49 protein-coding genes and 1 pseudogene (2 of these 50 cut by a window edge) are annotated in these 56682 nt (G+C 71.9%); 23 read left to right on the top strand and 27 right to left on the bottom strand.

The window, feature by feature from the left end; translation table 11 throughout:
* The 4 genes in view from A4E84_RS34730 to A4E84_RS34715 are tightly spaced (each overlapping or abutting the next) and all read right to left on the bottom strand, a layout consistent with a single transcriptional unit that may run on beyond the window.
* Positions 1 to 750, bottom strand: the 5' portion of a protein-coding gene (locus A4E84_RS34730) for a CDP-alcohol phosphatidyltransferase family protein (protein WP_079129424.1). The gene continues 30 nt to the left of window position 1, outside the view; 750 of the gene's 780 nt are visible here — the first part of the coding sequence; it begins with the start codon at positions 748 to 750; its stop codon lies beyond the left edge, outside the window.
* A complete protein-coding gene (locus A4E84_RS34725; protein WP_062930343.1) occupies positions 728 to 1789 on the bottom strand; it encodes an iron-containing alcohol dehydrogenase family protein in 1062 nt (353 codons plus the stop codon). Before A4E84_RS34725 ends, A4E84_RS34730 begins: the two co-directional genes overlap by 23 nt.
* Positions 1777 to 2529, bottom strand: a complete 753-nt coding sequence (locus A4E84_RS34720) for a phosphocholine cytidylyltransferase family protein (RefSeq protein ID WP_062930342.1) — start codon at positions 2527 to 2529, stop codon at positions 1777 to 1779. Before A4E84_RS34720 ends, A4E84_RS34725 begins: the two co-directional genes overlap by 13 nt.
* Positions 2526 to 4343: a DUF5941 domain-containing protein gene (locus A4E84_RS34715; protein ID WP_062930341.1), complete on the bottom strand. Its 1818-nt coding sequence runs from the start codon at positions 4341 to 4343 to the stop codon at positions 2526 to 2528. Before A4E84_RS34715 ends, A4E84_RS34720 begins: the two co-directional genes overlap by 4 nt.
* A 277-nt stretch (positions 4344 to 4620) precedes the next feature.
* Here A4E84_RS34715 and galE point away from each other — a divergent pair, with 277 nt between their 5' ends.
* The 3 genes from galE to idi all read left to right on the top strand — a co-directional run bounded on the left by galE (position 4621) and on the right by idi (position 7565).
* The gene (gene galE, locus A4E84_RS34710) at positions 4621 to 5592 is read left to right on the top strand and encodes a UDP-glucose 4-epimerase GalE (protein WP_062930340.1); all 972 of its coding nucleotides are present in this window, start codon (positions 4621 to 4623) and stop codon (positions 5590 to 5592) included.
* A 148-nt stretch (positions 5593 to 5740) separates the two neighbouring features.
* Positions 5741 to 6679, top strand: coding sequence for a cation diffusion facilitator family transporter (locus A4E84_RS34705; RefSeq protein WP_062930339.1), 939 nt, complete (start codon positions 5741 to 5743; stop codon positions 6677 to 6679).
* A gap of 292 nt (positions 6680 to 6971) precedes the next feature.
* Positions 6972 to 7565 carry an isopentenyl-diphosphate Delta-isomerase gene (gene idi / locus A4E84_RS34700; RefSeq protein ID WP_062930338.1) on the top strand — a complete coding sequence of 198 codons (594 nt, stop codon included), beginning with the start codon at positions 6972 to 6974 and terminating at the stop codon, positions 7563 to 7565.
* A 24-nt stretch (positions 7566 to 7589) separates the two neighbouring features.
* Here idi and A4E84_RS34695 read toward each other — a convergent pair whose 3' ends face one another.
* A complete protein-coding gene (locus tag A4E84_RS34695; RefSeq protein ID WP_062931730.1) occupies positions 7590 to 8096 on the bottom strand; it encodes an ATP-binding protein in 507 nt (168 codons plus the stop codon).
* A gap of 218 nt (positions 8097 to 8314) precedes the next feature.
* Between A4E84_RS34695 and A4E84_RS34690 the strand changes: the two genes are divergently transcribed.
* Positions 8315 to 9070 carry an enoyl-CoA hydratase/isomerase family protein gene (locus A4E84_RS34690; RefSeq protein WP_062930337.1) on the top strand — a complete coding sequence of 252 codons (756 nt, stop codon included), beginning with the start codon at positions 8315 to 8317 and terminating at the stop codon, positions 9068 to 9070.
* Here the strand turns inward: A4E84_RS34690 and A4E84_RS34685 are convergent.
* A complete protein-coding gene (locus tag A4E84_RS34685; protein WP_062930336.1) occupies positions 9057 to 9692 on the bottom strand; it encodes a DJ-1/PfpI family protein in 636 nt (211 codons plus the stop codon). The two genes, A4E84_RS34690 and A4E84_RS34685, sit on opposite strands and share 14 nt — an antisense overlap.
* 32 nt (positions 9693 to 9724) lie before the next feature.
* The gene (locus A4E84_RS34680) at positions 9725 to 10684 is read right to left on the bottom strand and encodes a GlxA family transcriptional regulator (protein WP_062930335.1); all 960 of its coding nucleotides are present in this window, start codon (positions 10682 to 10684) and stop codon (positions 9725 to 9727) included.
* Positions 10685 to 10798: 114 nt separating this feature from the next.
* On the opposite strand from A4E84_RS34680, the gene A4E84_RS34675 reads away from it, so the two are divergent.
* The 4 genes from A4E84_RS34675 (at position 10799) to A4E84_RS34665 (ending at position 15054) form a co-directional block, all read left to right on the top strand.
* A complete protein-coding gene (locus A4E84_RS34675; protein ID WP_062930334.1) occupies positions 10799 to 11674 on the top strand; it encodes an SCO6745 family protein in 876 nt (291 codons plus the stop codon).
* 66 nt (positions 11675 to 11740) lie between these two features.
* Positions 11741 to 11872: an LPFR motif small protein gene (locus A4E84_RS45150; protein ID WP_252100478.1), complete on the top strand. Its 132-nt coding sequence runs from the start codon at positions 11741 to 11743 to the stop codon at positions 11870 to 11872.
* A 99-nt stretch (positions 11873 to 11971) separates the two neighbouring features.
* Entirely contained in the window at positions 11972 to 14371 is a 2400-nt protein-coding gene (locus A4E84_RS34670; RefSeq protein WP_062930333.1) for a Tex family protein, read from the top strand.
* 134 nt (positions 14372 to 14505) lie between these two features.
* Complete coding sequence (locus tag A4E84_RS34665) at positions 14506 to 15054, top strand: putative glycolipid-binding domain-containing protein (protein WP_062930332.1); 549 nt, start codon at positions 14506 to 14508, stop codon at positions 15052 to 15054.
* On the opposite strand, the gene A4E84_RS34660 is transcribed toward A4E84_RS34665, so the two are convergent.
* Together A4E84_RS34660 and A4E84_RS34655 are read right to left on the bottom strand one after the other, a co-directional pair.
* On the bottom strand, positions 15051 to 16691 hold the full coding sequence (locus A4E84_RS34660; RefSeq protein ID WP_062930331.1) for an ABC-F family ATP-binding cassette domain-containing protein: 1641 nt from the start codon (positions 16689 to 16691) through the stop codon (positions 15051 to 15053). The genes A4E84_RS34665 and A4E84_RS34660 overlap by 4 nt on opposite strands.
* 76 nt (positions 16692 to 16767) lie before the next feature.
* Positions 16768 to 17790, bottom strand: coding sequence for a hypothetical protein (locus tag A4E84_RS34655; protein WP_062930330.1), 1023 nt, complete (start codon positions 17788 to 17790; stop codon positions 16768 to 16770).
* A gap of 66 nt (positions 17791 to 17856) precedes the next feature.
* On the opposite strand from A4E84_RS34655, the gene A4E84_RS34650 reads away from it, so the two are divergent.
* Positions 17857 to 18807 carry an NAD(P)/FAD-dependent oxidoreductase gene (locus A4E84_RS34650; RefSeq protein WP_062930329.1) on the top strand — a complete coding sequence of 317 codons (951 nt, stop codon included), beginning with the start codon at positions 17857 to 17859 and terminating at the stop codon, positions 18805 to 18807.
* Positions 18808 to 18880: 73 nt separating this feature from the next.
* Here the strand turns inward: A4E84_RS34650 and A4E84_RS34645 are convergent, their stop codons facing one another.
* The 3 genes from A4E84_RS34645 to A4E84_RS34635 all read right to left on the bottom strand — a co-directional run bounded on the left by A4E84_RS34645 (position 18881) and on the right by A4E84_RS34635 (position 23934).
* On the bottom strand, positions 18881 to 20605 hold the full coding sequence (locus tag A4E84_RS34645; RefSeq protein ID WP_062930328.1) for a BCCT family transporter: 1725 nt from the start codon (positions 20603 to 20605) through the stop codon (positions 18881 to 18883).
* Positions 20606 to 20689: 84 nt separating this feature from the next.
* Positions 20690 to 21964 carry a M14 family metallopeptidase gene (locus A4E84_RS34640; RefSeq protein ID WP_062930327.1) on the bottom strand — a complete coding sequence of 425 codons (1275 nt, stop codon included), beginning with the start codon at positions 21962 to 21964 and terminating at the stop codon, positions 20690 to 20692.
* Entirely contained in the window at positions 21961 to 23934 is a 1974-nt protein-coding gene (locus A4E84_RS34635) for a Xaa-Pro dipeptidyl-peptidase (protein WP_062930326.1), read from the bottom strand. The genes A4E84_RS34640 and A4E84_RS34635 overlap by 4 nt, the downstream gene beginning before the upstream one ends.
* A 303-nt stretch (positions 23935 to 24237) precedes the next feature.
* Here A4E84_RS34635 and A4E84_RS34630 point away from each other — a divergent pair, with 303 nt between their 5' ends.
* On the top strand, positions 24238 to 25800 hold the full coding sequence (locus A4E84_RS34630) for a M1 family metallopeptidase (protein WP_062930325.1): 1563 nt from the start codon (positions 24238 to 24240) through the stop codon (positions 25798 to 25800).
* A 643-nt stretch (positions 25801 to 26443) separates the two neighbouring features.
* On the top strand, positions 26444 to 27331 hold the full coding sequence (locus tag A4E84_RS34625; RefSeq protein ID WP_062930324.1) for an arginase family protein: 888 nt from the start codon (positions 26444 to 26446) through the stop codon (positions 27329 to 27331).
* A gap of 22 nt (positions 27332 to 27353) precedes the next feature.
* Here the strand turns inward: A4E84_RS34625 and A4E84_RS34620 are convergent, their stop codons facing one another.
* A complete protein-coding gene (locus A4E84_RS34620) occupies positions 27354 to 27833 on the bottom strand; it encodes a macro domain-containing protein (protein ID WP_062930323.1) in 480 nt (159 codons plus the stop codon).
* Between the two features lie 42 nt (positions 27834 to 27875).
* Positions 27876 to 29342 carry an amino acid permease gene (locus tag A4E84_RS34615; protein WP_062930322.1) on the bottom strand — a complete coding sequence of 489 codons (1467 nt, stop codon included), beginning with the start codon at positions 29340 to 29342 and terminating at the stop codon, positions 27876 to 27878.
* Positions 29343 to 29559: 217 nt separating this feature from the next.
* Between A4E84_RS34615 and A4E84_RS34610 the strand changes: the two genes are divergently transcribed.
* On the top strand, positions 29560 to 30285 hold the full coding sequence (locus A4E84_RS34610; RefSeq protein ID WP_062930321.1) for a MerR family transcriptional regulator: 726 nt from the start codon (positions 29560 to 29562) through the stop codon (positions 30283 to 30285).
* On the opposite strand, the gene A4E84_RS34605 is transcribed toward A4E84_RS34610, so the two are convergent.
* The 4 genes from A4E84_RS34605 to A4E84_RS34590 all read right to left on the bottom strand — a co-directional run bounded on the left by A4E84_RS34605 (position 30271) and on the right by A4E84_RS34590 (position 35354).
* Entirely contained in the window at positions 30271 to 32457 is a 2187-nt protein-coding gene (locus tag A4E84_RS34605; RefSeq protein WP_062930320.1) for a 3-hydroxyacyl-CoA dehydrogenase NAD-binding domain-containing protein, read from the bottom strand. The two genes, A4E84_RS34610 and A4E84_RS34605, sit on opposite strands and share 15 nt — an antisense overlap.
* 34 nt (positions 32458 to 32491) lie before the next feature.
* Positions 32492 to 33706 carry an acetyl-CoA C-acetyltransferase gene (locus tag A4E84_RS34600; protein ID WP_062930319.1) on the bottom strand — a complete coding sequence of 405 codons (1215 nt, stop codon included), beginning with the start codon at positions 33704 to 33706 and terminating at the stop codon, positions 32492 to 32494.
* Positions 33707 to 33717: 11 nt separating this feature from the next.
* Positions 33718 to 34863 (bottom strand): CaiB/BaiF CoA transferase family protein, encoded by a 1146-nt coding sequence (locus tag A4E84_RS34595; RefSeq protein WP_062930318.1) that lies wholly within the window; start codon positions 34861 to 34863, stop codon positions 33718 to 33720.
* 110 nt (positions 34864 to 34973) lie between these two features.
* Positions 34974 to 35354 carry an MmcQ/YjbR family DNA-binding protein gene (locus A4E84_RS34590; RefSeq protein WP_062930317.1) on the bottom strand — a complete coding sequence of 127 codons (381 nt, stop codon included), beginning with the start codon at positions 35352 to 35354 and terminating at the stop codon, positions 34974 to 34976.
* Between the two features lie 91 nt (positions 35355 to 35445).
* Between A4E84_RS34590 and A4E84_RS34585 the strand changes: the two genes are divergently transcribed.
* Entirely contained in the window at positions 35446 to 36624 is a 1179-nt protein-coding gene (locus A4E84_RS34585) for a saccharopine dehydrogenase family protein (RefSeq protein ID WP_062930316.1), read from the top strand.
* A 5-nt stretch (positions 36625 to 36629) separates the two neighbouring features.
* Here A4E84_RS34585 and mmpA read toward each other — a convergent pair whose 3' ends face one another.
* The gene (gene mmpA / locus A4E84_RS43600; RefSeq protein WP_010042861.1) at positions 36630 to 36776 is read right to left on the bottom strand and encodes a morphogenic membrane protein MmpA; all 147 of its coding nucleotides are present in this window, start codon (positions 36774 to 36776) and stop codon (positions 36630 to 36632) included.
* Between the two features lie 179 nt (positions 36777 to 36955).
* Here mmpA and A4E84_RS34580 point away from each other — a divergent pair, with 179 nt between their 5' ends.
* The gene (locus A4E84_RS34580; RefSeq protein ID WP_062930315.1) at positions 36956 to 37150 is read left to right on the top strand and encodes a hypothetical protein; all 195 of its coding nucleotides are present in this window, start codon (positions 36956 to 36958) and stop codon (positions 37148 to 37150) included.
* Here the strand turns inward: A4E84_RS34580 and A4E84_RS34575 are convergent.
* Positions 37138 to 37830, bottom strand: a complete 693-nt coding sequence (locus A4E84_RS34575) for an endonuclease V (RefSeq protein WP_062930314.1) — start codon at positions 37828 to 37830, stop codon at positions 37138 to 37140. The two genes, A4E84_RS34580 and A4E84_RS34575, sit on opposite strands and share 13 nt — an antisense overlap.
* 62 nt (positions 37831 to 37892) lie before the next feature.
* On the opposite strand from A4E84_RS34575, the gene A4E84_RS34570 reads away from it, so the two are divergent.
* Entirely contained in the window at positions 37893 to 38186 is a 294-nt protein-coding gene (locus A4E84_RS34570; protein WP_062930313.1) for a YciI family protein, read from the top strand.
* A 13-nt stretch (positions 38187 to 38199) separates the two neighbouring features.
* Here A4E84_RS34570 and A4E84_RS34565 read toward each other — a convergent pair whose 3' ends face one another.
* Positions 38200 to 38523: a hypothetical protein gene (locus A4E84_RS34565; RefSeq protein ID WP_062930312.1), complete on the bottom strand. Its 324-nt coding sequence runs from the start codon at positions 38521 to 38523 to the stop codon at positions 38200 to 38202.
* Between the two features lie 70 nt (positions 38524 to 38593).
* Entirely contained in the window at positions 38594 to 39688 is a 1095-nt protein-coding gene (locus A4E84_RS34560; RefSeq protein ID WP_062930311.1) for a WD40/YVTN/BNR-like repeat-containing protein, read from the bottom strand.
* Positions 39689 to 39945: 257 nt separating this feature from the next.
* On the opposite strand from A4E84_RS34560, the gene ssgD reads away from it, so the two are divergent.
* A complete protein-coding gene (gene ssgD, locus A4E84_RS34555; protein WP_062930310.1) occupies positions 39946 to 40362 on the top strand; it encodes a spore wall synthesis regulator SsgD in 417 nt (138 codons plus the stop codon).
* 145 nt (positions 40363 to 40507) lie between these two features.
* On the opposite strand, the pseudogene A4E84_RS45895 reads toward ssgD, so the two are convergent.
* Together A4E84_RS45895 and A4E84_RS34545 are read right to left on the bottom strand one after the other, a co-directional pair.
* A pseudogene (locus tag A4E84_RS45895) lies at positions 40508 to 40597 on the bottom strand (isocitrate lyase/phosphoenolpyruvate mutase family protein); the annotation flags it as partial.
* A gap of 229 nt (positions 40598 to 40826) precedes the next feature.
* A complete protein-coding gene (locus A4E84_RS34545; RefSeq protein ID WP_062930308.1) occupies positions 40827 to 41471 on the bottom strand; it encodes a GOLPH3/VPS74 family protein in 645 nt (214 codons plus the stop codon).
* A 306-nt stretch (positions 41472 to 41777) separates the two neighbouring features.
* Between A4E84_RS34545 and A4E84_RS34540 the strand changes: the two genes are divergently transcribed.
* From A4E84_RS34540 to A4E84_RS34520, 5 genes are all read left to right on the top strand, one after another.
* Positions 41778 to 43403 carry an ABC-F family ATP-binding cassette domain-containing protein gene (locus A4E84_RS34540; RefSeq protein ID WP_062930307.1) on the top strand — a complete coding sequence of 542 codons (1626 nt, stop codon included), beginning with the start codon at positions 41778 to 41780 and terminating at the stop codon, positions 43401 to 43403.
* Between the two features lie 10 nt (positions 43404 to 43413).
* Positions 43414 to 45702: an ATP-binding cassette domain-containing protein gene (locus A4E84_RS34535; protein ID WP_062930306.1), complete on the top strand. Its 2289-nt coding sequence runs from the start codon at positions 43414 to 43416 to the stop codon at positions 45700 to 45702.
* 251 nt (positions 45703 to 45953) lie between these two features.
* Positions 45954 to 48332, top strand: coding sequence for an Orn/Lys/Arg family decarboxylase (locus A4E84_RS34530; RefSeq protein ID WP_062930305.1), 2379 nt, complete (start codon positions 45954 to 45956; stop codon positions 48330 to 48332).
* 631 nt (positions 48333 to 48963) lie between these two features.
* Positions 48964 to 49740: a dimethylargininase gene (gene ddaH, locus A4E84_RS34525; protein WP_062930304.1), complete on the top strand. Its 777-nt coding sequence runs from the start codon at positions 48964 to 48966 to the stop codon at positions 49738 to 49740.
* Positions 49741 to 49932: 192 nt separating this feature from the next.
* Entirely contained in the window at positions 49933 to 50910 is a 978-nt protein-coding gene (locus A4E84_RS34520) for an acyl-ACP desaturase (protein WP_062930303.1), read from the top strand.
* A gap of 112 nt (positions 50911 to 51022) precedes the next feature.
* On the opposite strand, the gene A4E84_RS34515 is transcribed toward A4E84_RS34520, so the two are convergent.
* Positions 51023 to 51268 (bottom strand): WhiB family transcriptional regulator, encoded by a 246-nt coding sequence (locus A4E84_RS34515; protein WP_062930302.1) that lies wholly within the window; start codon positions 51266 to 51268, stop codon positions 51023 to 51025.
* Positions 51269 to 51493: 225 nt separating this feature from the next.
* Here A4E84_RS34515 and A4E84_RS34510 point away from each other — a divergent pair, with 225 nt between their 5' ends.
* A complete protein-coding gene (locus A4E84_RS34510) occupies positions 51494 to 52279 on the top strand; it encodes a VOC family protein (RefSeq protein WP_062930301.1) in 786 nt (261 codons plus the stop codon).
* A 367-nt stretch (positions 52280 to 52646) separates the two neighbouring features.
* Here the strand turns inward: A4E84_RS34510 and A4E84_RS34505 are convergent, their stop codons facing one another.
* On the bottom strand, positions 52647 to 53684 hold the full coding sequence (locus A4E84_RS34505; RefSeq protein WP_062930300.1) for a LacI family DNA-binding transcriptional regulator: 1038 nt from the start codon (positions 53682 to 53684) through the stop codon (positions 52647 to 52649).
* Positions 53685 to 53778: 94 nt separating this feature from the next.
* Positions 53779 to 54789 carry a multicopper oxidase domain-containing protein gene (locus A4E84_RS34500; protein ID WP_062930299.1) on the bottom strand — a complete coding sequence of 337 codons (1011 nt, stop codon included), beginning with the start codon at positions 54787 to 54789 and terminating at the stop codon, positions 53779 to 53781.
* Positions 54790 to 54978: 189 nt separating this feature from the next.
* Between A4E84_RS34500 and A4E84_RS34495 the strand changes: the two genes are divergently transcribed.
* Positions 54979 to 56682 carry the 5' portion of a ThuA domain-containing protein gene (locus tag A4E84_RS34495; RefSeq protein WP_174569484.1) on the top strand. It continues 777 nt past the right edge of the window, so 1704 of the gene's 2481 nt are visible here — the first part of the coding sequence; its start codon is at positions 54979 to 54981; its stop codon lies beyond the right edge, outside the window.

The raw sequence follows: 56682 nt of genomic DNA, 5'->3' as shown, positions 1-56682 counted from the left end.
CACCAGGTGCAGCAGGGTCTGCACCAGCGCGATGCCGGCCAGCACCGCGACGCCGAGCCGGGTGAAGAACAGGTCGCCGCGGGCCTGGTCGACGATCGCCAGCCCGAGGATCAGCAGGGACGCCTCGATGCCGAGGATGAGGCGGTGGAACTTCAGGGCGCCGGCGGCCTTGCGGGCCAGCGCCATGCCGGAGGAGCGCATCTCGGCGGCGGCCTCCTGGACGGGAGGCTTGCCGGCCTGGTGCCGTGCGACGCCGACGAGGTCGGTCTCCGCCTTGATCAGGATGGCGCCGAGGGCGGCCAGGGTGCCGAGGAAGGCCCACAGCCAGTCGATGCGGCCGCTGCCCCACAGGTCGGCGGCGCGCAGGCCGAAGCCGGTGAGCACCGCGGCGTCGGTGAGGTAGGCACCGACCCGGTCCAGGTAGACGCCGTTGAGGGAGTACTGCTTCTTCCAGCGCGCGATCTCGCCGTCGACGCAGTCCAGCAGCAGGTACATCTGGACACACACCACGCCGAGGACGGCGCCCGCGATCCCCGGCACGAGCAGTGCCGGGGCCGCGAGTACACCGAAGACGGTCATCAGGTAGGTGAGCTGGTTGGGCGTGACCCTGGTGTTGACCAGGTAACGGTCGACCCGCAGGGACACCTCACGCATGTAGAGGCGTCCCATCCAGTGCTCACCGCTGCGCCGGTCCTTCACCCCCGCGGGGTGAACGACGGGGCGGAGTTCAGCTACCGATGGCCTTGACATAGTCGGCGTATGTGTCCTTGATCTGTTCGGTGTTCAGGTCGAGGTGTTCGAGGATGGTGTAGCGGCCGGGGCGGGTCTCCGGGGCGAACTCGACGGCCTTGACGAACTCGTCCGTCGTGAAGCCGATCTCGTCGGGCAGCACGGGCAGGCCGTGCCGGCGCAGCACCTCGGCCATGTACGCCGACTCGTCGTGCGCGCCGCGCAGCCACATCGCGAAGGCCGCGCCGAGACCGCACTGCTCGCCGTGGGAAGCGGCGCGTTTGGGGAACAGCAGGTCGAAGGCGTGGTTGATCTCGTGGCACGACCCCGAGGCCGGCCGCGAGTCGCCCGAGATCGACATCGCGATGCCGGTGAGGACGAGCGCTTCGGCGAGGACCTGGAGGAAGTCGTTGTCGCCGACCCCGCCCGGGTGCCGGAGCACCGCCTCGCCCGCCTGGCGGGCCATGGCGGCGGCGAGTCCGTCGATCTTCTCGCCCTTGACGCGGCCCGCCAGTTCCCAGTCGGCGATCGCGTTGATGTTGGAGATCGCGTCACCGATGCCCGCGCGCACGTAGCGCACGGGGGCCTCACGGATGACGTCCAGGTCGATGACGACCGCGATGGGGTTCGGCACACCGTAGGAGCCGCGGCCCGCGTCGTTGTCGAGGGTGGCGACCGGCGAGCACAGGCCGTCGTGCGCGAGGTTCGTGGGCACGGCGACCAGGGGCAGGCCGACGCGTGCCGCGGCGAACTTGGCGCAGTCGATGATCTTGCCGCCGCCGAGGCCGACGACCGCGTCGAAGTGGCCGGCCTTTATGTCGCTCGCCAGCCGGACCGCGTCGTCGAGGGTGCCGCCGCCGACCTCGTACCAGGTGGCGCCGGGCATGCTCGGCGAGATGCGCTCGCGCAAGCGGGCGCCGGAACCGCCGCTGACGGCGACGGCGAGGCGGCCGGAGTGCGAGATGCGCTCGTCGGCGAGGACGCACGCCAGGTCGTCGAGGGCACCCGGGCGGATGTCGACGACGAGCGGGGAGGGGATCAGCCGGGTCAGTACTGGCACGCGATCTCCCGTCCGCGGGCGAGATCGTCGTGGTTGTCGATCTCCACCCACTTGACGTCGCCGATCGGCGCCACGTCGATACGGAAGCCGCGGTTGACCAGCTCCTGGTAGCCGTGCTCGTAGAACTGCTGCGGGTCGGTCTCCCACACGGCCTTGAGCGCGTCGGCCAGCTCGGGGGCGGCGTCGCCCTCGATCAGCGTCACGCCGATGTACTCGCCGGTGGCCTCGGCGGGGTCCATCAGCTTGGTGATCTTCGTCATGCCCTTCTCGGGGTCGACGACGACCTTCATCTCCTCGTCGGCCAGGTCCTTGACCGTGTCCAGGGCGAGGATGATCTTCTTGCCGTCGCCGCGGGCGGCGAGCAGCGTCTTCTCGACGGAGACCGGGTGGACGGTGTCGCCGTTGGCGAGGATCACCCCGTCCTTGAGGGCGTCACGCCCGCACCACAGGGAGTAGGCGTTGTTCCACTCCTCGGCCTTGTCGTTGTCGATGAGGGTGAGCTTGAGGCCGTACTTGGCCTCCAGCGCCTCCTTGCGCGCGTACACGGCTTCCTTGCGGTAGCCGACGATGACCGCGACCTCGGTGAGACCGATCTCGGCGAAGTTGCCGAGGGTCAGGTCGAGCACCGTGGGTTCGCCTTCTATGCCCGCGGGGCCCACCGGCACCAGCGCCTTGGGGAGGCTGTCGGTGTAGGGGCGCAGACGCCGTCCGGCGCCGGCCGCGAGCACGAGGCCGATCATGCGGTTTCTCCTTCATCGTGTACGGCGGGTGCGCCGCCCTTGTGGGCGGCGACCCAGAAGCGGATGCTCTCGACGAGCACCACCAGGGCCACGGCCACGGCCAGTGCCGTGAGCGCGACCGTGAACTGCGAGGCGGTGAGCAGCGCGGCGAGGACGGTGACGAGCAGCGTCCGCCCTTCGTGCCCCCCGATGGAGCGCACCAGCCAGGCGGGAGGCGCTCCGGCGTCGCCGCGGATGCGGTAGACCGTGTCGTAGTGATGGTAGGCGACCGCGGCGACCAGCCCGAAGGCCGCGGGAAGGGCTCCGTTCACGTCCGCCCCGGCCGCCAGGACCAGGACCGTCCCGTACTCGGCGGCGCGCAGGAACGGGGGGACCAGCCAGTCGAGGGCGCCCTTGAGGGGGCGGGCGACGGCGAGGCCGGAGGTGAGGACGTAGGCGACGGCGGCGACGATCGGCCAGGGGCCGCCGAAGCCGGTGAGGGCGGCCGTGAGGACGACGGCGAGGCCGCCCAGGAGGGCGACGGTGGGGGCGGTGAAGCCCGGCAGACTGCGGGCGGGCTTCTTGAGCGCCTGCGCGAAGCCCTGCGCGAGCGGGCCGCTGTCCGCGAGGTCGGCCAGGGCCGCGGCCGCCCGGTCGGTCCGCCTGGCCCTGCGGGTCAGGGAGCGCAGCACCCGGCCGGCCGTGGTGTAGGTGGCCGCGAAGGCGCAGCCGAGGAGCAGCGCGTAGAAGGTGATGCGGGGCGTCGTGACCGCCGTCAGCACCGCGATCATGGCCCAGCGCTCGCCGATGGGCAGGACGATCATCCGCCGGACCCAGACCGTCCAGCCGACGCTGTCGAGCTTGTCGGAGAGGGCCGCGGTGGGGCTGGTGTTGGCGGTGGCGTCGTGGTTGGCCTCGTTGAAGGAGAAGTCCACGACATGCCGGCAGGTCTGCAGGACCATGGCGCCGAGGGCCAGCGCCCAGACGTCGTCGCCGCCGCGGGCGGCTCCCAGTGCGAGGCCCGCGTAGTAGGCGTACTCCTTGGCCCGGTCGAAGGTGGCGTCCAGCCAGGCCCCGAGGGTGGAGTACTGCAGGGAGTAGCGGGCGAGCTGGCCGTCGGTGCAGTCCAGCACGAACGACGCGATCAGCAGGACGCCGGCCGCGACGAAGCCGCCGCGGGTGCCGGTGGCCGCGCAGGCCGCCGCTATGAGGGCGGTGAGCAGGGAGGCGGTCGTGACCTGGTTCGGGGTCAGGCCGCGGCGGGCGCACCAGCGGGCGATGTACCGGGAGTACGGGCTGATGCAGTAGGTGGTGAAGAAGCCGTCGCGCGACTTCACCGCCGACCTCAGGCGTACGGCCTCGTCGTCGACGTCCGTCACCGCCTGCCGGGCCTCGTTGCGGGCCTGCGGGCCGGCGGGGACGGCGGCGACGAGACTGCCCAGCTCGGGGCGGTGCACGGCGGTGCCGTCGGCGTCCAGGGCGGTGAGGATGCGGTCCGCGAGGCTGCTGCCGACCAGCGTGGTGCCGCCGCCTGCGGAGTTCTCGCGGGCCATGGCCCGGGTCAGGGCCTGGCGGCCGGCGGGCTGGGCCGTGACGGCGCCGGGGATCGCGGCGAGCGGGAAGCGGGGGTCGGTGAGGCCGAGGCGCAGTGCGTGCACGTGCCCCACGAAACGGGCGTCGACCAGGGCGACCCGCTCGTCGCCCGGCACCTCGGCGAGGAGGGTCTCGGCCTCGGCGGCGTCGGTCGCGATCCGGAGGTCGAACCCGAGGGAGCGCAGGTCGGCCTCGATCGACGATCCGGGGACCGGCTGGCCGGTGAGGATGGCGGTCGACAACCGAATTCACTCCCTGGGTACCGACGCGTCCGCGCCAGTGATGTACATGGTGGGGGCGCCCTCTCCGGTGGCTCCCGGGCGGCATGTCGGCAGAGGCTATCGGATGCCGGGACGGCCGCGTTCACCGCCCGTTCGGCGGATGGATCGACGTGGTTCGCACAAGCCGTTGCCGCGATCATCATCGTGGATCCGGGGCCCGCCCCACAAACCGCGCACCCCAAGCGGACATCGGGGACATTGCGGGGGCGGCTGCCGCGGCCGCATAGGGTGGGCGACCATGACGTGGCTGATCACCGGCGGTGCCGGCTATATCGGAGCACATGTGGCCAGGGCCATGGCCGAGGCCGGGGAGCGCGTCCTCGCGCTGGACGACCTCTCGGCCGGGGTGCCCGCACGGCTCCCTGCCGAGGTCCCGCTCGTGCGGGGCTCCTCGCTGGACGGGGAGCTGCTGAAGCGGGTCTTCGCCGAGCACGCTGTGACGGGTGTGGTGCATCTCGCGGCGCGCAAGCAGGTCGCCGAGTCCGTCGCGCAGCCGACGCGGTACTACCGGGAGAACGTCGGCGGCCTGGTGACCCTGCTGGACGCGGTGGCCGGGGCGGGGATCGAGCGGTTCGTGTTCTCGTCGTCGGCGGCGGTGTACGGCGACCCGGGTGTGGACCTCATCACGGAGGACACGCCCTGCGCGCCGGTGAACCCGTACGGCGAGACCAAGCTCGCCGGGGAGTGGCTGGTGCGGGCGGCGGGGCGGGCGCACGGGATCTCCACCGTATGTCTGCGCTATTTCAACGTGGCGGGCGCCGCCGCGCCCGAACTCGCGGACACGGGCGTCTTCAACATCGTCCCGATGGTCTTCGACCGGCTGACCCGGGACGAGGCGCCCAGGATCTTCGGCGACGACTATCCGACCCCGGACGGCACGTGCATCCGTGACTACATCCACGTCGCCGACCTGGCCGATGCCCACCTGGCGGCGGCGCGGCGCCTGGCCGCCGGCGGCGGCACGGGTGACCTGACGGTCAACATCGGCCGCGGCGAGGGCGTCTCGGTCCGCGAACTCGTCACGGTCATCGGCGAGGTCACCGGCGAGGGGCGTGCGCCGCTCGTCGAGGGCCGCCGCCCCGGCGACGCCCCGCGGGCGGTGGCCTCGGCCGCCCGGGCGGCCGGGGAACTCGGCTGGACGGCCCGGCGCGGGGTGCGCGAGATGACCGAGTCGGCCTGGCGGGGCTGGCTGCTGCACCACGGCTCCTGACCCGCTGGGGATGCCCTGACCTGCATATCGTTTCCGCAGGTCAGGGCACATGACAACGGTGTTCAGTGCCGCGTTGCGCATACCCCCTCCCCGTAGTTCACTGGGCCCCCCGAGCACGATCAGGCGGACACAGGGAGGCTGACTTCTCATGGGGGCTGGGCACGATCACGGGCACGCGCACGGCGCGGCGGCCGGCGGTACGGCGACCTCGGCGTACCGCGGCAGGCTGCGCATCGCGCTGGCGATCACGCTCGGCATCGTGGTGGTGCAGATCGTCGGCGGCGCCCTCGCCGACTCGCTCGCGCTCGTCGCGGACTCCGCGCACATGGCGACGGACGCCCTGGGCCTCGGCATGGCGCTGATCGCGATCCATTTCGCGAACCGCCCGCCCAGCGAGCAGGCCACCTTCGGCTACGCCCGCGCCGAGATCCTCGCCGCCCTGGCCAACTGCCTGCTGCTGCTCGGGGCCGGCGGGTACGTCGTGTACGAGTCGGTCCAGCGCTTCATCACCCCCGCGGGGACCGAGGGCCGGCTGGCCCTGCTGTTCGGTGCGATCGGCCTGGTCGCGAACCTGGTGTCGCTGGCGCTGCTGATGCGCGGCCAGAAGGAGAGCCTGAACGTGCGCGGCGCGTTCCTGGAGGTCGCGGCCGACGCCCTCGGCTCGGTGACGGTGATCGTCTCGTCCCTGGTGATCATGCTCACGGGCTGGCAGGCGGCCGATCCGATCGCCTCGCTCGTCATCGCGCTGATGATCGCGCCCCGGACGTGGAAGCTGCTGCGCGAGACGCTCTCCGTGCTGCTGGAGACCGCTCCCAAGGGCGTCGACATGGCGGAGGTGCGCTCGCACATACTCGCCACGGACGGTGTGGAGGACGTCCACGACCTGCACGCCTGGACGATCACCTCGGGCATGCCGGTGCTGTCGGCGCACGTGGTCGTCAGCCCGGAGGCCCTGAACGCGATAGGCCACGAGAAGATGCTGCACGAGCTCCAGGGGTGCCTCGGTGACCACTTCGACGTGGAGCACTGCACCTTCCAGTTGGAACCGAGCGGGCACGCCGAGCACGAGGCACGGCTCTGCCACTGACGCCGTGGCGCGCGAGGCAGGTGGGGCAGGTGGGGCGCACTTCACTGTGAGTGCGCCGGGGAACGCAACCCTCCGCCGTGCGCCCGCGTCCTGCGCCCCGCAGCTCCGGCATGGACGATTTTCCGCCTGCCTGGCCGGGCACGATCATCTACCGGGTCCCTTTCCCGGCGTCGGACCGGTGCCGGCCGCGGTCCGCGCCGCAGCGCGGGACATGCGGGCGTGCCGCGAAGTGCCGGGAGTGCCGGATTCGTACGGCAGACTTGGGGCGCGAAGACCGATGTGAAGGATGGGTATGCCGATCACACCTGCCACCGCGACGCACAGCCCGTCGAACGGCACCGCAGACGCGATTTTGCTGGAACTGGTCGACGAGGACGGCGTGACGATCGGCACCGCGGAGAAGCTCGCCGCCCACCAGCCGCCCGGACAGCTGCACCGCGCGTTCTCGGTGTTCCTCTTCGACGAGTACGGCCGGCTGCTGCTCCAGCAGCGCGCGCTGGGCAAGTACCACTCCCCCGGTGTGTGGTCCAACAGCTGCTGCGGCCACCCCTACCCCGGCGAGGCGCCCTTCGCGGCGGCTGCGCGGCGCACGTTCGAGGAGCTCGGCGCCTCCCCGTCCCTGCTGGCCGAGGCGGGCACGGTCCGCTACAACCACCCGGACCCGGAGTCCGGTCTGGTGGAGCAGGAGTACAACCACCTCTTCGTCGGCATGGTGCAGGCCGTGGTGCGGCCGGACGCCGAGGAGGTGGCGTCGACGGTGTTCGTGACGCCGCCGGAGCTAGCGGAGCGGCACGCCAAGGACACCTTCTCGTCCTGGTTCATGACCGTCCTGGACGCCGCCCGGCCGGCGATCAGGGAGCTGACGGGCCCGTCGGCCGGCTGGTGACCCCCGGCCCCGGCGGGGCGGGGCTCAGGCGAAGCGCGCGGGTTTGAGCGGCAGGGCGGCCCAGATCACCTTGCCGCCGCTCGCGGTGTACTCCACCTCGCACACGCCGCCCGCCTCCCGGGTGATCTCGCGCACCAGGAGCAGTCCGCGCCCGCCGGTCCGGCCGTGGTCGGTCTCCAGGGCGGTGGGCCGGTACGGGTGGTTGTCCTCCACGGACACCCGGAGCCACTCGGCGCCGACGGCCAGCTCGACGGCGATCGTCGGTGACAGCACCGCCGCGTGCTTCACGGCGTTGGTCACCAGCTCCGAGACGATCAGCAGCAGCCCCTGGGCCAGGTCGTCCGAGACCGGTACGCCCTGACGCAGCAGCAGGTCCCGTACGGCGTGCCTCGCCTGGGGGACCGAGGCGTCGACCGCCGGTGCGGTGAACCGCCAGACCCCTTCGTACGGCAGCGGATCCGCGGGCCCGGGACCGAGGGGCGCCGCGCCGCCCGCTGGGCGCGGACCGAACCCACGCCCGTCGTCGTCCATCGTCCGGTCGCCACCCTCGCGCTCGATTGTCGCCACACCCCGAGTGTTGGTAACGATGCGCCTCATACCCCGGGACTGAACAGAAGTCAGCAACTATCGAGCGCTTCTGACCGTTGGCGTATGACACGGTCAGTTGTGGGACTGGTCCTGTCCCTGTTGTGCCGTCTCGGCGAACTATTCGGGTTGTACGGGTTTGGCATCCGGATAGCATCCGGCGCATGGAGCCGCAGCTGGAGCACCGCGTGACCGACTCGGTCGCGACGGTCGTCATACGCCATCCCGAGAAGCGCAACGCCATGACGGCCTCGATGTGGCGCTCCCTTCCCGTCCTGCTGGAGGAGATCGCGGGGGATCCGGCCGTACGGGCGCTGGTGCTGACCGGTGAGGGCGGCACGTTCTGCGCCGGGGCCGACATCTCGACACTGCGGGGCTCGCCCGAGGAGGCGCAGGGGCTGGCCGTGCGCGCCGAGGAGGCACTGGCCGCGTTCCCGAAGCCGACACTGGCGGCGATCCGGGGACACTGCGTGGGCGGCGGGTCACAGCTGGCGGCGGCCTGCGATCTGCGGTTCGCCGAGGAGGGGTCGCTGTTCGGGGTGACGCCGGCGAAACTCGGCATCGTGTACCCGGCGTCCTCGACCCGGCGGCTGGTGTCCCTGGTGGGGCCGGCCACCGCCAAGTACCTGCTGTTCTCCGGTGAGCTGATCGCGGCGGAACGTGCGCTGCGCACCGGACTCGTCGACGAGGTCCTGCCCGAGGGTGAACTCGGCAAGCGGGTCGCCGAGTTCACCCGGATCCTGGTGTCGCGTTCACAGCTGACCCAGGCGGCGGCCAAGGAGTTCGCGGACGGGCGTACCGACCGGGACGCGCACTGGGCCGGACAGGCGCACGCGAGCGGCGACACCGCCGAGGGTGTCGCCGCGTTCCTGGAGCGCAGGCAGCCGCGGTTCGACTGGAGCGTGCCTACGTCAGGATGACGCCGGAGTGCGTGCGGACCAGTTCGACGAGGTGGGCGGGGGCCTTCTCGGGCGATCCGGCGTCGTAGGGCGGCTGCGGGTCGTACTCGGTGGCGAGCTGGACGATCTGCGCGTGGTCGTCGCCCGCGATCCGGCCGAGGAGCATCAGTCCCATGTCGATGCCGGAGGAGACGCCGGCGGCGGTGACGTACTTGCCGTCGGTGACCACCCGCTCGCCCGTCGGCTCGACGCCGTGGCGCTCCAGTTCCTCCAGGGCCAGCCAGTGGGACGTCGCCCGGCGGCCCTTGAGGAGTCCGGCGGCGGCGAGCAGCAGGGAGCCGGTGCACACGGACGTCGTCCAGGTGCTGGTCGCGTCGGCCGTGCGCAGCCAGGTGAGCAGGGGCCCGTCGGCCGCCAGCGGGAGGGGGCCCGGGCCGCCGGGGACCACGATGATGTCGGGGTGGGGTACGTCGGCCAGGGACCGGTCGGCGGTGAGCGCGAGGTTCCCCGAGTCGTTGCGCACGGGGCCGGCCTGCTCGGCGACGAAGACGGTCTCCGCGCCGGGCACCCGGCCGAGGGTCTCGTAGGGTCCGACGGCGTCGAGGGCGGTGAAGCGGTCGTAGAGGACGATGGCGATCTGCATGGGGTCCCTTCGGTCGGCTGATGTCGATGGGTTCAGGCTGTGGTGGCGGGGCGGAAGCGGCGGCGGTACTCGGCCGGGGGCGTTCCCAGGGTCCTGACGAAGGCCCGCCGCATGGCCTCGGGCGTGCCGTAGCCGCTGGTGCGGGCGATCTCCTCGACGCCGCGGGCGGTGTCCTCCAGGAGGCGCCTGGCGTGTTCGAGGCGGACACGGTCCACGTAGCGGCCCGGTGTCATGCCGGTCTCGGCGCGGAAGGCGCGGGCGAAGTGGCGGGGCGAGAGGCGGGCGCGGGCGGCGAGGGTGTCGACGCAGAGGTCCGCGTCCGGGTGGTCGGTGATCCACCGCTGGACGTCCCGCAGGGGCTCGCGCTGTGCGGTCTGGGCCGCGAGCTGGGCGCTGAACTGGGCTTGGTTGCCGGGCCTGCGCAGGAACACCACCAGGTGGCGGGCGATGGTGAGGGCGGCGTCCCGGCCCAGGTCCTCCTCGACCAGGGCGAGCGCGAGGTCGATGCCGGCGGTGACACCGGCCGAGGTGGCGATGTGCCCGTCGCGCACGAAGACCGGGTCGGGGTCGATCTCGACGGCCGGGTGCTCGCGGGCCAGCCGGTCGCAGTACGCCCAGTGGGTCGTGGCGCGGCGGCCGTCCAGCAGGCCCGCCGCGGCCAGCACGGCCGCGCCGGTGCACACGGAGACCAGGCGCCCGGCGCGCGGTCCCCGCTCGCGCACCCAGGTCACCAGACGCGGGTCGGGCCGCAGGCTGCCCGTTCCGCCGGGGACGAGGAGGATGTCCGGGTCCGGTGCGGTGGCCAGGGACTCGTCGGGGACGAGGGTCAGGCCGCTGGTGGTCCGCACGGGCGCGCCGTCCAGGGACGCCGTGCGGATCCGGTACGCGCCCGGGGAGAGCAGCTCCGCGCCCGCGAACACCTCCACGGGCCCGGTGACGTCGAGACTCTGCAGGCCGTCGAAGAGGACGGCGAGAACCGTGCGCTGGACCATGCCGTCGATTCTTCGCGGGTGCGGAGTATGGCGGCAAGGACGAGTACCCCACCTTTCCTGCCAGGAGGCGACGGGCCGTAGAGGACATACCAAGCGGTTGGTAACCTGCCGGGCATGACGACTGCCGCCCTGGAGCCGCGCGCCGGCCGACGCTGCCACAACGTGCTCAACTCCCTGCACGCGACCCACTACTTCTCGCCCGACCTCGGGCGGGAGCTGGGCGCCGTCGGGGTCACCGACCCGCGTGCCGTGAACCTCGCCGTGCGGTCCGCCGCCCTCGGACCGGTCGGGGCCGGGGCCGTCACGGCGGCCTTCTACAACTACAAGTACGAGCTCGTGGCCCGGCACGTGCCGGCGGTGTGGGAGACGGCCGCACCCGCGCAGGTCCTGGCGGCACGCGCGCGTGCGGTCGACGCGACGCTGCGCCGCCTGCTCGGCGAGGAGGCCCTGGCATCGGCGGAGATGGCCGAGGCCGCGCGGCTCGCGCTGCGCGCCGCCGAGGCCTGCTCGCGCGCGGCGCGCCCGCTGTACGCCGCGCACGCCGATCTGCCCGTCCCCGAGGAGCCGCACCTCGCCTACTGGCACGCGGCGACCCTGCTGCGCGAGCACCGGGGCGACGGGCACCTGGCCGCCCTGATGTCCGCGGGTCTGGACGGGCTGGAGGCGCTGGTCACCCACACGGCGACAGGCAAGGGCATGAAACCGAAGTGGGTGTGCGCCACCCGGGGCTGGAGCCGGGAGGAGTGGGACGCGGCGGCGGAACGGCTGCGCGGGCGTGGGCTGCTGGAGGCGTCCGGCGACCTCACCGGGCGGGGTGTCGCCCTGCGCCGGGAGATCGAGGAGGAGACGGACCGTCTGGACCGTGCCCCGTACGAGCATCTGGGCCCCGATGGGGTGGCACGGCTGACCGAGCTGGGCGGGGTGTTCGCGCAGGCTGCGCTGATGGCCGGGGCGTTCCCCGCAGACCTGATCGGAAAGGGTGACGCATAGTGACGCGTCGATGAGGTACCCGCTCTCCACCGGCCGGCGCGGCCGGGAGTGAGAAAGGGGATTTCCGTGTTCCGTGCTATCGCAGACGTGCTGCGCCAGATCGGCGGGGCCATCGCCACCGTCGTGACGCTGCCCTTCCGGGCACTCGCCCGGCTCTTCGGTGGGGCCTCGTCGTCCACCCGCAGCCGCAGGGCCTGACCGGGATCCCGACCTGCCGGGTGCCGCCCTGATCCCCGAGTGTCCGTGTCACCTGCCACAATTGCCGCGCAACCTCAGCGGAGAAGGCGGTACGGGATCGTGACGACACCCGGGTCCATCGGGTCCATCAACGCAGTGACCATCGAAGGCAGGATCGCCGAGGAGCTCGGCGTACGGGAGCGGCAGGTCAGGGCCGCCGTGGAACTGCTCGACGGCGGTTCTACGGTGCCCTTCATCGCCCGCTACCGCAAGGAAGCGACCGAGCTGCTCGACGACGCGCAGCTGCGCACCGTCGAGGAGCGGCTGCGCTATCTGCGGGAGCTGGAGGAGCGGCGGACGGCCATCCTGGAGTCGGTGCGCGAGCAGGGCAAGCTCACCGAGGAGCTTCAGGCGAGCATCCGGGGCGCCGAGACGAAGGCGCGCCTGGAGGACATCTATCTGCCGTACAAGCCCAAGCGGCGCACCAAGGCGCAGATCGCCCGCGAGGCCGGTCTCGAACCGCTGGCGGACGGCCTGCTGGGCGACCCGGGTGTCGAGCCCCTCGCCGCGGCCGCCGCGTTCGTCGACGCCGACAAGGGCGTGGCCGATCCGCAGGCCGCCCTCGACGGCGCCCGGGCGATCCTCACCGAGCGGTTCTCGGAGGACGCCGACCTGATCGGTGAGCTGCGCGAGCGCATGTGGGTGCGCGGGCGGCTGGCCGCCAAGGTGCGGGAGGGCAAGGAAGAGGCGGGCGCGAAGTTCGCCGACTACTTCGACTTCGCCGAGCCCTTCACCGAGCTCCCCTCGCACCGCGTCCTCGCGATGCTGCGCGGGGAGAAGGAGGAGGTCCTCGACCTCGTCCTGGAACCCGAGGAGCAGACGGACGGGCCCTCCTCGTACGAGGGGATCGTCGCCCACAAGTTCGACATCGCCGACCGGGGCCGCCCCGGCGACAAGTGGCTGAAGGACACGGTCCGCTGGGCGTGGCGCACCCGCATCCTCGTCCACCTCGGCATCGACATGAGGCTGCGGCTGCGCACGGCCGCCGAGGACGAGGCGGTGCGGGTCTTCGCGGCGAACCTGCGCGACCTGCTGCTCGCCGCCCCGGCGGGCACGCGCGCGACGCTGGGCCTGGACCCCGGCTTCCGTACGGGTGTGAAGGTCGCCGTCGTCGACGCGACCGGCAAGGTCGTCGCCACGGACGTCATCCACCCGCACGTCCCGGCCAACCGCTGGGACGAGGCCATCGCCAAGCTGGCCCGGCTCGCGAAGGAGCACGCGGTCGAGCTGGTCGCCATCGGCAACGGCACGGCGTCCCGTGAGACCGACAAGCTCGCCGGGGAACTGATCGCCAAGCACCCGGAACTGAAGCTGACCAAGGTGATGGTGTCCGAGGCCGGCGCGTCCGTGTATTCGGCGTCCGCCTTCGCCTCGCAGGAGCTGCCCGACATGGACGTGTCGCTGCGCGGCGCCGTGTCGATCGCCCGCCGGCTCCAGGACCCGCTGGCCGAGCTGGTGAAGATCGACCCGAAGTCCATCGGCGTCGGCCAGTACCAGCACGACCTGTCCGAGGTGAAGCTGTCGCGTTCGCTGGACGCGGTGGTCGAGGACTGTGTGAACGGCGTGGGCGTGGACGTCAACACGGCGTCGGCCCCGCTGCTCGCCCGGGTCTCCGGCATCACCTCCGGCCTCGCCGAGAACATCGTGGCGCACCGCGACCAGAACGGGCCGTTCAAGGCCCGCGGTGAGCTGAAGAAGGTGGCGCGGCTCGGCCCGAAGGCGTACGAGCAGTGCGCGGGCTTCCTGCGGATCCGCGGCGGTGACGACCCGCTGGACGCGTCGAGCGTGCACCCCGAGGCGTACCCGGTGGTGAGGCGCATGGTGAAGACCACCGGGCAGGAGGTCGCCTCGCTCGTGGGCAACACCGGGGTGCTGCGCTCGCTGAAGCCGCATGACTTCGTGGACGAGACGTTCGGTCTGCCGACGGTCACCGACATCCTGAAGGAGCTGGAGAAGCCCGGCCGCGACCCGCGCCCGGCCTTCAAGACGGCCGCCTTCAAGGAGGGCGTGGAGAAGATCTCCGACCTGTCGTCCGGGATGATCCTGGAGGGCGTCGTGACGAACGTCGCCGCGTTCGGGGCGTTCGTGGACATCGGTGTGCACCAGGACGGCCTGGTGCACGTCTCCGCGATGTCGAAGACGTTCGTGAAGGACCCACGGGACGTCGTGAAGCCCGGGGACATCGTCAAGGTGAAGGTGCTCGACGTCGACATTCCGCGCAAGCGGATCTCGCTGACGCTGCGGCTGGAGGACGAGGCGGCTGCCTCGCAGGGCCAGGGCGGGGGCTCCGGTGAGCGCCGGCAGCGGGGTGGGCGTCCGCCGCAGCAGCGGCAGGGTGGGCGTGGTGGTGGCCGTGGCGGTGGTGGCGGTTCGCGTCAGGCGCCGCCGCCCGCCAACAGCGCGATGGCCGACGCGCTGCGCCGCGCGGGGCTGGCGGATCCCAAGGGCGGCAAGCGCTGACTGTTCCGTCGGGGAGGCCGTGGGGAGCTGCGGGCCCGTTGTGGCTGGTCGCGCCCCGCGGCGGAGCCGCCGATCGACACAGCCCCGCGCCCCTGTGAGAGGAGCTTCGCTTCTTCCAGACCTAGGGTGAGGGCATGTCTGCCATCACCTGGGAAGTGTTCGCAAGCAGGGGGTTCGAGACCGCCTGGCCCGAACTCGGGGAAGGTGTGCTCCGGGCGCGGGGGCGGGCCGTCGGGTTCGCACCCGCGCCCTACTGGGTCACCTACGAACTCGACACCGCCGACCGCTTCGTGACCCGTCGGCTACGGGTCACGACCGAGTCCGCGGTCGAGGTCCGCACGCTCGATCTGCTCCACGACGGCGAGGGCGGCTGGAACGCGAACGGTGAGCCTCTCCCGGACGTCGACGGAGCTCTCGACTGCGACCTCGGGCTGTGCCCGCTCACGAACACCATGCCGGTGCTGCGGCACGGGCTCCACCGGACGCACGGCGAGCGGGAGTTCCTGATGGCCTGGGTCTCGGTGCCGGACCTGGCGGTGCGGCCGTCGCGGCAGACGTACACGCATCTCGGGCCCGGGCGGGTCCGCTTCGCCTCCGGCGACTTCCGGAGCGACCTGGAGTTCGACGAGAAGGGGTTCGTCGTCGACTATCCGTCCCTGGCCACGCGCCTGACGGCCCGTTAGCGCTCGGTCACCTTGCCGTCCGCCACCTCCAGGCGGCGGGTGACGTGCACGGCGTCCAGCATGCGGCGGTCGTGGGTGACCAGCAGGAGGGTGCCCTCGTAGGCGTCGAGCGCGGACTCCAGTTGCTCGATGGCGGGCAGGTCGAGGTGGTTGGTCGGCTCGTCGAGGACCAGGAGGTTGACGCCCCGGCCCTGGAGCAGCGCCAGGGCGGCCCGGGTGCGCTCGCCCGGAGAGAGGCTCGCCGCGGGGCGCAGGACGTGGTCCGACTTGAGGCCGAACTTGGCCAGGAGGGTGCGGATCTCGACCGGTTCGGTGTCCGGTACGGCCGTACGGAAGGCGTCGAGCAGGGACTCCTCGCCGTGGAACAGCTTGCGGGCCTGGTCGACCTCGCCGAGCAGGACACCCGAGCCGAGCGCGGCGTGCCCGGCGTCCAGCGGGACGCGGCCGAGCAGGGCGGCGAGCAGCGTGGACTTGCCGGCGCCGTTCGCGCCCGTCACCGCCACCCGGTCCGCCCAGTCGATCTGCAGGCTCACGGGGCCGAGGACGAAGCCGCCGCGGCGCACCTCGGCGTCCCGCAGCGTCGCGACGACGGCGCCCGAGCGCGGGGCCGACGCGATCTCCATGCGCAGGTCCCACTCCTTGCGGGGCTCTTCGACCACATCGAGGCGCTCGATCATGCGCTGGGTCTGGCGGGCCTTCGCGGCCTGCTTCTCGCTGGCCTCGCTGCGGAACTTGCGGCCGATCTTGTCGTTGTCGTTGTTCGCCTTGCGGCGCGCGTTCTTCACGCCCTTGTCCATCCAGGAGCGCTGCATCTGCGCGCGGTCCTGGAGGGCGCTCTTCTTGTCGGCGTACTCCTCGAACTCGTCGCGGGCGTGCCGGCGGGCGACCTCCCGCTCCTCCAGGTAGGCCTCGTAGCCACCTCCGAAGAGGTTGATCTGCCGCTGGGCGAGGTCGAGTTCGAGCACCTTGGTGACGGTGCGGGTGAGGAACTCACGGTCGTGGCTGACGACGACGGTACCGGCGCGCAGGCCGCTCACGAAGCGTTCCAGGCGCTCCAGGCCGTCCAGGTCGAGGTCGTTGGTCGGCTCGTCGAGGAGGAAGACGTCGTAGCGGGACAGCAGCAGGGAGGCGAGACCCGCGCGGGCCGCCTGGCCTCCGGACAGCGACGTCATCGGCTGGTCCAGGCCGACGGCGAGACCGAGGGTGTCGGCGACCTCCTCGGCCCGTTCGTCGAGGTCGGCGCCGCCGAGGCCGAGCCAGCGCTCCAGGCTGGTGGCGTAGGCGTCGTCGGCACCGGGCGCCCCGTCGACCAGGGCCTGGGTCGCCTCGTCCATGGTGCGCTGGGCCTCGGCGACGCCCGTGCGGCGGGCCAGGAACGCCCGGACCGTCTCGCCGGGCCGGCGGTCCGGCTCCTGCGGGAGGTGGCCGACGGTGGCGGCCGGCGGGGACAGGCGCAGTTCGCCCTGCTCGGGTGCGGTGAGCCCCGCGAGCATCCTGAGCAGGGTGGACTTGCCCGCGCCGTTGGCTCCGACCAGCCCGATCACGTCGCCGGGCGCGACGACGAGGTCGAGGCCGGTGAACAGGGAGCGGTCGCCGTGGCCGGCGGTGAGGTTCTTGGCGACGAGGGTGGCAGTCATCAGAGCGCCGATCCTAACGGTCGGGCCGCTCAGGGGTCCTTTCACCAGGCCCGTCCGATCCTGACGGCCGGACCCCTCAGTGGTTCACGGCCGCCACCAGGACGCTCCCGGCGGTACGGGCCACGACGAACGACCGGCCCCGGACCGCTTTGGCGTCGAGGGCGACGCGGTGGCGGCCCGGTTCGAGGACGCCGTCGAAGATCTCGTGGGTGTGGGTGCGGGAAAGCCGGTCGATGCGGTAGGCGGTGAGGGTGACGCGGCAGGCGGAGGTGACCTCGACGTCCGCGCCGCCGTCGGCGGCGGTCAGGCCGGTGAGGCGGCGCCGGCCTGCCGGGCTGCGGTCCAGCGCGTGTTCGATCTGGGCGACGAGGAGCGGGACGATCGGGGCGAGGCCGTCGACGTGGGCGACCGTGACCCCGGCCCGCTCGAAGGCGCGGCGGACGGCGGCACGTTCCTGCTCGCCGGCCGCGTGGCCGAAGGCGACGGCGCCGTAGCCGCGGAGTTCGTCCGGGGGCACGCCATCGGCGTCATGTGCGATGTCCGCGCCGACACCGATGGTGCGCAATGCCGCCGCGAGCTTGGCGAGGACGGCGACGCGGGCGCCGATCAGCAGCACGCGGCGCGGGGGGCCGGGGGCGGAGCCGTTCAGCAGGGCGCCCAGTGCCGTGCGGTATTCCGCGCCGCGGAACCGGAACGGGCCGATGCCGCGGTAGCCGTTGAGCTCCAGATCGGCGTGTTCGTCGGTCTGCCAGGCGAAGTCCCGCCAGATGAAGTCCTCGCCGTCGCCCTGGATGACCGCGGTGACGGCTCCGCAGGCCAGGTCCTCGCACTCCGGACAGCCGTAGACGACGTAACGGCCGCCGGGCAGCGGGGCCTCGCTCTCCAGAAGCAGGCTGCGGACCTGGGCGGTGAAGATGGCGGGAGGGACGTCGGAGGCGAGTGGAGAGACCGCGTCGAGGTCGGAGAGCTGGAACAGCAGCGGGCGTCCGTCGACGATGAAGTCCACGAAATCCCGGTGGACCTGGTAACCACCGTCGTTGAGGACTCCCCCGGCCCGCATCGCGGGAGCCAGGCCGAAGGTCGCATACTCGGCACACATGCTGTGAGTATCCCCACACTGCGCGTGATGTGAGCACGGCATGACACATTCCGCTACGGTCCGGGCATGGTGAACGATGCGAGGGGCGAGATCGTGGTGGTCGGGGGCGGGGGGGTCGGGCTGTCGACGGCCCTGGCTCTCGCCGAGGGCGGGCGGCGGGTGCGGGTGTGGACGCGGGACCCCGTCGAGGCGACCACCTCAGCCGTTGCGGGTGCGCTGTGGTGGCCGTACCGGATCGAGCCGGTCGCGACGGCGCGGAGGTGGGCGCTGCGGTCGCTGGAGGTGTACGAGGAGCTGGCCGCACGGGACGAACCGGCCGGCGTACGCATGGTCGAAGGGGTACTGGGCGAGACCGGTCTCGACGAGGCCGACGCGTGGCTGGCGGGCCGGGTGCCGGGGCTGCGGGCGGCCACGGCCGGCGAGTACGAGGGCACGGGCCTCTGGGCACGGCTGCCCCTGATCGACATGCCGACCCACCTGCGGTGGCTGCGGGAGCGGTTCGTCGCGGCAGGGGGTGTGGTCGAGGCGCATGCGGTGTCCGGGTTCGCGGAGGTGGACGCGGACGCCGTGGTCAACTGCACGGGCCTCGCCGCGCGGGAGCTCGTGCCGGACCCCTCCGTGCGACCCGTGCGGGGCCAGCTGGTCGTCGTGGAGAATCCCGGGATCGACAACTGGCTGGTCACCACCGACGCGGCCGGGGAGCACGCGTACCTGTTCCCGCAGCCGGGCGGGCTCGTCCTCGGCGGTACCTCCGAGGAGGACGTGTGGTCGCTGGAGCCCGACCCCGCGACGGCCGAGGCGATCGTCCGCCGCTGCGCGGCGCTCAGGCCGGAGATCGCCGGGGCCCGCGTGCTGGAGCACCGGGTCGGTCTGCGGCCCACCCGGCCGGCGGTCCGGCTGGAGCGCGACGCCCTGCCGGACGGGCGGCTCCTGGTGCACAACTACGGCCACGGCGGCGCGGGCGTCACCGTGGCCTGGGGGTGTGCGCAGGAGGCGGCGCGGCTGGTGTCCGGCTGAGGACACGCGGCGCCGTCCGCAGCGCAAGGGCGGCCCGGGTCGGATGAACCCGGGCCGCCCTTCGCCGGGCGGATCAGTGCTTGCCGATCGGGTCGCCCTCCACGTCCGGGCCGCGGCCCGGGCCGACGCGGAACTCGAAGTCGCCGTCGTATTTCTTGTGGCCTGCCATGACGGCCATTTCGACGGCTTCGGAGCCCATCTGCTCACGCACGATCACCGGGTCGCGGCGAAGGTCGCGCATCAGGGCGATACACATGAAGATCATCACGATGACGAACGGGGCCGCCGCGAGGATCGTGAGGTTCTGCAGACCGGTCAGGGCGTCGCCCTGCCCGCTGCCGACGAGCAGCATGATCGCGGCCACGGCACCGGTGACCACGCCCCAGAACACCACCACGAAGCGGCCGGGTTCGAGGGCGCCCTTCTGCGACAGGGTGCCCATGACGATCGAGGCCGCGTCGGCGCCGGAGACGAAGAAGATGCCGACGAGGATCATCACGAGCAGGCTCGTGACCGTGGCGATGGGGAACTGCTGGAGGACGCCGAAGAGCTGGCCCTCCGGGGTCGCCTCCTTGGCGAGCCGCCCGTCCTCCTGCATCTTCATCGCAGAGCCACCGAAGATCGCGAACCAGACCAGGCTGACCGTGCTGGGCACGAGGATGACACCGCCGACGAACTGGCGGATCGTGCGGCCGCGGCTGATGCGGGCGATGAACATGCCGACGAACGGCGTCCAGGAGATCCACCACGCCCAGTAGAAGACCGTCCAGCTGCTCAGCCAGTCGGCGACGCCCTCGCCGCCGCTCGCCTCGGTCCGGCCGGCCAGCTGGGGCAGATCGCCGAGATAGGCGAAGACGGAGGTGGGCAGCAGGTCGAGGACGATGATGGTCGGGCCCGCCACGAACACGAACAGGGCGAGCACCAGCGCCAGCACCATGTTGGTGTTGGACAGCCACTGGATGCCCTTCTCCACACCGGAGATCGCGGACGCGACGAAGGCCAGGGTCAGCACCGCGATGATCGTGACGAGCAGCCCGGTGCTCACCTCGTCCATCCACTTCAGCTCCTGCACACCGGAGCCGATCTGGAGCGCGCCGAGCCCCAGGGAGGCGGCGGAGCCGAAGACGGTCGCGATGATCGCGAGGATGTCGATGGCCCGGCCGATGCCGCCGTTGGCGTTCTTCTTGCCGATCAGCGGGGTGAAGACGGCGCTGATGGTCTGCCGGCGCCGCCTGCGGAAGGTGCTGTAGGCGATGGCGAGGCCCACCACGGCGTAGATCGCCCAGGGGTGGAGCGTCCAGTGGAACAGGGTGGTGGCCATGGCCGTCTCCATGCGATCGCCGGAGTCGGCCGGGTTGGATCCCGGCGGGGGCGTGCCGTAGTGCGACAGCGGCTCGCTCACGCCGTAGAACATCAGGCCGATGCCCATGCCCGCGCTGAACATCATCGCGACCCAGGACACCGTGCGGAACTCGGGTTCCTCGCCCTCCGCGCCGAGGTGAATACGGCCGTAGCGGCTGATCGCGAGCCAGAGGGCGAAGACCACGAAGCCGGAGGCGGCGAGCATGAACGCCCAGCCGCCGTTGTGCATCAGGCCGCTGAGCATGCTGGTGGAGACGTCTTCGAGCGAGTCGGTCGCCGCGGCGCCCCAGGCCACGAAGGCGAGGGTGAGCACCGCCGTGACGCCGAAGACGATGCGGTCGGTCTGCGGCCGGTCCCGACCGGGCAGGCCCGCTTCCGACCCCGGCAGCGCGACTCCGTCCGGGGAGCCCTTGTCGCTTGGTCGTTCTTGCGTCACAGGCGGCACCTTTCATCTGGGAAAGCAGGGGAGGACCAGGTCCTCCGTAACGCTGCTACCACGTATGGCGGAATTTCACCCCTCTCAGCATGCGGTTTCGGGTGAACCTCCGGTCAGGTGGTACTCGGCCCGGTCGTCGAGCAGCAGCGGTACGAGCGCCCGCAGGGGTTGGCGCAGGGGGACGAGCACGCCTGCGCTGTCCTTGCGCACGCGCACGCCGTGCAGGGCGAGTTCGTCGCCGACCTCGGCGTACTGGGCGGCGGTGAGCCGGTAACCGCAGGGTGGATTCTGGATGATTTCGGCCGGTTCGGGCGGATCGTTGTCGGCGCCGCCGACGTAGACCGGCCCGGTGGCGGAGTAGCCGGCGAGCCGGGCCCCGGTCGTCGCCGCCTCGATCCTGCCGCGGCGCTGGTCGGCGTATCCGAACAGGCCCTTGAGGGCATCGAGCTGGGAGGTGACCCGGCGCCGGTTGTTCAGGGCCTCGTCCGCCTTCTCCGCCTCCGTGAGCGGGTCCACGCGGCTCTCGATGAGCAGCCCGACGGAGTGCTTCACACCGGACATGTTGCGCAGAATGCGCTCCTGTCCGTCGCCGGCGACCTGTTTGACCGGCTCACCGGTCTCCGGGTCGGTCCAGATGCCATAGGTGCCGGTCGAGTGTCCGGCCCGCCGGGCGGCGGGCCGGACGTACGCCTCGGACAGGGTCCCGGCCTCGTCGTGGACCGCCTCGTGGGTGTTGAGGTTGCGCGGCCACAGGTCGAAGAGGTCCTTGTCGTAGTACGGCGGGGTGGCGCCGTACTCGTGCAGGTCGTAGACGACGTCGGGACGCTGGTCGCGGATGAGGGCGGCCAGGGCGCGGCCCTCGGCGGTCTTCAGGGCGAGGTGGTCGCGGTTGATGTCGACGCCGTCGCCGTTGCCGCGGGTGTCAGCGGCCCGGCCGTCCGGGTTGGCGGTGGGCACGACCAGGACCGTGGTGCGGTCGAGGAAGCGCCGGGTGCGGCTGTCCCGGGCGTACGCGAGGTCGCGGACGGTGGTCAGGCAGGCCTCGCGGCCGGAGGGCTCGTCGCCGTGCTGGCTGCACACGAGCAGCACCTTGCTGGGGCTCGGGCGGGTGCCGATACGCACCAGCCGGAGCGGACGGTCCTGCTTCGTCGTGCCGAAGCGGGTCAGGGAGACGCGGCCACTGGAGCGGTCGACCGCCCTGAGGAAGTCCTGCTCCTCGGACTGGGTGGTCCAGCGGGCGCCGTTGGACTGCTCGAAGCCGGTGCGGGGCGGGGAGTCGGTGACCGCCTGGGCCGGTGCGGCGACCAGGGAGGCCGTGAGGGCGGCGGTGGTCAGGACGAGGGCGCCGAGGCGGGTCACCGGTTTCCCCCCGGGACGCTGTGCGCGGTGCGCGGCTCCCGTACGCCGTCCAGGATCGTGGCGTCGGGGGTGGCGGACGCGGTCCCCGCGGTGGCGCGGGCGAAGGCGGTGGTTCCGCCGACGAACGGGACGCGCGCCGAGGTGCGGGACAGATCGAGCGTGAGCTTCGGCCGGTCAGTGGGAGGGTCGATGAGGTCCTTGTCCGTGCCCGCGACGATCAGCGCCAGGCGGTGGCCCTTCGGTACGACGTGGTCGGTGGCCGCCAGGTCGAGGGTGATCGTGTACCGCTTGCCCGGGGTGAGCGGGGAGCCCTTGTGGTCGGAGGCGTGGTTGCCGAGGTCGGCCCAGCCGCGGCTGACGACGGTGTAGTCGACGTCGGCGGTCTTCGCCTTCGTCTCCTTGAAGCAGGGGCTGTCGCCGGTGGTGTTCGCGCCCCAGCAGGTGCGGTCGGTGAGGGTGGTGATGCCTTCGCCGGCGTCGGCGTAGTCACGGATGGTGGCGGGGCCGATGTCCACGAGGACGGCGGAGAGGTGGGCCGTCGGCGTGGAGGGCGTCACGGTGACGGTGACCTCTGAGGAGCCGGACAGGCGCAGGCCGCGGGTGAGCGGTCCGGTGACGAAGCCGGCCTTCTCCGGTGTCGGCTGGTCGATCCGGGCGGCCCAGTCGGTCTCGCTCAGCTTCGGGTCGTCGGTGAAGCTCTCGGTGCCGTCGCCGCGCCGCAGGCCGAGGGTGCCGACACCGGCCTGGGGGCCCCGGTCGGGGCGCAAGGTGGCGGCCCGGGTGCCGCTCGGCGGCCAGACCCGGGAGGTGTCCCACCGGTCGGGCGCGCGTTCGATGTCGGCCATGGGCTCGCGGTCGATGCCGTTGTCGAGGCCCATGAGTTCGTGGTCGAACCAGCGGTGCAGCGTCTCGACCCAGGCGCCGCGCCGGAAGTCGAAGGGGTCGACGTGGCCGGTCTGGGACAGCCAGATCTTGCGCTTGACGCCGTTCTTCGCCAAGGCGTCCCACCACGGACCGACGTGCTTCATGCGGACGTTGAGGTCCTGCATGCCGTGGACGAGGAAGACGCTGGCCTTGACCTTGCGCGCGGCCTTCACGTAGTCGCGCTCGGTCCACAGCGGCGTCCAGTCGCCGGTGCGCGGGGCGCCATCGGTGAGCTTCTGCTGGACGGCACCGCACTTGGCGCGGGCGTCGGGGCTGTTGACGTAGTCCGACAGCCACGCGGGGCCGGAGTCGTAGAGGGGGGCGCCCTGCTGGAAGTAGTAGTCGTACCAGGAGGAGATGGCGCTGATGGGGACGATGGTCTTCAGGCCCTTGACGCCGGTGGCGGCCACACCGTTGGCGATGGTGCCGTCCCAGCTCTTGCCGATCATGCCGGTGCGGCCGTTGGTCCAGCCGGCCTGGGCGCGGGTGGCGCCCGTGCGGCTCGTGTAGGCCTTGGCGCGGCCGTTCAGCCAGTCGACGACGGCCTTGGCGGACTGGACGTCGGAGCGGCCGCCGACGTCTACGCAGCCGTCGGAGCGATTGGTTCCGGCCAGGTCGACGCCGACGAAGGCGTAGCCGCGCGGGACGAAGTAGTTGTCGTAGTACAGCGGCATCTGCGCGACACGGCCCTGCGCGTCGTACGTCTTCTTCTGGCTCTCGTTGCCGCGCCCGCAGCAGGAGTAGTACGGGCTGGCGTCCATGATGACGGGGATCTTGCGGCCCTGCCGGGCGGCTTCGCGGGGGCGGACGATGTCGACGGCGACCCGGTCGGTCTTTCCGTCGCGGTCTCCGTCGAGCCCGGTGTCCACCCAGACGGCCTCGCGGATGGCGTTCTTGTAGGAGTAGACGGGTTCGCTGCCGCTCGGGGCGGCCGGTGCGGCCGGTGCGGCCTGTACGGCCGCCGGGGTGATCAGGGTGGCCAAGAGGGCGGCCGTGGCCGCCGTCGCGAGCGGTCTCCAGGTCGTGAAGCGCGTGCGTTTCGGCATGCGCCGGACGGTACATCGGTGAACTGCCGTGCAGAAGAGGGCAGCTGACGGACCGGCGTGTCCGGAGCGGGCCTTCGGGGCGGGTGTCCCATGCCGGCTGTCTCACGTCGGCTGTCTCACGTCGGCTGTCTCATGTCGGCTGTCTCATGTCGGCCGAATGGCGATCGTGTGACAGCAGGGGCCATGGACATGATCAGAGGCACAGGGAGTCAATAGGCTCCGGACAGATCCCGGACAGATCCCGGACCTCGACCCTGGACAGATCCCCGACAGACCTCGGGACTCTACGACTTGGAGCCTTGCGTGCACCGCAGAATCATCGCGCCGGGAGCCCTGGCAGCGACCGTTCTCCTGCTGGCGATCCCGGCATCGGCCGCGCCCCACTCCCCCGGCGCGCCGGGCATCGGCGACCCGTACTACCCGGACTACGGCAACGGCGGCTACGACGTCTCCCACTACGACCTCCGGCTGAAGTACCAGCCGGCCACGGACGAACTGGAGGGCACGGCGACCCTCGTCGCCCGCGCCACGCAGGACCTGTCGAGCTTCAATCTGGACTTCCTGCTGGACGTCGGCGAGGTGCGCGTCAACGGGGTGAAGGCCTCGTTCCGGACCTCGGGCGAGCAGGAGCTGGAGATCACGCCGAGGACCCCGTTGACCGAAGGCGCGCCCGTCACGGTCGTCGTGCGCTACCGCGGGGTGCCGTCGTCGAAGCAGGCCCACGGTTTCACGAGCTGGCACCGCACCCCGGACGGGGGCGTCGCGGCGAACGAGCCCGAAGCTGCCGCTTGGTGGTTCCCGAGCAACGACCATCCGCTCGACAAGGCGACCTACGACGTGTCCGTGCTCGTCCCGGACGGCACCCAGGCCATCTCCAACGGCACGCTGCAGTCGACGAGTTCACGGCTCGGCTGGACCCGCTGGAACTGGCGGTCCGACCAGCCGCAGGCCACGTACCTCGCCACGCTCGCGGTCGGGAAGTTCGACATCACCACCGGCACCACCGAGGGTGGTATCCCGGTTCTCAACGCCTACAGCAAGGCTCTCGGCGCCCACGCCGGGGCGGCACGGGCGAGCCTCGAACGGACCGGGGAGGTCGCGGACTGGCTCGCCGGGTACTTCGGGCCGTACCCGTACAACGCGCTCGGCGGGTACGTGCCGAACACGAACACCGGGTACGCCCTGGAGACCCAGACCCGGCCGTTCTACAGCCCTCGGCAGTTCGCGAACGGGTCGAACGTGTCCGTCGTCGTCCATGAGCTGGCCCACCAGTGGTACGGCGACGAGGTGTCGCTCAAGCGCTGGAAGGACATCTGGATCAACGAGGGGTTCGCGCGGTACGCGCAGTGGCTGTGGTCCGAACACGAGGGCGAGGGCACGGCGCAGGAACTCGCCGACTACGTGTACGCCTCCCATCCGGCCGACGACCCGTTCTGGACGGTGAAGCCGGGGGACCCCGGCCCCGAGAACCAGTTCGACATCGCCGTCTACGACCGCGGCGCGCTGGCCGTCCAGGCACTGCGCAACAAGATCGGCGACGAGGCGTTCTTCGAGGTCCTCAAGGGCTGGCCGACGAAGTACGCCCACGGCAACGCATCGGTGGCGGACTTCCAGCGGTACGCGGAGGAGGTGTCGGGCAAGCCGCTGGCCGCGCTGTTCGACACGTGGCTGTTCCAGCCGTCGAAGCCGGGGGCGCCGGCGGCTCGGGCCGCGGCGGTGGCCGAGGGGGCGGAGGGAGTGAAGGGCGTGTCCCAGCCCAGGTCGTGGAAGCGGATCGCTGCGACGAACGGGGTGCACGGGCACGGGGTGCACGGGCACGGGGAACGCGGACACGGGGAGCCCGGACACGGGGCCGGGCGCCGCTGAGGGCTTTTGGCTTCGCCGAGGGTTGGCATACGTGGGGTGACGGTGGCCGGGGCGAGTCGGGTCCGGGCGGACGCGTCCGCTCAGGGTCGGGCACCGGGAATCCGCCGAGGTTGGGCAGGCCGGAGCCACCAGGACCGGACGGGCGGGTCCGCTCAGGGCCGGGCACCAGGAATCCGCCGAGGTTGGGCAGGCCGGACCCACCAGGACCGGACGGGCGCGTCCGCTCAGGGCCGGGCACCAGGAATCCGCCGAGGTTGGGCAGGCCGGACCCACCAGGACCGGACGAGCGCGTCCGCTCAGGGCCGGGCAGGGTGTTGCGGGCGAGGTGGACCGCCCTGCCCCGGGTGGCCCGCACCCAGCCCGCTCCCGCAAGCCGGGCGCCGCACCGCTGCCTCCCGGTCCCGCTCGGCTGCAAGTAGTCGCCTCGTTGGCTACCCGTCCGAGCGGGCCACACAGCGGCGGACAGTCCGGCGCTGGGGCGGCACGGGTGGGCGCGGCGTGGCGCCCCCCCCTGCGCCGGATGGTGCAACGCCCCCGCCGGCCCCCGGACAACGCGCTTCCCCTTGCCCCGCGGTCTACGGTTGAGCCCACGCACCGGGCGCCTCCGCCCGGCGGCTATGCCGGGCTGAACGAGGAGCCGGACGTGCGGAACGTGGCGATCGTCGAGGCACCGTCCGTGCTCGGGCTGCGCCCCACCGGTGTCGAGGAGCTGCCCGCGGCGCTCCTGGGGGCCGGGCTGGCCGAGGGGCTGGGGGCGGTGCGCGCGGGCCGGGTCGAGCCGCCGCCGTACGAGCCGGAGCGGGACCCGGCGACGGGGCTCCTCAACCCGGGCGGCATCGCCGCGTACTCCGGTGCGCTGGCCGACGCGGTGGGCGGCGTCCTCGACCGGGGCCGGTTCCCCGTCGTGCTGGGCGGTGACTGCAGCGTGCTGCTCGGCATCCTGCTCGCGCTGCGCCGCCGCGACCGGCACGGTCTGCTCTTCCTGGACGGGCACAGCGACTTCTACCAGCCGTCGGCGGAGCCGGCCGGTGAGGTGGCCTCCATGGAGCTCGCCCTGGCCACCGGGCGCGGCCCGCGCGTGCTGGCCGACCTGGAGGGCCGGGGCCCGCTCGTGCGGGACGAGGACGTCGTCGCCCTGGGGTTCCGGGACGCGGAGGAGTCCGCGTCGTACGGGATGCAGCCGCTGCCGTCCGCGCTGCACTCGATGGGGCTGGACACCGTGCGCGCCCTGGGGGCGGCCGAGGCGGCCCGGCGCGCGGTCGGGCTGCTGACCGGCGGCGGCGCGGACGCCGGGTACTGGGTCCATCTCGACGTCGACGTGCTGGACGACGCGGTCATGCCCGCCGTCGACTACCGGCAGCCGGACGGGCTGACCTGGCAGGAGCTGGAGACCGTCCTGCGCACGGCCCTGACCGGCGGCGGTGCCGTCGGCCTCACCGTCGCGATCTTCAACCCCCGCCTGGACTCCGAGGGCACCATCGCACAGCGCCTCGCCGGCTGCCTGGTGCGGGCCTTCGACAGCCAGGGCTGAGCCGGCGGGACGGGCCGCGGCCTCACTCCCCGTGGTCGTACACCGTCACCCGTATGCCCCGTCGCACCAGCCGCTCCTCGACCAGCGGCTCGACACGGGTCCACCGGCCGCCGGCCAGGCCGCAGCCGATGCGGGGCATGTGCACCGAGCCACCCAGTTCACCGGCCTTCCCGGCCAGGGTCTCCAGCGCCGTGTCGATCGCCTCGTAGCGGACGGGGACGCCCTTGCTGCCGGTTCTGGTGCCACGCTGGCCGATCATGTTGGCGACCCACACGTACCGTTCGACCTGGACGAACTGCACCGCGCCCAAGGCGAAGTCGTTCGCCGCGCGGTCCCGGTGCCAGGCCCGGTACGCAGCCTCCGGCTCGGGCCAGCGGCGCGATATCGCCAGGACGAACCCCTTGCCCCAGCCCCCGATGTCGTTGCAGACATGGGCGATGATCTTGACGCCCTTCACCGACGGAACGGTGGCGTCACCCCGCACATACGTGATCCCCGACATGACGCCACCGTAGGCGCAGCCTCTGACAATGGCTCCGGCCTGCTACTTCGTCAGCTGCGACAGTTCCTGGTCCGCCGTCCGGGACACCCGGCGGCGGATGCCGAACCAGCCCGCGACCAGCATGGCCGCGATCAGCGGGATGAGCAGGAGGGTCTTGCGGCCGACCTCGGGGTCGTTCCACATCATGCCGAGGCAGGCCAGCAGGAAGACGATCGTGGTGATTTCCGTGACCGGGGTGAAGGGGAGACGGAAGGAGGGGCGAGTGACCAGGCCCGCCTTGGCGCGGCGGACGAAGACCAGGTGACAGACCATGATGATCACCCAGGTGCTGATGATGCCGAGGGAGGCGACGTTCAGCACGATCTCGAAGGCCTGGGCCGGCACCAGGAAGTTCAGGCCGACGCCGAGCACGCACACCGCGCAGGTCAGCAGGATGCCGCCGTAGGGGACCTGGCTGCGGTTCATGCGTGCGGTGAACTTCGGGGCGGAGCCCGCCATCGCCATGGAGCGCAGGATGCGACCCGTGGAGTACAGGCCGGAGTTGAGGGAGGACATGGCGGCCGTGAGGACCACCAGGTTCATCACGTCGCCCGCGGCCGGGACGCCGATCTTCGACAGCACCGTGACGAAGGGGCTCTGGTCGGCGGAGTAGACCGAACCCGGCAGCAGCAGGGCCAGCAGGACGACCGAGCCGACGTAGAAGAGACCCACCCGCCACATGATCGAGTTCACTGCGCGCGGGACGACCTTCTCCGGCTCGGCGGTCTCGCCCGCGGCGACACCGACCAGCTCCAGCGCGGCGTAGGCGAAGATCACGCCCTGCATGACGAGGACGACGGGCATCATGCCGTACGGGAAGACGCCGCCGTTGTCGGTGATGACGCCCAGGCCCGGGGTCTGGCCGCCCACCTCGTGCTGCGTGGCGAGCAGGAAGATGCCGATGAACATGAAGCCGACGAGCGTGGCGACCTTGATGATCGCGAACCAGAACTCCATCTCGCCGAAGATCTTCACCGAGATCAGGTTCACCGCCAGGACGACCGCGAGGGCGACCAGCGCGAGCACCCACTGCGGGATGTCGGTGAACAGGCTCCAGTAATGCGTGTAGAGCGCGATCGCGGTGATGTCGGCGATGCCGGTGGTCGACCAGTTGAGGAAGTACATCCAGCCGGCGACGTACGCGCCCTTCTCGCCGAGGAACTCGCGCGCGTACGACACGAAGGAGCCCGAGGACGGGCGGTAGAGCACGAGCTCACCGAGGGCCCGGACCACGAAGAAGGCGAAGATGCCGCAGACCAGGTAGGCGATCGCCAACGCCGGGCCGGCGCTGTGGAGGCGGCCGCCCGCGCCCAGGAAGAGCCCGGTGCCGATCGCGCCTCCGATGGCGATCATGTTGACGTGACGGGCCTTGAGGTCCTTGCTGTAGCCGGCGTCACCCGCATCCGCGGGCACCTGCGCCGCGTCACTGGGGGATGCGGCTGCTGCCGTGTTCACGGCGTCCTTGCTCACGGTGGATCCACTCTCTGGTGCGCCCGAGCGGGTCGCGCTCGGCTTCCTGACGTACGTAAGGTCTGCGCCCTCGGTAAAGGCACAGACCAAGGGGCCACCTTCCCCACGCCGCGCGGCTCACGCGGTGGCCTACGTCACAGAGCGCTACTTCTCACACACCGGTCACCTGGGTCGCCGGAGGTTTCACAGCACTGGTGAGACAGCGATACTGCTGCACATGACGACGACCGACACCGAGGAGCCGACCCTCACGATCGACGAGCTGGCCGCCCGGGCCGGGATCACGGTGCGCACGGTCCGCTTCTACGGCACGAAGGGGTTGCTGCCCCCGCCGGTGCTCGGTCCGCGGCGCGTGGGCCACTACGGGCGCGAGCATCTGGCCCGGCTGGCGCTGATCGAGGAGTTGCAGCAGCAGGGCATGACGCTGGCCGGCATCGAGCGCTACCTGCGGCAGCTGCCGCCGGATCTGAGCGCGCACGACCTCGCCATCCACCGGGCCGTCGTGGCCTCCTGGGCGCCGGAGAGCGTCGAGACGGTCACCCGGGCGGAGCTGGAGCGGCGGGCCGGAGGGCCGCTGGGCGAGGAGGACGTCGAGCGGCTCGTCGCGATGGGCGTGGTCCGGCCCGCGGACGGCGGGTACGAGGCCGACCTCGGTCTGCTCCGGCTGGGCGCCGGGCTGCTGGACGTGCCGCTCTCGCAGGAGGCGATCTTCGCGGCGCGCAAGGTGCTCGTCGAGCACGCGCGCGCCGCGGCCCGGGAGCTGTCCCAGCTCTTCCGCGGTGAGGTGGCGGAGCGTGACGCCCGGGACGTGCGGTCCCTGTCGGCGCACATGCACCCGCTGGTGGTGCAGGCGCTCCTCACCGCGTTTCAGCGGTCGCTGAAGGAAGAGCTGGGCGAGTGGCTCACCGGGCCGTCGCAGTCCGGCGGGTCAGACGCGGGCTGAGTCGCTGAACCGCTCCCCCTTCTCCGCCTTCTCCACCAGCAGCGCGGGCGGGGCGAAGCGCTCCCCGTAGTGCTCGGCGAGTTCCCGCGCGCGTGCCACGAAGCCGGGCAGGCCACCCTCGTAGCCGTTGATGTACTGCAGCACGCCGCCGGTCCAACCCGGGAAGCCGATGCCGAAGATCGAGCCGATGTTGGCGTCGGCGACGGAGGTCAGCACGCCCTCCTCCAGCAGCCGGACGGTGTCCAGCGCCTCGGAGAACAGCATGCGTTCCTGCATGTCCCGGAACGGGATCCGGTGGCCGGGCTTGGTGTAGTGCTCGCGCAGTCCGGGCCAGAGGCCGGTGCGCTTGCCGTCGTCGCCGTAGTCGTAGAAACCGGCGCCGCCGCTGCGGCCGGTGCGGCCGAACTCGTCGACCATGCGGTCGATGACGGCCTCGGCCGGGTGGGCCGTCCAGGTGCCGCCCGCCTCCTCGACCGCCCGCTTCGACTCGGCGCGGATCTTACGGGGCAGGGTGAGCGTCAGCTCGTCCATCAGGGACAGCACCTTGGCCGGGTAGCCGGCCTGGGCCGCGGCCTGCTCGACCGAGGCGGGCTCGATGCCCTCGCCGACCATGGCGACGCCCTCGTTGATGAAGTGGCCGATGACGCGGGAGGTGAAGAAGCCGCGCGAGTCGTTGACGACGATCGGCGTCTTGTTGATCTGCCGCACCAGGTCGAAGGCGCGGGCCAGGGCCCCCTCGCCGGTGCGCTCGCCCTTGATGATCTCGACCAGCGGCATCTTGTCGACGGGCGAGAAGAAGTGCAGGCCGATGAAGTCGCCCTGGCGCTCGACGCCTTCGGCGAGGGCGGTGATGGGCAGCGTGGAGGTGTTGGAGCAGAGCAGCGCGTCGGGCTCCACGACGTGCTGGATCTCCTGGAACACCTTGTGCTTGAGGGAGGTGTCCTCGAAGACGGCCTCGATGACGGCGTCGCAGCCGGCCAGGTCCTGGACCTCGGCGGTGGCGGTGATGCGGGCGAGCAGCGCGTCGGCCTTCTCCTGGGTCGTGCGACCCTTGGCGACGGCCTTGGCGCACAGCTTCTCGGAGTAGCCCTTGCCCTTGAGGGCCGCCTCCAGGGACACGTCCTTCAGGACGACGTCGATGCCGGCGCGGGCGCAGGAGTAGGCGATGCCCGCGCCCATCATGCCGGCGCCGAGGACGGCGACCTTGCGGACCTGGCGCCGTTCGACGCCCTTGGGGCGGTTCGCGCCGGAGTTGACCGCCTGGAGGTCGAAGAAGAACGCCTGGATCATGTTCTTCGACGTCTGCCCGGCCGCCAGGTCCACGAAGTAGCGGGCCTCGATGACCTGCGCGGTCTCGAAGTCGACCTGGGAGCCCTCGACGGCGGCGGCGAGGATGTTGCGCGGCGCCGGGTAGGGGGCGCCGCCCGTCTGCTTGCGCAGGCTGGCCGGGAAGGCGGGCAGGTTCGCGGCGAACTTGGGGTGGGCGGGCGTGCCCCCCGGGATGCGATAGCCGGGCTTGTCCCAGGGCTGCTGGGACTCGGGGTGGGCGTCGACGAAGGCGCGGGCCTTGGCGAGCATGTCCTCCGGGCTGTCGGCCACCTCGTCGACGAGGCCGTTCTCCAGGGCGCGGCGGGGGTTGTACTGGGTGCCCTGGAGGAGGACCTTCAGCAGGGCGTCCGCGATGCCGAGCATGCGGACGGTGCGGACGACGCCGCCACCGCCGGGGAGCAGGCCGAGGGTGACCTCGGGACAGCCGATCTTGGAGCCGGGGGCGTCGAGGGCGACGCGGTGGTGGCAGGCCAGGGCGATCTCGTAACCGCCGCCGAGGGCCGCGCCGTTGAGGGCGGCGACGACCGGCTTGCCGAGGGTTTCGATGCGGCGCAGGTTCCGCTTGATCGCCATGCCGCCGTCGAACAGCTCCTGGGCCGTCTCGGGCGTGACGCGGATGAGGTCGCGCAGGTCACCGCCGGCGAAGAAGGTCTTCTTCGCGGAGGTGATGATGACGCCCCGGATGGAGTCCTTCTCGGCCTCCAGGCGGTCGGTGACGGCGGCCAGCGAGTCGCGGAACGCCTGGTTCATGGTGTTCGCGGACTGGTTCGGGTCGTCGATGACGAGGGTGACGAGGCCGGTGCGGTCCTGTTCCCAGCGGATGGTGGTGGACTCAGTGCTCATGTGGAGGTGCTCCGTGTGATCCGTCGGGAGGGGGTCAGATGCGCTCGACGATGGTGGCGACGCCCATGCCGCCGCCGACGCACAGCGTGGCGAGGCCGTAGCGCTTGTCCTGGCGCTCCAGTTCGTCGACGAGGGTGCCGAGGATCATCGCGCCGGTCGCGCCGAGGGGGTGGCCGAGCGCGATCGCGCCGCCGTTGACGTTGACCTTGTCCAGGGACAGGCCCATGTCCCGCACGAAGCGCAGCACGACCGCCGCGAACGCCTCGTTGATCTCGACGAGGTCGATGTCGTCGATGGTCAGCCCGGCCTTGGCGAGGGCCTTGCGGGTGGCGGGGGCCGGGCCGGTGAGCATGATGGTCGGCTCGGAGCCGGAGACGGCCGCGGAGACGATCCGGGCGCGGGGCGTGAGGCCGTAGCGCTCGCCGACCTCCTTGGAGCCGATCGCGACGAGCGAGGCGCCGTCCACGATGCCGGAGGAGTTGCCCGCGTGGTGGACGTGGTCGATCTTCTCCACCCAGTGGTACTGCTGGAGCGCCACCGCGTCGAAGCCGCCGAGTTCGCCGATGTCCGCGAAGGACGGCTTCAGCTTGGCGAGGGAGTCGGCGGTGGTGCCGGGGCGGGGGAACTCGTCGTGGTCGAGGACGACGAGGCCGCTGCGGTCCTTCACCGGGACGACGGACCTGTCGAAGCGGCCGTCCTTCATCGCGGTGGCGGCCCGCTCCTGGGAGAGGGCCGCGTACTCGTCGACGTCGCGCCGGGAGTAGCCCTCGATGGTGGCGATGAGGTCGGCGCCGATGCCCTGCGGCACGAAGTTGACCTGGAGGTTGGTCATCGGGTCGTTGAACCAGGCGCCGCCGTCGGAGGCCATCGGCACCCGGGACATGGACTCGACGCCGCCCGCGAGGACGAGGTCCTCCCAGCCGGAACGCACCTTGGCGGCGGCCAGGTTGACGGCCTCCAGGCCCGAGGCACAGAAGCGGTTCTCCTGCACACCGGCGACGGTGTCGGGCAGGCCCGCGGCGATGGCGGCGATCCGGGCGATGTCCGAGCCCTGGTCGCCGACCGGGCCGACGACGCCGAGGACGATGTCGTCGACGGCGGCCGGGTCGAGGTCCGGGAACCGGGCGCGGATCTCGTGGATGAGTCCGACGACCAGGTCGATGGGCTTGGTGCCGTGCAGGGCGCCGTTCGCCTTGCCGCGGCCGCGCGGGGTGCGGATCGCGTCGTACACATACGCTTCGGTGCTCACGAGGAGGCCTTTCACTGAGGGTTGCGGGACGACGGGAGCAGCCCGGGGATGTCCCAGTCCCGGGCGACGTCCGCGGTGTCGGCGCCCGGCCGGGCCGGGCCGGTGCGGACGGAGGTCGGGGTCGCGGAGAAGCGGGGGGCCGGGGCGGGCTGGGTGATGCCGCCGTGGTCGGTGAAGGTGCCGCGGGCGGCCAGGTGCGGGTGGTGCGGGGCCTCGCGCAGTGACAGCACGGGCGCCACGCAGGCGTCGGTGCCGTCGAAGACGGCCGTCCACTCGTCCCTGGTGCGGCTCTTGAAGCGGGCGGCGACTTCTTCGCGCAGTTCACCCCACCGGGCGACGTCCTTGCGCGCCGCGGCCCGGTCCTCGACGCCGAGGAGGGCGAGGAACTCCGCGTAGAACTGCGGTTCCAGGGCGCCGACGGCCATGTACCGGCCGTCGGCCGTCTCGTACGTGCCGTAGTACGGGCAGCCGCCGTCCAGGAGGTTGGCGCCGCGGCGGTCCTGCCAGCCGCCGGCGGCGAGCATGCCGTGGATCATCGTCGAGAGGTGGGCGGTGCCGTCGACGATGGCGGCGTCCACGACCTGGCCGGTGCCGGTCGCGCGCGCGTGGTGGAGGGCGGCGAGGACGCCGACGACGAGGTAGAGGGAGCCGCCCGCGTAGTCGCCGAGCAGGTTGGCCGGGACCGCCGGCGGCTCGTCCGGGCGGCCGATCATGCCGAGGGTGCCGGTGGGGGCGATGTACGCGATGTCGTGCCCGGCGCGCTGCGCGAGCGGGCCGTCCTGGCCCCAGCCGGTCATCCTGCCGTAGACGAGGCGGGGGTTGCGGGCGTGGCAGGGCTCGGGGCCCACGCCGAGGCGCTCGGCGACGCCGGGGCGGTAGCCCTCGACGAGGATGTCGGCGCGGGCGGTGAGGTCGAGCACCCGCTCCGGGCCGTCGGGGGCCTTCAGGTCGACGACCACCGAACGCTTGTTGCGGTTGGTGACGTCGCAGGCCGGGTCGATCGCGAGTCCGGGGCCGCCCGGGCGGTCCACGCGCACGACGTCGGCGCCGAGGTCGGCCAGGAGCATGGCGGCGAACGGGCCGGGCCCGATGCCGGCCAGCTCGACGACGCGCACGCCGGAGAGCGGGCCGTGTCCTGGCGTCCTTGCCGTGGTCATCCAGCCCCCAGTGCTGTGACACAACTGATGTAACACCAGTGATGCTAAGAACGTGTTCCACTCGGCACAAGCCCTGAACGAGCAAGCGCTTAGCAATCTGCCGGACGAGGTCAGTGCCCGTCCAGCACGACTATCAGCCGCTTCGGGGCGATCACCCGGTAGCTCTCCTCCACCCAGTCGCAGAGCACCTCGGCGGCCGGGGCGCCCTGCTGCTCCAGAGGGACGTACACCCAGCCCGCCTTGCCCAGGCCGTATCCGGCGGGCTCGGCGCCGGGGCAGGCCAGCGCGTGCGCATGTGCCGTCTCGTCCTTGAGCTTCACCGTCACCCCCAGGGGGTAACCGCCGTCCTGGACGCCGAGGAAGACGAACACCTTCTTGTTGACCTTCGCGACGGACTCGCCCCAGGGGAACTCCTCGACGGCATCCGGCAGCCCCAGTGCGAACGCGCGCACTTTCTCCCACTTCTTCAGGGCATTCCTGGGCACGGCCATCGTGGTCCTCCGGGCTCGTCGTCGGGCTCCGCACCCCTCACGCTAGCCTCGGCCACCGACAGCGGCACGGGCTGCACGACCGAGGGGTGTCATGAGCAGGCAAAGCAGGACGGACCGTCCGTACGACATCGTGCTCTTCGGAGCGACCAGTTTCGCCGGGGCGCTCACCGCGGAGTACCTGGCCGCCCACGCGCCCGAGGGGCTGCGCTGGGCGATCGCGGGCCGCAACGCCGGGAAGCTGGAGCGGCTGCGGGAACGGCTGCCCGTCGGCACCGGGGTGGGGGTGCTGCGCGCGGACGTCTCCGACCCGGCCTCGCTGCGCGACCTCGCGGAGCACGCGCGCGTGGTGGCCACGACCGTCGGCCCGTACGTGACCTACGGCGAGGAACTCGTCGCCGCCTGCGCGGACGCCGGAACGGACTACCTCGACCTGTGCGGCGAGCCCGAGTTCGTGGACCTGATGTACGTCCGGCACGACGCCCGCGCCCGGGAGACCGGGGCGCGGCTGGTCCACGCCGCCGGGTTCGACTCCATCCCGCACGATTTGGGCGTGTACTTCACCGTGCAGCAGCTGCCGGAGGACGTGCCGTTGAGCGTCGAGGGCTTCGTGACCGCCGACGGGGCGTTCTCGGGCGGGACCTTCGCCTCCGCACTGGGCCAGTTCGCGCGGCAGCGGGAGATGGCGGCCGCAGCCCGGGACCGGCGGCGGCACGAACCGCGGCTGGTGGGCCGGCGGACGTCGGCCCCGCTGGGCGGTCCGCGGTTCGCCAAGGAGGTCGGCGCGTGGGCGCTGCCGATGCCGACCATCGACCCGCAGATCGTGCGGCGCTCGGCGTCGGCCCTCGACCGGTACGGGCCCGACTTCCGCTACCGGCAGTACGCGGCCGTCCGGCACCTGCCGGTCGCCGTGGGCGGGGTCGCGGCGGTCGGCGCGCTGGTCGCGGCGGCCCAGGTGCCGCCCGCGCGGCGCTGGTTGTCGGACCGGCTGAAGCCCGGGGACGGGCCGAGCCCAGAGAAGCGGGCGAAGAGCTGGTTCTCCGTGCGCTTCGTGGGTGAGGGCGGCGGCAAGCGGGTGTACACGGAGGTCTCGGGCGGCGACCCCGGCTACGACGAGACGGCCAAGATGTTGGCCGAGTCCGCGCTGTGCCTGGCCTTCGACGACCTGCCGAAGACGGCGGGCCAGGTCACCACGGCGGCGGCGATGGGCAACGCGCTGATCGACCGGCTGCGCGCGGCGGGCATCCGCTTCCGCGTCGTGTCGGCCCGCTGAAGGTCCTACAGCGGCCACTCGGCGATGGTGTAGATCATCCCGGCGATCCAGCCGAGCCCGGCCAGCACGGCGAGGATCAGCCCTATGGTGACGGCCCGCTCGACGGTCTGGGTCGGGCCGGCAACTGGCTTGGGGGCGCGGTGCGTCGTCATGCGCCCCAGCCTGCCGACGGGCGGGGTGGGCGGGCATCCGTACAGGTACTCAGAGCCGGTACTCAGATCGCGCCGCCCGCACCGCCCCGGCCGGCTCCCCGACTTGAGGCTTTACGCACTCCGGCCTCGGCGGAAGCTCCAGAAGTGCCAAGAAGGAGTTCAATGAAACCATTGAAGGCATGAAGTTCCTTCTCGAAGTCACCATGGACGACGCGGCGTTGGCGAAGGATCCGGCCGGCGAGCTGGGCCGGATCCTGAGGTACTGGGGCGGCAATCTCCGGCACTACGCGCTCGGCCCCGGGGACGGGGCGGCCATTTACGACTCGGAGTACCGGGAGGTGGGCCGCTGGCACGTGGCCGATCAGACGGGGTAGGCCTCCCGCAGCGCCCTCCGGCACAACGCGTCCGCCCTGCGCGTGGTCTCCGGGAGGCGGTACTCGGGGGTCAGCGCGAGGGTGTGCGCACAGGCGTTGTCCAGCGTCACCCGGTGGCCGGCGGACACGAAGACCGGCTTGACGCCGTCCCGGGTGCGCAGGGCGCGGCCGACCTCCTCGGAGCCGGCGAGCAGCGGAGAGGTGCTGCCGCGCGGGGTGTCCGGGTCGTCGTGGGTGAAGGCGAACGGGTTCTTGGCGACGCCGATCGTGGGCAGGCCGGTCAGGACGCCGAGGTGGCTGGCGAGGCCGAAGCGGCGGGGGTGGGCGAGGCCGTAGCCGTCGCAGACGACCAGGCCGGGAGGGCAGGGCAGGGCGTCGAGGGCGGCGAGGACCGTGGGGATCTCTCGGAACGCGAGCAGCCCGGGCACGTAGGGGAAGGAGACCCGGCCCACGGCCGTGGCCTCGGTGACGACTTCGAGGCTCGACGCGTCCAGCACGACCGCCGCCGCGGCGACGACGTCCCGTTCGTCGTCGTACGCCACGTCGACCCCGGTCACCCGGCCTGTTCCGGGCGGCGGTCCGGGTTCGTGGAGGATGACGCGCTCGCGCAGTGCGTCCTGGACGGCGCGGGCCTGTTCCTCGGTGGCGGGCCAGTCTTCGGGGATGCGTACGGTCGTCATGGTGGCCCGAGCCTAAGGGCTTCCCGGTGGTGGGCCGGATGCCCGGGGGTAGGCTCCCGGTCATGTTCGTGCTGGAGCTGGCATACACCGCCCCGCTGGAAGCCGTCGACGCCGTGCTGGAGGAGCATGTGGTCTGGCTCGACGAGCAGTACCGGCAGGGGGTCTTCCTCGCGTCCGGGCGCAAGAACCCCCGCGACGGCGGGGTGATCATCGCCGTCGCGGGGGATCGAGCGCGGATCGAGGAGATCACCGCGGAGGACCCGTTCGTCACCGCGGGCGTGTGCGCGTACCGCGTCACCGAGTTCACGGCGACGAAGACGGCGCCCGCGCTGGAGGCCTACCGGGAGACCCTCTGAGGCGGCGTCCGGCTCACTTGCCCAGTGCGCGCTGCAACTGGCTCTTGTTCATGCTGGAACGGCCCTCGACGCCCTTGCGCTTGGCCTCCTGGTACAGCTGGTCGTAGGTGGGGCCCTGGGAGCCCTGCCCCGACCGCTGGCCACCGCGCTTGCCGGACGACATGTCCTTCGTGGAGGTACGGCTGGCCGTCTTCGACTCGCCGGAGCGGGCGCGTTCCTTGTTCACCGTCCGGGCGGCGATCTCCTTGGCGCGGCCGGTGCTCTCGCCCCGGTCCTTCGCGCTTTCCTTGATGTGCTCGTACTGGCGCTCCCGCTTGGAGCTCGAACCGCGTGGCATTCTCGCTCACTTCCTTTCACGATCAGTGAACGAGTACCCACCCTGCCAACGATCAGGGCCCCCCGCATGCTCAGTGCTCCAGGCGGGCAACCCGGCCCTTCTCGCCGGCGGCCCAGCACCCGTGGTCCGGGGTGCAGTCGACGGTGTCGTAGGAGCCGGTGTCGACGGTCCGCCAGGTGCGGCCGGCGTTCGTGGTGAGGTCGGTGCCGGTGGGGCCGACGGCGAGGGCAGCGGTGTGGCTGTGCGGGAGCCAGGCCACGCCGGAGCGGTAGGCGGGCGGAGGCGTGGCCGCCGGGCGCCAGGTGCGTCCGCCGTCGGAGGTCCGCGCGGCGGCACGCGGCGAGGGCTGGTCGGGCCGGTAGTCGCCGCCGACGGCGAGGCCCCGGGTGCGGTCGCGGAAGGCGAGCGCGAAGACGCCGCGGGCCGGGTCGCCCGCCGGGAGGGGCGTGTCGGTGGCCGTCCAGGTGCGTCCCCGGTCGGCGGAGTGCAGCACCCGCGCGCGGGCGGCCCCGCCGGTGGCGAGCCAGACGTCCTTCGGCCCGGACGTCACCAGGCACTGGCCGCTCGCCGCGAAACCGGCCTCGCCCTCCTGCGCGGTCGGGATGCCCTCGTCCGGCAGCACCTTCCAGGTCCGGCCGCCGTCACCGGTGGACAGGATGCGGAACTTCCCGTCCACCGGGTCGCTCATGGCGAGGCCGTGGCGGTGGTCGAAGAAGGCGAGGCAGTCGTAGAACGCCTTGGGGTCGGTGTTGCGGAAGGACTCCGTCCAGGTCGTTCCGCCGTCGTCGGTGCGGTAGACCCGGGACGCCTCGCCCTCGCCGATGGCCAGGACCACGGCCCGGCGGGCGTCGAACGCCTCGACGTCCCGGAACTGCAACTCCCCCGCGCCGGGCGGTGAGACGTTCCGCCAGGTCGCCCCGGCGTCGGTGGTGCGCAGGACGGTGCCGCCGGTCCCGGCGACCCAGGCAGTGGTCCGGCTGACTGCGGCGAGGCCCCGGAACCGTGTCTCCGGGGTGTCGGTGTCCTTGAGTTCCCAGTGCGGAACCCGGCGATCCGGTTCGTGCGCCTGTGCCGGTACGGCGGTCAGGGCCGCCAGTGCCGCCGCACAGGCCGCCATCGCGGTCGCCCTGCTGCGTGTTCGTCCCGTCCGTCGCGTGCTGCCCATGCGCCTCATGGCGGGGGAAGCTAGCCCACCGCCCGGGTGCCGTCCAGATGGCCTCACCGGCCCTCCGAGTGGTGCGGCGGGTGCCACAAGTGCCCTTCGGGGCACACGAGGAGAGCCACGTCACTCTGGTGCATGAACGCGGTGACAGAGGTCACTCGCATTTCGTGTGCACGGATTGGCTGATTCCGTCGTCTCTTCCAGTGCCCGGCCTCATCCGCCCGGAAGTGTCCGTCCAGCCGTCACAAGGGAGCAAGGCGTTGTCCATCGTCATCGAGCAGCCCGTGGAGGCCCGCCTCGTCGCCGCCGCGCCGCGTATGCCGAGCATTCCCGCGACGCTGCACTACGACCGGCGTGATCCTTTCGCCGTCCGCATGACCTTCCCCGCCCCGGCCACGCTGGAGGGCGTCGAGGTCTGCTGGACCTTCTCCCGCGAGCTGCTCGCCGCGGGCCAGAAGAACGCCGAGGGACACGGCGACGTGCGCGTGCGGCCCTACGGCTACGACCGCACCGTGCTGGAGTTCCACGCCCCCGAGGGCACCGCCGTGGTCCACGTCCGCTCCAGCGAGATCCGCCGGTTCCTGGAAGCCACGAGCGAGCTCGTGCCCGTCGGTCTGGAGCACCTCCAGCTGGATCTGGACGACGGTCTCGCCGAGCTGATGCGGGACGCGTGCTGAGCTGACGGGCCTGTTCGACAAGGGCGTTGACCTCACCGTGGGCGAGCGCGTCGGTCAGCGAGCCGTAGGTCCCGCGGTCCGGCGGCTCCCGAGCGGCCCGGCGGACCAGGGCGTGGGCGGCCTGGGCGATCCCCGAGCCGACGCCGATGCGGGCGACGCCCAGGGCGGCCAGGTCGGCGACCGGGGGTGCGCCGGGGCCGGCCACGACGTTCAGCGGTCCGTCGACGCCGTTCACGAGTTCCTTCACGGTTCCCGGGTCGACGGCCCCGGGGCGAAGATCCCGGCGGCGCCGGCCGCGCGGTAGGCGGCCGCCCGCTCCAGGGTGAGGTCCTCCCCCACTGCCCGAAAGGCGTGGGAGGTGCCCCCCGGCCCCGCTCAGGAAGGTGTCGATCCGGCGTCGACGAACAGCGGCACACCCGCCGCGTCGGCCGGACGGGGTCAAGCCTGATCGGCCCTGGCGGATGTCAGGGCGGGGACGCCACCGCTGCCCCGGCCGTCACCGCCGTGCTCAGCTCGCGCACGATCCCGCGCAGCCCGGGCGTCGCCGCCGCGGCCCTTTCGGTCAGCTCCTCGGCGCGCCGGCCGGGAGTGCTCTCGCGCAGGAGGCCGGCCGCGGCGGCGAGGACGGCGAGCGCGGCGTCCCGCTCGGAGATCCCGGCGACCGGCAGCGGCCCGCGCAGGACCTGCCGGGTCTCCTCCCTCAGCACCTCCACGGCAGCCTTGCGCTCCAGCGCGTACTCCACGGACGGGAACACACCGAGGACCCGTCTCTTCTCCGCCCGCAGATACCCCTCCGCCACCAGTTGCTCCCGTACGGCGTCGAGGGTCCCCCGAGCCCGCAGCGTCACCCAGGTCCGCCAGGGGTGCGGGCACGACTCGCGGACGAGTTCGAGCAGCCCGTCGAGAACCGCGTCCCCCGTGCTCGTGTCCAGGTCGGCCGGTGTGGCGATGCCGTCCTCGTCGGTGAGCAGGCCGCGACGGGCCAGCTCGACGAGGGCGCCGGCCCGGACCGGTCCGGGCCGGTGGGCGGCGCCGCCGGCTGCCGGCCGCGCGGCGTCCCAGGCCAGCAGGCAGAGCCGGGCGGGCAGCGTGAGCGGGCCGTTGGGCACGGGGCCTCCTCGGGGCCGGGAGATCGGGCTCCACGTTAATTCGTTGACAGCCTCAGAGCGCCCTCGTACGGTTTGAAGCGTCCCTGTTGCCGCCGATTGGAGAAGGACGTTGCTCGTCTGAGGTCCTGAGACACCGCGTCACACCCGACTGGTGTGCGCTGCGTGCGACCTCGGCGTTCGAGCCGTCCTCCGGTGCGGGGCATTTTTCATGTCCGTGGTGTGCCATGGAGCCTCCCCCCCCTGGTCGCAGGTGTCTCGACACGCGTTTGCCCCTGACCGCTTCGAGCAACCGCGAGTGAGGCCCCCATGTCTGCTTCCATCACCGTGACATCCCTCTCGTTCACCTGGCCTGACGGCAGCCCCGTCTTCGAGGGCCTGGACGTCGCGTTCGGCCCCGGCCGGACCGGCCTGGTCGGCATCAACGGGTCGGGAAAATCAACTCTGTTGAGGCTGGTCGCCGGTGATCTCGCACCGGCCGACGGCACCGTCCGCGTGGCCGGCGAGGTCGGCTACCTCCCGCAGAACGTCACGCTCGACACCACCCTGCGCGTCGACGAGGCCCTCGGCATCGCCGAACAGCGCGCCGCCCTGCACGCCATCGAGGCCGGCGACGTCTCCGAGACCCACTTCGACACCGTCGGCGACGATTGGGACGTGGAGGAGCGCGCCCTGGCCACGCTCGGCGAACTCGGCCTCGGGCACGTCGAGTTGGACCGCACCATCGGTGAGGTGTCGGGCGGCGAGTCGGTGCTGCTGCGCCTGGCCGCACTGCTGCTGCGCGGTCCCGACGTGCTGCTGCTCGACGAGCCGACCAACAACCTCGACCTGTACGCCCGCAGGCGGCTGTACGCGGCCGTCCAGTCCTGGCCTGGTGTGATGATCGTCGTCAGCCACGACCGTGAACTGCTGGACCTCGTCGACCAGATCGCCGATCTGCGCTCCGGGGAGATCACCTGGTACGGCGGCAACTACTCCCTCTACGAGGAGGCCCTGGAGATCGAGCAGGAGGCGGCCGAGCGCATGGTGCGCGTCGCCGAGGCCGACTTCCGCAAACAGAAACGCGAACTGACCGACGCCCAGGTCAAGCTGGCCCGTCGCAAGCGGTACGGGCAGAAGATGTGGGACAGCAAGCGCGAGCCGAAGATCGTCATGGGGGCTCGCAAACGCGCGGCCCAGGAGTCCGCGGGCAAGCACCGCATCATGCACGAGGAGAAGCTCGCCGAGGCCAAGGAGCGGCTGGACGACGCGGTGGAGGCGGTCCGGGACGACGACGAGATCCGCGTGGATCTGCCGTACACGGCCGTGCCGCCGGGGCGTACCGTCCTCACGCTGCAGGATCTCGGGCTCCGCTACGGCGCCCGGGTGAAGGGCGGCCTGGAGCTGCGCGGCCCCGAGCGGGTCGCGCTGATCGGGCGCAACGGCGCGGGCAAGACCACACTGCTGCGCACCATCGCCGGGGAGCTCGCCCCGGAGGCGGGCGAGGTACGGGCGCACGTCCCGCTGCGGTTCCTGCCGCAGCGGCTCGACGTCCTCGACGGCGAGCGGACCGTCGCCGAGAACGTGGCCCGGTACGCGCCGGGCGCCACCAACAACCGGGTCCGGGCCCGGCTGGCGCGCTTCCTGTTCCGGGGCGCCCGCGCCGACCAGAAGGCGGCGACGCTGTCCGGCGGCGAACGCTTCCGGGCGGCGCTGGCCGCGCTGATGCTGGCGGAGCCCGCGCCGCAGCTGCTGATGCTGGACGAGCCGACCAACAACCTCGACATGGCGAGCGTCCGGCAGCTCACCACGGCTCTGGAGTCGTACGAGGGGGCACTGGTCGTGGCCAGTCACGACCTGCCGTTCCTGGAGTCGATCGGCATCACGCGATGGCTGTTGCTGGAGGAGGGAGAACTGCGGGAAATCACGCCAGAGGCTGTCTGGTTTTCCGCCTAGCGTCGGCGGCATGACCGACTTCGCACACGATGCCATCACCCTGACCGGAGCACGCGAGAACAACCTCAAGGACGTCACCCTGCGCATCCCGAAAGGCCGGCTGACCGTGTTCACCGGCGTTTCGGGGTCGGGGAAGTCGTCCGTCGTCTTCGACACGATCGCGGTGGAGTCGCAGCGCCAGCTGAACGAGACCTACCCCTGGTTCGTCCGCAACCGGCTGCCCAAGTTCGAGCGGCCGCACGCGGACGGCCTGGAGGCCCTCACGCCGGCGATCGTCGTCGACCAGCGGCAGGTCGGCGGCCACTCCCGGTCGACCGTCGGCACCATGACCGACGTCTACTCGGTGATCCGGGTGCTGTTCTCCCGGTACGGCACCCCGAGCGCCGGACCGGCGACGGCGTACTCGTTCAACGACCCGTCGGGCATGTGCCCCGGGTGCGACGGCCTCGGCCGGGCGGTACGGCCCGACTGGGACCGCATTGTGGACCCGGACCGTTCCCTCGCCGAAGGGGCGGTCCGCTTCCCGCCGTTCGCCGCCGGGACCTGGCAGGGGCAGACGTACACCAACAGCGCCGACCTCGACCCGGACAAGCCGGTGGGACGGTTCACGGCCGCCGAGCGGGAGTTCCTGATGCGCGGGCGGCCCGGCAGCAAGGTCAACGTCAGCGGCACGGGCGGCACCTGGACCACGGAGTACGAGGGGCTGGCCGTCCGCTTCGAACGGCTGTACCTGAAGCGGGATCTGTCGGCCATGAGCCAGAAGACCCGGGAGCTGGTGAGCGCGTTCCTGGTGGAGGGCACCTGCCCGGACTGCCGCGGAGCACGTCTCAACGCGGCGGCCCTGGCGACCCGGATCAACGGCCGGTCGATCGCCGACTGCACCCGCATGCAGGTCACCGACCTGATCGCCGTGCTGAAGGAGATCGACGACGCGGTGGCGGGGCCGATCGCCTCGGCCGCAGTGGCCGCGCTGGAGCGCATCGAGGCGATCGGCCTCGGCTACCTCAGCCTCGACCGGGAGACGGCCACGCTGAGCGGCGGCGAGGGGCAGCGGCTGAAGACGGTGCGGCACCTCGGCTCCAGCCTGACCGGCATGACGTACATCTTCGACGAGCCGAGCGTCGGCCTGCACCCGCGGGACGTGGGCCGTCTCGGCGACCTGCTGCTGAGGCTGCGCGACAAGGGCAACACGGTGCTGGTCGTCGAGCACGACCCGGACGTCATCGCGCTGGCCGACCACGTCGTCGACATGGGCCCGGGCGCCGGAGCCGGGGGCGGCACGGTGGTCTTCGAGGGGACTCCGGAGGAACTGGCCGTGTCCGGCACGCTCACCGGGCGCTGCCTGCGCACGCGCACGGCGGTCAAGGACGAGGTGCGGGAGCCCGGCGGCGAGCTGTGGGTCAAGGGTGCGGACCGGCACAACCTGCGGGACGTGACCGTGCGTTTCCCGGCCGGTGTGCTCACGGCGGTGACCGGCGTCGCGGGGTCGGGGAAGAGCACCCTGGTCCGGGAGTTCACCGCGGCGCACGAGGAGGCCGTGGTCGTCGACCAGTCGTCGATCGGCATCTCGGGCCGCTCCACCCCGGCGACGTACCTGGGGATCATGGACATGGTCCGGAAGATCTTCGCCCGGGAGACGGGGGCCGGGGCGGGCCTGTTCAGCTTCAACTCCGGCGGGGCCTGCGGCACCTGCGAGGGCCGGGGCGTCATCCACACCGACCTCGCCTTCATGGACCCCGTGAGGACGACCTGCCACGACTGCGAGGGGCGGCGCTTCAAGGAGGAGGTGCTGCGGCTGACGGTGCAGGGCAGTTCCGTCGCCGACGTCCTGGAGATGACGGCCGAACAGGCACTCGACTTCTTCGACGACACGGGCGTACGGCGCCGGCTGCGCGCCCTGCGGGACGTCGGCCTCACCTATCTGACGCTCGGCCAGCCCCTCTCCACACTCTCCGGAGGTGAACGGCAGCGCATCAAGCTGGCCACGCGGCTGCACCGCACGGGCGCGGTCTACGTGCTCGACGAACCGACGACCGGCCTGCACATGGCGGACGTGGCAGGTCTCGTCGCCCTGCTGGACCGGCTGGCCGACGCGGGCAACACGGTCGTCGTCGTCGAGCACAACCTCGACGTGATCGCCCGCGCCGACTGGGTGATCGACCTCGGCCCGGACGGCGGCCGGGCCGGAGGCGAGATCGTCTTCGAGGGCACACCGCGCCAACTCCTGGCGGCCGAGGGATCGTTCACCGGAGAGCATCTGCGGCGGGCAGTCCGGGCGGACGTCATCGCGCCGGCGTGAGCTCCCCGGTGAGCGGCACGCCCGGGTGAGCGCTGTTGCTGACGACGGCGAGGCGGGCGCCGCGGGGAGATCTGCAAGACGGTTGATCGGGTACTCCGACGGGATACCGACGGCGCGGGCGTTGACACGTCAAGGAGCGGACCGCGCCGTGCACCGACGGGGTGGTTTGACCGCCCACAGGCCGACGATGCGTGCGGGCCCGCGAACACTGGAGGAGGAGGTGGCGCGGGCCACCGGCGAGGGGGATCGGCATGGCCGAGGGCACGGTTCTGGTGGCGGTGGCGGAGCGTCCGGAGGACGGGGGCGCCACCGCCGGACAGTTGACGCGCATCGCGGAGGGGATCCGGGCGCGCGGTTTACAGGTCCGTCGGGTGGTGAGCGTCGCCGATGCCGAGGCGGTGCTCAGGACGGAGGCCGGTCTGGCCGCCGCGGTGGTCGCCTGGGACCTTCCGTCCGCGACCGGGGACGGGCCGGGTGGTGCGACCGTGCTGCGCCGGATCGGGCGCCGGTTCCAGAACCTGCCCGTTTTCCTGGTGATGGCCGACGACGGGCTGCGCGAGCTGCCCTTGTGGGTGTCGCAGTCGGTGGTGGGCTATGTGTGGCCGCTGGAGGACACGCCCGCGTTCCTCGCCGGGCGGATCACCACGGCCGCGCGCGCCTACCAGGACGCGCTGCTCCCGCCGTTCTTCAAGGCGCTGCGGCGCTTCGACGACGCGCACGAGTACTCGTGGCACACCCCGGCGCACTCCGGGGGTGTCGCCTTCCTCAAGTCGCCCGTGGGCCGGGCGTTCCACGACTACTTCGGGGAGCGGCTGCTGCGCAGCGACCTGTCGATCTCGGTGGAGGAGCTCGGCTCGCTGTTCGAGCACACCGGCCCGATCGGCGAGGCGGAACGCAACGCCGCCCGGGTCTTCGGCTCCGCGCACACGTACTTCGTCCTGCACGGCGACTCCACCTGCAACCGTCTGGTCGGCCACTTCAGCGTCACCCGCGACGAGATCGCCCTGGTGGACCGCAACTGCCACAAGTCCGTCCTGCACGGTCTGGTCGTCTCCGGCGCGCGACCGGTGTACCTGGTCCCCACCCGTAACGGCTACGGTCTCGCCGGGCCCTTGCCGCCGGCCGAGATCGCGGCGGAATCGGTGGCGGCGCGGATCGCCGCGAACCCACTGTCGGCGGACGCCGTGTCGTCCCGTGCCCAGTACGCGGTGTTCACCAACTCCACGTACGACGGGCTGTGTTACGACGCGGTGGCGGCGGCCCGGGCGTTCGCCGACGGCACCCCCCGGCTGCACTTCGACGAGGCGTGGTTCGCGTACGCCCGCTTCCATCCGCTCTACGCCGGCCGCTACGGCATGTCGGTGGACGAGGATGCCTTCCCCGGCCCCGACCGGCCGACTGTCTTCGCGACCCAGTCCACCCACAAGCTGCTGGCGGCACTGTCTCAGGGCGCCATGGTGCACGTCCGGCCCGCGCCGCGGGCGCCGGTGGAGCACGACCAGTTCAACGAGGCGCTGATGATGCACGGCACGACGTCGCCGCTGTACCCGATGATCGCCTCACTGGACGTGGCCACGGCGATGATGGACGGCCCGCAGGGGCAGTGGCTGGTCGACGAGGCGGTGACCGAGGCGGTCCGGTTCCGCCAGGAGATGGTGCGCATCGGACGCAGGATCAAGGCCGCCGGTGACCGGCCGCCCTGGTTCTTCGGGGTGTGGCAGCCGACCGAGGTGCAGGATCCCGCGAGCGGGAAACTCCTGCCCTTCGACGAGGCCCCGGCGGAGCTGCTGCGGACCGAGCCGTCCTGCTGGCACCTCGCGCCCGACGGGGACTGGCACGGCTTCCCCGGGCTGACCGACGGCTACTGCATGCTCGACCCGATCAAGGTCACCCTGACCTGCCCGGGGCTGGACGCGACGGGGGTGATGTCCGACCGCGGCATCCCGGCCCGCGTGCTGACCGCCTATCTGACCACGCGTGGCATCGTCGTCGAGAAGACCGACAGCTACACCACCCTGGTGCTGTTCTCCATGGGCATCACGAAGGGCAAGTGGGGCACGCTGCTGGACGCCCTCATGGACTTCAAGGACCTCTACGACAGTGACGCCCCGCTCGACCGTGTGCTGCCCGCGCTGGTCGCGGAGCACCCGCGGCGTTATGCCGGGCTGACGCTGCGCGAGCTGTGCCAGGAGATGCACGACCATCTGCGCGAGGCCCGCCTGGTCGAACTCCTCGACACCGCCTTCCAGCACCTGCCGGAGCCCGTCGCACCGCCCCAGACGTGCTACCAGCGCCTGATCCGCGGCGGCACGGAACGGATCCGCCTGGCGGACGCGCCGGGCCGGGTCGCCGCGGCGATGGTCACGGTGACGCCGCCCGGCATCCCGGTCCTCATGCCGGGCGAGAGCGTCGGAGAGGCGGACGGCCCCCTGCTCCGCTACCTCGGCGCCCTGGAGTCCTTCGACCGCCGGTTCCCCGCTTTCGGCAGCGAGACCCACGGGGTGACCCGCGACCCCGACACGGGCGACTACCTGATCGAGTGCCTGCGCCCGGACGAGCAGCAGGACGCCGCCGACGCGGTGACGCCGGGACAGCGGCGAGGCTTGGAGGGGGCTGGATCTGTGGGGTGAGTTGAGAGGGGGCGCGGGGGCGACGGGTGGCGTGCGGGCGGTCGGCCGGGGGCTGGCGGCCGGTCGGCCGGGCGGTACAGGGGCCGGGCGGCCGGGGCGGCCGGGCGGACCAGCGACACTGGGGTCGGACAGACGGGGCCGGGCGGACCGGCGGCCGGGCGGACCAGCGACACTGGGGCCGGACAGACCGGCGGCCGGGCAGACCAGCGACACAGGCGCCGGACAGACCGGCGGCCGGGCAGACCAGCGGCTATGGGGTCGGGCAGACGGGCGGACCAGCGGCCAGGCCGTGACCCACCGCCCCGGGCCACTCCTTGAGCCGGCCGGACAGACCCCGCCCCCCGCGCCACAAACACCCACATCAGTCCGGCCCCGCCCACCTCCGCAGCCGAGACGCCCCCGTGGGCTCCCGCCCGCCGTCCGCCGCGCCGCCCCGGGCTCGCCCGGCTCCGCCATCCCCCTGTCTCCCTGGCGTCTCCCCGGCCCCTCCATCCCCTCGGCCCCGCCCCAGGGCTGTCCTCTCCCCCGTTCGCCCTGCATGATGGTCGGCCGACACCCGATGGGTTCCGGTCGATCCCGGACGCCCCGTCGGTACGGTCCAGACACGTCCATCCGATACGGAGTCACGCTCGTGCCCAGCAAGAAGGCCCTCGTCCGCCGTCCCAGCCCGCGTCTCGCCGAGGGGCTGGTGACCCACATCGAGCGGGAGGAGGTCGACGTCGACCTCGCCGTCGAACAGTGGGAGGCGTACGTGGAGGCCTTGCGCACGCACGGCTGGGAGACCATCGAGGTGGACCCGGCCGACGACTGCCCGGACTCGGTGTTCGTCGAGGACACGGTCGTGATGTACCGGAACGTCGCGCTGATCGCCCGCCCGGGCGCCGACACCCGGCGTGCGGAGACCGCCGGGGTCGAGGAGGCCGTGGCCGGTCTGGGCTGCTCGGTGAACTGGATCTGGGACCCGGGCACGCTGGAGGGCGGCGACGTCCTGAAGCTCGGCGACACCGTCTACGTGGGCCGGGGCGGGCGCACCAACGCCGCCGGCGTCCAGCAGCTGCGCGCCGCGTTCGAGCCGCTCGGCGCACGGGTCGTCTCCGTGCCGGTGAGCAAGGTGCTGCACCTGAAGTCGGCGGTCACGGCGCTGCCGGACGGTACGGTCATCGGGCACATCCCCAAGATGGACACGCCCTCCCTGTTCGCGCGCTTCCTGCCGGTCCCGGAGGAGGCGGGGTCCCACGTCGTCCTGCTCGGCGGGGACAAGCTGCTGATGGCGGCGAGCGCGCCGAAGACAGCCGAGCTGTTCGCCGACCTCGGGTACGAACCGGTCGTCGTGGACATCAGCGAGTTCGAGAAGCTCGAGGGATGTGTGACGTGCCTCTCGGTGCGGCTGCGGGAGCTGTACGTCTGACCGGACTCGCACATTCCCTCTCCGGTCCCTCGACCTGCAGGGCCCGGGGGGTTGACGCGCGTACGAGCGACACAGCCGATGAGCTGCCTTTACAGCACTCTTAACCTACGGCATCGTAACCTACGGAAACGTAGCCTACGATGCCGTAGGTTCACCGTACCCCGCTCATACGTTTGTCCCACTGGAGAGTCCATGACGATCACCACTCCCCACCTCGGCAGCCCGGCCGGCGCCTGGACCGACGCTCAGCTGCTGTACGCCCTGGAGGAAGTGGTCGAGAAGGAACTCAACCGGCATCTGACGGTCGCCAAGGACTGGATGCCGCACGAGTACGTGCCGTGGAGCGACGGGCGCAATTTCCCCGGCATCTTCGAGGACGGCGAGGCCTGGGGCAAGGAGCAGTCCAAGGTCACCGAGATCGGCCGCATCGCGCTCGTGGTCAACCTTCTCACCGAGGACAACCTGCCCAGCTACCACCATGAGATCGCCTCGCTGTTCGGCCGCGACGGCGCCTGGGGCACCTGGGTGCACCGCTGGACCGCGGAGGAGGGCCGACACGGCATCGTGATGCGCGACTACCTGCTCACATCGCGCGCGGTGGACCCGGACAAGCTGGAAGAGTTCCGGATGTCCCACATGAGCGAGGGCTTCGAGTCCGACAACCGGCACTCGATGCTGCACTCGGTCGCCTACGTCGCCTTCCAGGAGCTCGCGACCCGCGTCTCGCACCGCAACACCGGCCACCAGTCCGGGGACCCGGTCTGCGACCGCATGCTGGCGCGCATCGCCACCGACGAGAACCTGCACATGGTCTTCTACCGGAACCTGCTGAAGGCGGCCTTCGAGCTGGCGCCCGACCTGACGATGATGGCGGTGCGCGACGTCATCGTGAACTTCCGGATGCCCGGCCACGGCATGCCCGGCTTCGAGCGGGCCGCGGCGCAGATGGCGATCGGCGAGATCTACAACATGCGCATCCACCACGACGACGTGCTCCAGCCGGTGCTGCGCTTCCTGAAGATCATGGAGATCGACGACCTGGGCCCCGAGGGCCGCAAGGCTCAGGAGGAGCTCGGTCTGTTCATGGGCGGTCTGGACTCCGAGGCGTCGAAGTTCGACGAGAAGCTGGCCGCCCGCAAGGCCCGCATGGCGGCCCGGGCCGGCGCCTGACACCGCCCCGCACCCACGGCCGCGAGGCCCCGGCCGCCCCGAGCGGCCGGGGCCTCGCGCGTACCGGCAGCGGACGTGAGAAGGAACCGGGGGGCCACGCTCCCCGTGGCCTCTAGCGCGACACCCGCCGCAGCTCCAGCCGCTCCTTCTCCGAGAGACCGCCCCAGACGCCGAAGCGCTCGTCGTTGTCCAGCGCGTACGTGAGGCAGGCCGCACGGATCGGGCACATACCGCAGATCCGCTTCGCCTCCCGCACCGAACTGCCCGGTTCGGGGAAGAAGAAGTCCGCCCCCGTCTGCGCGCACAACGCCTCTTGCTGCCATTCGAGTTCGGGCGAGGTGATCGTGTCGATGTGCATGACCGGAAGCGTTGCGGGCGGTGAAAAACGTTCGATCAACGCGGGATCAACACCGCGTTCCCGGGCCCCCGGCCGCTTCGATGCTGGCCCGCCGGACCGGCCGGCGCACGGCGGCGCGCGGAAACACCGCGCAACCCGCCATGGTCGTCCTCCGGCGGCGGATGCCACCCGGCGGTGAAAGACTCGGCAGTGCGGACGACGGGCCCCTGTGCGAGGAGGGCGACGATGCTCACCACCCGTTATGTCACCGGCGCTCCGAACTGGATCGACCTCGGCACTCCCGACATCGACGGCGCCGCCGCCTTCTACGGCGGGCTGTTCGACTGGCGGTTCCAGCCGGGCGGCCCGGAAGTCGGCGGGTACGGCCTGTTCCAGCTGGGCGGCAGGACGGCCGCCGGGGGCATGCAGACCACCGCCGAGCAGGGCCCGCCGTCCTGGACGGTGTACTTCCAGGCGCCGGACGCGGACGCCACGGCGCGTGCGGCCGAGCAGGCGCGCGGCTCGGTGGCGGTGCAGCCGATGGACGTCCAGGACCTGGGCCGGATGGCGATCCTCGCCGACCAGGCAGGAGTGACCTTCGGCCTGTGGCAGCCGGGCCGCAACAAGGGCCTGGAGGTGGTCCAGGAACCCGGCTCGCTGTGCTGGGTCGAGCTGTACACGGCGGACGTCCCGGCCGCGGCCGCCTTCTACCACTCGGTACTGGGCCTGGAGACCATCGGCGCCGACTTCGCCGGCGGCACGTACACCACGTTCAGCCCCGCCGGACAGAGCGAGGACGCCATGTTCGGCGGAGTCGTCCCGCTGGCCGACGACCCGGCCGAGGAGGAGGCGTACTGGCTGCCGTACTTCGAGGTCGCCGACCCGGACGCCACCGTCGCCAGGGCCGGGGAACTGGGCGGCACGGTGCGCCTCCCCGCCACGGACCTCCCGTCCGTCGGCCGCCTGGCGAAACTCGCCGACCCGTACGGCGCCCGCTTCGCGGTGATCCGAAGCGAGCCGCAGCAGGGGTGAGGCGGGCCCGGGCCCGCAAGAGAGCGACGCCTGCCGATGCGGGCGCCCGGCGCGTCGCACCCCGGCCTCTCCCTGTCCGGCCGGCGCGCGCTCGCCGCTGCATCGCAACGGCGGGCCCACCGGCCCGGCTCTGCGGGCGGGGGCTTGCGGGCGCGCGGCTCCCCGACACCGGGCCGAACGCCCACCGGCACGGAGGCTCCCCGACACCGAGCCAAGCGCCCACCGGCACGAAGACTCCCCCACACCGAGCCAAGCGCCCACCGGCACGAAGACTCCCCGACACCGAGCCAAGCGCCCACCGGCACGAAGGCTCCCCGACACCGGGCCGCCCGCACACCGGGCGGACGACGCGGCTTCGCGGACACCCCTAGGCCGACCCCCGCCGCACCAGCGTCGTCGGCAGCACCACGCTGGAGGGCGTCGCCCCGACGCCGTCCCGGGGGGCGGCCCGGTCGAGGCCGCGCAGCAGCAGGCGGGCCATCAGGCGGCCCATCTCCTCTATGTCCTGACGGACCGTCGTGAGCGGCGGGTCGGTCTGTTCGGCGAGGGGCCGCATGTCGTCGAACCCGAGCACGGCCACGTCGTCGGGGACCCGGCGGCCGGACTCGCGCAGGACGCGCAGGGCCCCGGAGGCCATGAGGTCGTTGGCGGCGAACACCGCGTCCACGTCCGGGCAACGCTCCAGGAGTTCGCGCATCGCCCGCTCGCCCCCGGCCGGGGTGAAGTCGGCCTCGGCGATGAGCCGCGGGTCGGCGTCCACCATGACGTCCCGGTAGCCGTCGAGGCGGTCCGCGGCGGAGGTCTGGTCGAGGGCGCCGGTGATGTGCGCGATCCGGGTGCGGCCGAGGCCGGCCAGGTGGCGGACGGCGTCGCGGGCACCGCCGCGGTTGTCGCTGTCGACGTAGACCACCTCGCGCCGGTCTCCGCTCCAGCCGGGCCGGCCGCCGAAGACGGTCGGGACACCGGCCCGCTGGATCAGCTCCGGCAGCGGGTCGTCGAGGTGCAGGGAGAAGACGAGGGCGCCGTCGACATGTCCGCCGGCGAGGTACCTGGCGACCCGGGCGTGGTCGTCCCGGCCCTCAGTGAGCAGCAGCACGAGCTGGTTGTCGTGGGCGGTGAGCTCCTTGCTGATGCCGCGCAGCTGGAGCGCGAAGAACGGGTCGGCGAAGACCCGGGTCTCCGGTTCGGCGACGACGACCGCGACCGCGTCGTGCCGCCGGGTCACCAGGGAGCGGGCGGCCTGGTTGGGTACGTAACCGAGCTCGTCCACGGCCTTGCGGACCCGCTCCACCAGGATGTCCCGCACCCCGTCGCCGCCGTTGACCACGCGGGACACGGTGGCCCGCGAGACACCGGCCCGGGCGGCCACGGCCTCCAGGGTGGGACGCGGGGCTGTGTCGGTCACTTCGGGGCTCCTCACCTGCGGCTGCGGATCAGGATAGCCCTGGGTCCGCAGCACGGTGAGAGCGCTCTCGCGTGCCGCGCCGAACGGTCGCCCGTCAGTGCTCGTGGCCGCCGTCCGGCGGCTCCTCTCCGTGCTCGTGGCCCCCGCCCGCCGGCTCGTCGCCGTGTCCGTGCGGCTCGTACCCCGGAATGGTCCCGTCCGGCTTCTTCACCAGGAAGAGACCTACCATCCCCATGTCGGAGTGGCTCTGCACGTGGCAGTGGTACATCCAGGCGCCCGCGCCGACGCCCTCCCCCGCGATCACCTGGAAGCCGAACGAGTCGGCCGGGCCCGTGATCTTGTTGTCGATGACCTGACTGGGGTCCTCGGGGCCGGTCAGCATGCCGGTGCGGTTGTCCGCCCAGCGATGACCGTGCATGTGGAACGTGTGGTAGAACTCGCCGTGCGTGATCACGACGAACTCCACGCGGTCCCCCACCGTGGCCTCGAAGTCCGGCCCCGAGTGCGGCGGCTTGTTGTTGATCCGCATGTCGTTGAAGACGACGGTGTGCGTGCGGTCGGGCAGGACGTCGCCCTTGCGGCGGACGATGACCGGGCCGAACAGGCCCTTCTGCAGACCTACCGTGCCGTGCTCGGTGCCGACGACGTGGTCGTGGTAGTGCCAGTAGCCCGCGCTGCCCGCCCGCCAGGTGCCGTCCTTGCGGCGGCCGGGGGCGTGGGTGCGCCAGGTGTAGGTGCGGGTGCCGCCCGGTTCGACATGACTGCGGTTCATCTTCGTGCCGTCGCTGGTGATTTCGTAGTCCAGGCCGTGGACGTGCAGGCTCACCGCCACGTCCATGGTGTTCTCGAAATCGACGTGCAGCGTGTCCCCCTCGTTGAGTTCGATCAGGGGGCCCGGGACGGACGCCTTGCCCTTTTCCAGGCCGTAGCCCATCTGCCCGTCGCCCAGCTTCTCGGCGTACATCTTGATGCGCTTCACCTCGCCTCCGGCGGGCGCCGTCTTCGCGGGTCCGGCGGCGCTCACGGCCTCCGGCGCCACGGACAACGATGTCGCGACGGCCGCGCCGCCCAGCAGGACCCGCCGATTGAAGCTGCGTCTGTCCATGCGGAACTCCCCACCCTGGTAAGGCGTTTACGGAGGCGTACCTGGTATGAACCTGTGCGACGGTACCGGCCACGCTGTCGTTTATCCACACTCAAGACAAAGTTGATGCCGTCCCGGTCATAGGTATTGGCGTGACGCGCAAAGGGGTTTAGCTTCCTTGGCGGTGTTGCTGTGACCGAGGAGGTGCCCATGCACTTACGAGGGTTGAGCAAGTCAAGACGCGTCTGGGCGGCGTCCGTCGCCGCCGGGGTCGTGACCGCCGGGCTGCTGTCGGGCCCTGCCGCGAACGCGCGCCCTTACCCCGAACCCCCGTTGACAACGATGTCGATCAAGTCGCCGCCGGGCGGCGCGAACGTACGGGTGCTGATCTTCCACGGTTCCGCGGCGGCCGGGGAGGAGTCGCCGGTGGTGAACGCCGGGATCGAGGCCATCGAGGACATCGGCCTGACGGGCCCGGCGAACCGCCGCTTCAAGGTCCAGGCCACCGGTGACGCCTCGGTGTTCACCGACGAGACGAGGCTCGGCCGCTTCAACGCGATCGTGTTCCTGACCGGCGGGGGCGATGTCCTCGACGCGGAGCAGGAGGCGGGCCTGGAGGCGTACATGGAGGCCGGCGGCGGGTTCGTCGGCATTCATGACGCGGCGCGCGCGGAGCCGTACTCGGACTGGTTCACCGGTCTGGTGGGTGCCCGTCCGGCCGCGTCGAGCCCCACGGCCGTGCAGCGGGCGACGGTCGAGGTCGGCGACCGCAGGCACCCCGCCACCAAGGACCTGCCGGTGCAGTGGAAGCGCCCGGACCAGTGGCTGAACTGGGTGAAGAACCCGTCGGGAGAGGTGCACACGGTGGCCCGGGTCCGCGAGTCGACGTACCAGCCGGGTACGGGCTCCAACGGCTGGGACCATCCGGTCAGCTGGTGCCGTGACTACGACGGCGGCCGGTCCTTCTACACGGGCATGGGCGGGACGGTCTCGTCGTACGACGAGGCCGACTTCCGCGACCATCTGCGCGGTGCGCTGATGTGGACGACCCGCCTGGAGCAGGCCGACTGCAAGGCCACCATCAACGCCAACTACGCGGCGGAGCGGCTGACCAAGCCCAACCAGCCGGGGCAGAACGACCAGATCGGCGAACCGCACGGGATGGTCACCGCGCCCGACGGCCGGGTCTTCTACATCGGCCGGGGCGGCGCCGACTCCTCGCAGCCCGTGATCACGGACTGGAACAACCCCGACATCGGCAAGGGCAAGGGCGAGATCCACGTCTACGACCCGAAGACCAAGCAGGTCAGCCTCGCCGGTGCGCTCACCGTCTTCGGCAACAAGGGCGGCGGCGACGAGCTGGTCAAGGTCGAGGAGGGGCTGCTCGGCATCGAGCTGGACCCGGGGTTCGCGCAGAACGGCTGGGTGTATCTGCACTACACGCCGCACGATCGGATCGACCGCGAGACGCGGACGGCGGAGCGGCGGGTCTCCCGGTTCACGCTCGACCGGGCCACGAACAAGCTGGACCTGTCCAGCGAGAAGGTGCTGCTGAAGTGGCCGGTGCAGATCCACAGTTGCTGTCACGCGGGCGGCGGGATGGCCTGGGACTCCAAGGGCAACCTGTACATCGCCACCGGTGACAACAACTCCAGCGGCTTCAGCGCCGGTTACTCGGGCAACAACCCGGAGCCGAACTACAAGGGCGTCTCCTTCGCGGACGCGCGCCGCACCGCGGGCAACACCAACAACCTCAACGGCAAGATCCTGCGCATCCACCCGGAGCCGGACGGGACGTACACACTCCCCGAGGGCAATCTCTTCACCGGGAAGGAGACCGCCGAGGGCGGCGGCAAGACGCGCGGCGAGATCTACGTGATGGGCGTCCGCAACCCGGCGCGCATCTCCGTCGAC

The sequence above is a fragment of the Streptomyces qaidamensis genome, from assembly GCF_001611795.1.
Classification (GTDB): domain Bacteria; phylum Actinomycetota; class Actinomycetes; order Streptomycetales; family Streptomycetaceae; genus Streptomyces; species Streptomyces qaidamensis.
This window is presented reverse-complemented; position numbering and strand designations above follow the sequence as displayed.

Excerpts from the sequence above, each read along its gene's own strand:
- A4E84_RS34575 (WP_062930314.1), bottom strand. The coding sequence starts at position 37,830 with ATGACGACCGTACGCATCCCCGAAGACTGGCCCGCCACCGAGGAACAG.
- A4E84_RS34705 (WP_062930339.1), top strand. The coding sequence starts at position 5,741 with ATGGGGGCTGGGCACGATCACGGGCACGCGCACGGCGCGGCGGCCGGC.
- A4E84_RS34685 (WP_062930336.1), bottom strand. The coding sequence starts at position 9,692 with ATGCAGATCGCCATCGTCCTCTACGACCGCTTCACCGCCCTCGACGCC.
- A4E84_RS34565 (WP_062930312.1), bottom strand. The coding sequence starts at position 38,523 with ATGCCACGCGGTTCGAGCTCCAAGCGGGAGCGCCAGTACGAGCACATC.
- A4E84_RS34695 (WP_062931730.1), bottom strand. The coding sequence starts at position 8,096 with ATGGACGACGACGGGCGTGGGTTCGGTCCGCGCCCAGCGGGCGGCGCG.
- A4E84_RS34620 (WP_062930323.1), bottom strand. The coding sequence starts at position 27,833 with ATGTCGGGGATCACGTATGTGCGGGGTGACGCCACCGTTCCGTCGGTG.
- A4E84_RS34540 (WP_062930307.1), top strand. The coding sequence starts at position 41,778 with ATGTCTGCTTCCATCACCGTGACATCCCTCTCGTTCACCTGGCCTGAC.
- A4E84_RS34690 (WP_062930337.1), top strand. The coding sequence starts at position 8,315 with ATGGAGCCGCAGCTGGAGCACCGCGTGACCGACTCGGTCGCGACGGTC.
- mmpA (WP_010042861.1), bottom strand. The coding sequence starts at position 36,776 with ATGACGACGCACCGCGCCCCCAAGCCAGTTGCCGGCCCGACCCAGACC.
- A4E84_RS34580 (WP_062930315.1), top strand. The coding sequence starts at position 36,956 with ATGAAGTTCCTTCTCGAAGTCACCATGGACGACGCGGCGTTGGCGAAG.
- A4E84_RS34655 (WP_062930330.1), bottom strand. The coding sequence starts at position 17,790 with ATGTGTGCCGAGTATGCGACCTTCGGCCTGGCTCCCGCGATGCGGGCC.
- A4E84_RS34595 (WP_062930318.1), bottom strand. The coding sequence starts at position 34,863 with ATGACCACGGCAAGGACGCCAGGACACGGCCCGCTCTCCGGCGTGCGC.
- A4E84_RS34500 (WP_062930299.1), bottom strand. The coding sequence starts at position 54,789 with ATGGACAGACGCAGCTTCAATCGGCGGGTCCTGCTGGGCGGCGCGGCC.
- A4E84_RS34530 (WP_062930305.1), top strand. The coding sequence starts at position 45,954 with ATGGCCGAGGGCACGGTTCTGGTGGCGGTGGCGGAGCGTCCGGAGGAC.
- A4E84_RS34520 (WP_062930303.1), top strand. The coding sequence starts at position 49,933 with ATGACGATCACCACTCCCCACCTCGGCAGCCCGGCCGGCGCCTGGACC.
- A4E84_RS34605 (WP_062930320.1), bottom strand. The coding sequence starts at position 32,457 with ATGAGCACTGAGTCCACCACCATCCGCTGGGAACAGGACCGCACCGGC.
- A4E84_RS34570 (WP_062930313.1), top strand. The coding sequence starts at position 37,893 with ATGTTCGTGCTGGAGCTGGCATACACCGCCCCGCTGGAAGCCGTCGAC.
- A4E84_RS34720 (WP_062930342.1), bottom strand. The coding sequence starts at position 2,529 with ATGATCGGCCTCGTGCTCGCGGCCGGCGCCGGACGGCGTCTGCGCCCC.
- A4E84_RS34635 (WP_062930326.1), bottom strand. The coding sequence starts at position 23,934 with ATGCCGAAACGCACGCGCTTCACGACCTGGAGACCGCTCGCGACGGCG.
- A4E84_RS34650 (WP_062930329.1), top strand. The coding sequence starts at position 17,857 with ATGGTGAACGATGCGAGGGGCGAGATCGTGGTGGTCGGGGGCGGGGGG.
- A4E84_RS34675 (WP_062930334.1), top strand. The coding sequence starts at position 10,799 with ATGACGACTGCCGCCCTGGAGCCGCGCGCCGGCCGACGCTGCCACAAC.
- A4E84_RS34560 (WP_062930311.1), bottom strand. The coding sequence starts at position 39,688 with ATGGGCAGCACGCGACGGACGGGACGAACACGCAGCAGGGCGACCGCG.
- A4E84_RS34585 (WP_062930316.1), top strand. The coding sequence starts at position 35,446 with ATGAGCAGGCAAAGCAGGACGGACCGTCCGTACGACATCGTGCTCTTC.
- idi (WP_062930338.1), top strand. The coding sequence starts at position 6,972 with ATGCCGATCACACCTGCCACCGCGACGCACAGCCCGTCGAACGGCACC.
- A4E84_RS34510 (WP_062930301.1), top strand. The coding sequence starts at position 51,494 with ATGCTCACCACCCGTTATGTCACCGGCGCTCCGAACTGGATCGACCTC.
- A4E84_RS34660 (WP_062930331.1), bottom strand. The coding sequence starts at position 16,691 with ATGACTGCCACCCTCGTCGCCAAGAACCTCACCGCCGGCCACGGCGAC.
- A4E84_RS34535 (WP_062930306.1), top strand. The coding sequence starts at position 43,414 with ATGACCGACTTCGCACACGATGCCATCACCCTGACCGGAGCACGCGAG.
- A4E84_RS34590 (WP_062930317.1), bottom strand. The coding sequence starts at position 35,354 with ATGGCCGTGCCCAGGAATGCCCTGAAGAAGTGGGAGAAAGTGCGCGCG.
- galE (WP_062930340.1), top strand. The coding sequence starts at position 4,621 with ATGACGTGGCTGATCACCGGCGGTGCCGGCTATATCGGAGCACATGTG.
- A4E84_RS34610 (WP_062930321.1), top strand. The coding sequence starts at position 29,560 with ATGACGACGACCGACACCGAGGAGCCGACCCTCACGATCGACGAGCTG.
- A4E84_RS34680 (WP_062930335.1), bottom strand. The coding sequence starts at position 10,684 with ATGGTCCAGCGCACGGTTCTCGCCGTCCTCTTCGACGGCCTGCAGAGT.
- A4E84_RS34665 (WP_062930332.1), top strand. The coding sequence starts at position 14,506 with ATGTCTGCCATCACCTGGGAAGTGTTCGCAAGCAGGGGGTTCGAGACC.
- A4E84_RS34515 (WP_062930302.1), bottom strand. The coding sequence starts at position 51,268 with ATGCACATCGACACGATCACCTCGCCCGAACTCGAATGGCAGCAAGAG.